Below are 55,736 nucleotides of genomic sequence, written 5' to 3'. Positions count from 1 at the left end.
GGCCTTGATCTGCTCCTCCAGCCAGCGCTTGCCGGGGACGTCCAGATAGTTGTCCGGCTCGTCCAGCAGCAGCACCTCGTCGGGGCCGCGCAGCAGCGCCTCCAGCACCAGCCGCTTCTGCTCGCCGCCGGAGAGGGTGTTCAGGCCGCGCCACTGGGCCCGGTCGTACGGCACACCCAGGGCGGCGGTCGTGCAGACGTCCCAGACGGTCTCGTACTCGTAGCCGCCGACGTCCGCCCAGTCGGAGAGCGCCTGGGCGTAGGCGAGCTGCGCCTTCTCGTCGTCCTGCGCCATCATCGCCAGCTCGGCCGCGTCCACCGCCCTGGCGCCGGTACGGATCCTCGGCGGGGCCACCGACACCAGCAGATCGCGCACCGAGGCGTCCGGCGGCAGTGCGTGGCCGCCGTCCTCCTCCGCCGCCCTCGCGTCGTCGGAACCGGCCTCGCCGCTGCGACCGGTGGTCCCGACGAACTGGCGCATCACGCCCAGGCCGCCGCTGATCGTCACCGATCCGCCGTGCGGCTGCAGGTCACCGGCGACCATCCGCAGCAGGGTGGTCTTGCCGGCGCCGTTCGCCCCGACCAGGGCGACCGCCGCGCCCTCCCCCACCCGGAAGGACACGTCGTCGAACAGCACCCGCCCGTCCGGCAGGTAGTACTCCAGGTGTGAAATCTCGACATGTCCCATGGTCCGCTCCAATTTTCCGGGGCGCGACGCCCCGTACCCCTGCGAAACCCGCCGGTGGCTCGCCTGCGCCGAACCGAACCCGCTGGGAGAACCTGGGCAATTCTCTGCCGCGCGGACGCCGGGCCCAAATGGGTTTCCGTTCAGCGCACCGGCGACCCGGCCCGTAGCTGCGCCAGCACGGCCTGCGCCTGGCCATCGGCCCCCGCGTGGTTGGGGTGGAACGGGACGGCGATGCCCGGAGTGTTCAGCGACAGCGGCAACAGGCCCTCGGTCCAGCGCACGGTCGGGCTCTGGCAGACGTCGTGCCCGAGCGAGGGGGTGTAGGTGTCGGCCAGCTCCGTCCCCTTCGGATCCGCGGCGGCGGCCCTGGCCAGCATCGCGTCCACGGAGAGCAGCACCCGGTGCAGATACGGCATGTCCTGGCCGCTGATCGGCACGTACGGCCAGCAACCGCGCTCCGGGAACACCGCGAGGTAGTTCACCAGCAGCACCCTGGCCCGCGGGGCCCGCTGGTGGATTCCGGCCAGGACGCCCGCGACCACCTGCTGCTCGGCGGCGATCCGCTCGGCGAGCGGATCGTGCGGGCAGGTGACGGTGGGCAGCGGCAGCAGGGCCAGGCAGCGCCCGATCATGCCGACCAGGTCGAGGTCGTTCCCGCCGATCCCGACGGTCACCAGATCGGTGCCCCGGCCCAGTCGTGAGAACTGCGGCGCATTGATTCCCCCGAGCACCGGCTGAGGCCCCGTCATACTGCCGCTCACGGCCCCGCCGCAGGTCGCGTCCTTGAAGTCGGCCACCCCGAGCGCCGCCGCGACCTGGTGCGGGTAGTCGTACGACACCTGGGCGCAGCCGAGCGGCACAAAGGCGTCGGTGATGCCCGGCAGGATCGCGCTGTCGGCCTGGAAGGAGTCCCCCAGGGCCACATACGCGTGGTAGCGCGGCGCCGGCGGCTGGGCCGCCGTTGCGCCGGTCATGGCGCTCGGCGCCCACAGCAGGCAGCCCAGCAGGGTCGCGGCCAGGGCGTTGCGGCGCAGCATGCTCAACAAGGTGTTGCTCCATCAGTTCTCTCGGCCCCCGCGCCCCCACGACCCGCGCGAGAATAGACGCACCTCCGGCGCGCAGCGCGCAGAAAGGCGCGCTCGTTCGTCAGGTTCACTCCAACGGATGGACCCCTCCGACCTGCGGGATGTCCCGGAATCCGGGAATCCCGTTATGCTCGCGGCCCATGAGCAATGGGCCCGCGCCGGACAATGCCAAGCCGCTCCCCCGCCGGGGAGCGGACACCGCTGGACGCATCCCGACCCAGTACGGACCGGGCAACCCCGTCGCCGAGACCCTGACGGAGAACCAGTTCCGTATCCGCCCCGGGGCGCCCACCCTGCCGGCCCCCGAACCCAAGCAGGCCGCGGAACCCGAGCGCGAGCAGTTCCAGGCCATACTGGACAGGCAGGAGGCCGCCTCCGCCAGCAAGCGTCGCCGTCTCTGGCTGAGCGCCGCGCTGGTGGCCCTGCTGGGCCTGGCGGGCACCGGCGCCGCCCTGCTCACCATGCACCCGGCCAAGCAGTCGACCGCCCGGGCCGCCGCTTCGCCTTCGTCCCCCGCCACCACCGCGCCCGCGATTCCGGTGCAGCAGACGCCGACTGACGCACCATCGGCCACAGCGGCAGCCACCAGCGCCGCGCCGACGCCATCCACCCTCGACCCGGTCCGGCTGCTCTCCGCGGCGGCCACCGACACCGCACCGCTGAGTGCGGTGACGCTCTTCCCCGGCAAGAGCGTCACCGTCAACAGCCATTCCTACACGCAGGCACTGACAACGACCTCCACCTGCGTCCCCGCGGTCACCCCGAACCTCGCCGCGGTGCTCGCCAAGAACGGCTGCCTGAAGCTGTTCCGGGCCAGCTACTCGGTCGGGACGACCGCGGTGAGCATCGGCGTCGGAGTCTTCGACAGCGCCGCCCAGGCGGCCGCGGTCAAGGCGCAGTACACCGCGGGCAACCTGGAGCCGCTGTCCGGCGGCTCGCTCCCGGCCTTCTGCCACGACGTCGCCTGCCGGATGACCGTCAACGCCTACGGCCGCTACGCCTACTTCACCGTGGCGGGATACACCGACGGCAAGCCGGTCCCGGCGGCGGACACCTCCGCCCTGGCCGCCGGCCAGGACATGGGCCGTATGGTCTACGAGAACCTGTTCACACGCGCCAAGGAGGAGGCAGCGGCGAAGAAGTAGCCGGTGCCGACCTGGTTACTCCGTCTGCGGGCCGTAGCCGGCTGGTCGCGCAGTTCCCCGCGCCCCTGGAGAGTGCAACATACCCACGGCGGTTCACCTGCAGCACCCTAGGGGCGCGGGGCTCTGCTTGATTGACTGCGCGCGCGACCAGCCACGCACATGCCGCAGCACGGAACCGCCCTACCCCCGCGTGAGCACCCGCAGGTTCCGGGCCGCCCGACTGCGCGCCGCCAGGTCCTGGTCCGCCGGATAGCCGACCTCCTCCAGCGTCAGCCCGTACGGACGCACCACGCTCACCGCCGAGTTCCGGACTCCGGCGGAGAGCACCTCGCCCGGGAACCCGACCGGCCGCTGCCCGCCGCCGACCAGCAGCATCGCGCCGACCAGCGCCCGCACCATGTTGTGGCAGAAGGCGTCGGCCCGGACCGTGCCGACCACCAGCCCAGGCAGCCGGGGGCCGAGCAGCGCGTCGCCCGGCAGCCGCTCCCAGGAGAAGTCCAGCAGCTCCCTGATGGTGGTCGCGCCCTCACGCTTCTTGCAGTAGGCCGCGAAGTCGTGCTCGCCCACCAGCAGCCGGGCCGCCTCGTTCATCGCGTCCACGTCCAGCGGCCGGTCGTGCCAGAGCACGTGCGCCCGCCGCAGCGGGTCCACCCCGGCCGGGTGGTCGCAGATCCGGTAGGCGTAGCGGCGCCACACCGCCGAGAAGCGGGCATCGAAGCCCGCCGGGGCCTCGGCCACCCGCCACACCCGGATGTCGCCCGGCAGCCGCCCGGCGAGCCTGCGGCGCAGCTTCTCGCCCTCCGCCGCCCAGATGTCCCCGGGCAGGTCGACATGGGCCACCTGCCCGCGTGCGTGCACCCCCGCGTCGGTCCGTCCGGCCACCGTCAGCGGGAAGACCTCGGGCTGCCGCAGCACCACCCGGATCGCATCCTCCAGCTCGCCCTGGACGGTCCGCCGCCCGCTCTTCTGCTTGGCCCAGCCGGAGAAGTCCGTCCCGTCGTACGACAGGTCCAGCCGCACCCGGACGAACCCCTCGGCGGCACCCTCGCGCCGGGACTCCCGCTCTTCCACACACTCAGTCATCACAGCCCCGAAAGTTCGCGGTACGAGAACGGGCCCGCCCTCCCCGAAGGGAAGGCGGGCCCGCTGCGGAGGCGGTCAGGCCTCCTCGGTCTCCTCGACGGAGTCGACCGGAGCGGCATCCTCGACCGGGGCGGCGTCAGCCGGCGCGGCGTCGACCGGGGCGGCAGCCTCGGTCTCCTTGACGGAGCGCTTGGTCGCGGCCTCGGCCTCGCCGACGGCGGACTGGGCCACGGTCAGGGCCTCGACCAGCTCGATGACGGCCATCGGGGCGTTGTCGCCACGACGGGGGCCGATCTTGGTGATCCGGGTGTAGCCACCGGGACGGTTCTCGTAGCGAGGACCGATCTCGGTGAAGAGGGTGTGCAGCACTGCCACGTCGGTGATGGTCTTGCGGACCTCACGGCGGTTGTGGATGTCACCCTTCTTGGCCTTGGTGATCAGCTTCTCCGCCACCGGGCGCAGGCGGCGAGCCTTGGCCTCGGTGGTGGTGATCCGGCCGTACTGGAAGAGCTCGCGGGCCAGACCGGCCAGCAGCAGACGCTCGTGGGAGGGACCGCCACCGAGGCGGGCACCCTTCGCGGGGCGAGGCATGGTGTCTCCTTGGATCTCCGACCCCCGGCCGTACCAGGTACCGGGGCGGGCGTACGGGCACTGTTGCCCGGACGACTTGGTTGCACAGCCATCAAGAGTACGGGACCGCCGAGGCGGTCCCGTACCACTCGATCAGCGGAACTTAGTACTGCTCGGTCTCCGCGAAGCCCGGGTCGTCGTCGTCGGCGCCGAAGGCGTCGGCGGCGGCGGTCGGGTCGAATCCGGGCGGGCTGTCCTTGAGGGCCAGGCCCATGCCGGCCAGCTTCGCCTTGACCTCGTCGATCGACTTCGCACCAAAGTTGCGGATGTCGAGCAGGTCGGCCTCGGAGCGGGCGACGAGCTCACCCACGGTGTGGATGCCCTCGCGCTTGAGGCAGTTGTACGACCGAACGGTGAGCTCCAGCTCCTCGATCGGCAGGGCGAGATCAGCGGCCAGGGCGGCGTCCGTGGGGGACGGGCCCATGTCGATGCCCTCGGCGTCGATGTTCAGCTCGCGAGCGAGACCGAACAGCTCCACCAGGGTCTTGCCGGCCGAGGCCATGGCGTCACGGGGACGCATGGCGGGCTTGGTCTCGACGTCGACGATGAGCTTGTCGAAGTCGGTACGCTGCTCGACTCGGGTCGCCTCGACCTTGTAGGTGACCTTGAGCACCGGGCTGTAGATGGAGTCGACCGGGATCCGGCCGATCTCCTGGCCCGACTGCTTGTTCTGGACGGCGGAGACGTAGCCGCGACCGCGCTCGACGGTCAGCTCCATCTCCAGCTTGCCCTTGCCGTTGAGCGTGGCGAGGACCAGCTCGGGGTTGTGCACCTCGACACCGGCCGGGGGCGCGATGTCGGCGGCGGTGACCAGACCCGGGCCCTGCTTGCGCAGGTACATCACGACCGGCTCGTCGTGCTCCGAGGAGACGACCAGCTGCTTGATGTTCAGGATGAGGTCGGTGACGTCCTCCTTGACGCCCGGCACGGTGGTGAACTCGTGCAGGACGCCGTCGATCCGGATGCTGGTGACAGCAGCGCCGGGGATCGAGGAGAGGAGCGTGCGGCGGAGCGAGTTGCCGAGGGTGTAGCCGAAGCCCGGCTCCAGCGGCTCGATCACGAACCGGGAGCGGAACTCGTCGACGACCTCTTCGGTCAGCGACGGACGCTGAGCGATCAGCATGAGGTGAATCCTCCAGATAGATCTTCGGCACCCACTATTTGATGCCGACGAAAGCAAGGATACGGCCCCTGAGCAAACAAGGGCCGTATCCCGGTACTACCGCTGCTTCAGAAGCAGCCGTGCGTCAGACGCGACGGCGCTTGGGGGGGCGGCAGCCGTTGTGCGGGGTGGGGGTGACGTCCTGGATCGAGCCGACCTCCAGGCCGGTGGCCTGGATGGAGCGGATCGCGGTCTCGCGGCCGGAGCCCGGACCCTTCACGAAGACGTCGACCTTGCGCATGCCGTGCTCCTGGGCGCGACGCGCGGCGGCCTCGGCGGCCATCTGCGCGGCGAACGGAGTCGACTTGCGGGAGCCCTTGAAGCCGACGTGGCCCGAGGACGCCCACGCGATCACGTTGCCCGAGGGGTCCGTGATCGAGACGATGGTGTTGTTGAACGTGCTCTTGATGTGCGCGTGGCCGTGAGCGACGTTCTTCTTTTCCTTGCGGCGGATCTTCTTCGCGCCTGCAGCCTGACGACCCTTGGGGGGCATAAGTCTGTTTCTCCTACTGAGGTGGTCGGTCCGCTAGCCCAGCGGGCCGGATTCAAGTCCGGTGTTGGGGCGGACTACTTCTTGCCGGGCTTCTTCTTGCCGGCAATCGCGCGACGCGGACCCTTGCGGGTACGGGCGTTGGTGTGGGTCCGCTGACCGTGGACCGGCAGGCCGCGGCGGTGACGCAGACCCTGGTAGCAGCCGATCTCGACCTTGCGGCGGATGTCAGCGGCGACCTCACGGCGGAGGTCACCCTCGACCTTGAAGTTGGCGTCGACGTAGTCGCGCAGCTTGACCAGGTCGTCCTCGGTGATGTCGCGAACACGGATGTTCGGGTTGACACCGGTCTCGGCGAGGGCGAGCTTCGAGCGGGTACGGCCGATGCCGTACACGTAGGTGAGGGCGATCTCGATCCGCTTTTCGCGGGGGAGATCAACGCCGGCGAGGCGTGCCATGAATGTGGCTCCAGTGTTCCTTCGGAGGTCTGACGCGATGCCTCTCCTTCGACTCTCGTCGATGGAGCCCCGGCCTCCGGACCGAGGGTGGCAGTCCGCTCATCGTTTCCGACGAACGGATCGGGCATCCCGCTTCATGTTGTTTTTCGCGTCGCGCGAAGAGTTACGACCCGTGAAGGGAAGTGATCAGCCCTGACGCTGCTTGTGGCGCAGGTTCTCGCAGATCACCATGACCCGACCGTGACGGCGGATCACCTTGCACTTGTCGCAGATCTTCTTGACGCTCGGCTTGACCTTCATGGGATTCAGGTTCTCCGGGTCGAGCGCACCGCGAGTGAACGCGGCGCGAGATCTGCTTCTTGCTTACTTGTACCGGTAGACAATTCGACCGCGGGTCAGGTCGTACGGGCTGAGCTCGACGACGACCCGGTCGTCCGGGAGGATGCGGATGTAGTGCATTCGCATCTTGCCGCTGATGTGGGCGAGGACTTTGTGCCCGTTCTGCAGCTCTACCTTGAACATGGCGTTCGGCAGAGACTCGATGACGGTGCCCTCGATCTCGATGGCGCCTTGCTTTTTGGCCATGTCCTGCGGGTATCGCCTTCCGGGGTTCGACTACCGTAGTCGGCACTCACGCAGGGACCGCTAAGTCCACCCCGTCACAACGGACGAAGGCATGCGGGAGCAAGCTACGAGTGAGCCGACACAGCAGTCTACGTCAGCGGACAAGCGATCGCGAAATCCGTTCATCCCAGCGGGCCAATGCAGGAGATCAGCCCAGCGGGTCGGGCGCCGCGGTGATGCCCAGCTCGGCGAGCTTGGCCCGGCCGCCGTCGAAGGCGGTCAGCACCAGCGGGCCCTCCTCGGTGACGGCGATGGAGTGCTCCCAGTGCGAGGACCAGGTGCCGTCGTTGGTCTTGACGGTCCACTCGTCAGCGAGGGTGTGCGTCTTCGGGGTGCCGAGGCTGACCATCGGCTCGATGGCGATGGCGAAACCGGGCACCAGCTTCATGCCGCGGCCGCGCTTGCGGTCCACGTAGTTCAGCAGGTGCGGGTCCATGTGCATGGCCGAGCCGATGCCGTGGCCGCCGAAGTCCTCGATGATGCCGTACTTGCCCTTGGGCGGCAGCGGCTGGCGCCGGATGTACGACTCGATGGCCCGGCTGATGTCCGAGAGCCGGTTGTTCTTCTTCACCTGGGCGATGCCGGCCCACATCGAGTCCTCGGTGACCTGGCTGAGCCGCAGCAGCTCCTCGGCGTGCCCGCCGCCGACGAAGCAGGTGATGGCGGCGTCGCCGTGCCAGCCGTCGACGATGGCGCCGCAGTCGATGGAGATCATGTCGCCGTCGGCCAGCACCCGGTCGCCGGGGATGCCGTGGACCACCTCGTCGTTGACGGAGGCGCAGATCACCCCGGTGAAGCCGTGGTAGCCGAGGAAGTTGGAGGTGGCGCCGTGGTCGGCGATCACCTTGGCCGCGACGGAGTTCAGCTCGCCGGTGGTGATCCCCGGCGCCACCGCCTCACGGCATGCCTTCAGCGCCTCGGCGACGACCAGGCCCGCCTCCCGCATCTTCTTGATCTGCTCGGGGGTCTTGATCTCAACCATGCGCTCTCGCCTTCCCAGTACCACGGGTTCCCGCTCCTGCTGCTGTCACTGCCGACCGTTCAACGGTACGGCCCCGCTCATGAACGCGCTCCGGCCGTGACACCCGACGGGGCGTCACGGCCGGCCTGCTCGGACGAAGGGCTCAGCCTTCGTCGTCCTCGTCCTTCTCCCGCAGCGCCGCGATCGCGCGCTGGGTCACCTCGTCCACCTTGCCCAGCGCGGGGATGGTCGTGACCAGTCCCTGCTTCTGGTAGTACTCGATGATCGGCTCGGTCTGCGTGTGGTAGACGTCCAGGCGGACCCGGACGCTCTCCTCGGTGTCGTCCGAGCGCTGGTACAGCTCGCCGCCGCAGATGTCGCAGACGCCGGCGGCCTTCGGCGGGTTGTACTCCACGTGGAACACGTGGTTGCCCTCGTTGCGGCAGATCCGCCGACCAGCGATCCGGCGGACGACCTCGTCCTCCGGGACCTCCAGGTCCAGCACACCGTCCAGCGCGATGTTCCACTCGGCCAGGATCCCGTCCAGCGCCTCGGCCTGGGCCACGTTGCGCGGGAAGCCGTCGAGCAGGAAACCGTCGGCGGCATCGGGCTGGGCAAGGCGGTCCTTGGCCATCCCGATGGTCACCTCGTCCGGCACCAGCTTGCCCGAGTCCATGATGCTCTTGGCAGCGAGGCCGAGCTCGGTGCCCTGGCTGATGTTGGCGCGGAAGAGGTCACCGGTGGACACATGGGGAATGGACAGGGTCTTGGCCAGCAGCGCGGCCTGAGTACCCTTCCCGGCCCCAGGCGGCCCGACGAGGACAATACGCATCAGCGGAGGAACCCTTCGTAGTTGCGCTGCTGGAGCTGGCTCTCGATCTGCTTCACAGTTTCAAGGCCGACACCAACAATGATGAGGATGCTCGTACCGCCGAACGGGAAGTTCTGTGACGCCCCGAACAACCCGAGTGCGACCAGCGGCACCATCGCGATCAGGCCCAGGTAGAGCGAGCCGGGCCAGGTGATCCTCGTCAGCACGTAGTTCAGGTATTCGGCCGTCGGGCGGCCCGCCCGGATGCCCGGGATGAAGCCACCATACTTCTTCATATTGTCGGCAACTTCTTCGGGGTTGAAGGAGATGGCGACGTAGAAGAAGGCGAAGAAGACGATCAGCAGGAAGTACAGCGCGGCATAGAGCGGTTTGTCGCTCTTCGTCAGGTTTGTGTTGACCCACTGGGCCCACGTAGCAGTGGATCCGCTCAGCTGGACGATCAGGCCCGGGATGTAGAGCAGCGAGCTGGCGAAGATGACCGGGATCACACCCGCCTGGTTGACCTTCAGCGGGATGTAGGTCGAGGTCCCGCCGTAGGCGCGACGCCCGATCATGCGCTTCGCGTACTGCACCGGGATCCGGCGCTGTGCCTGCTCGACGAAGACCACCAGCGCGACCATCGCCAGACCCATGATGAGCACGAAGACGAAGGTGGCCCAGCCCTTCTGGGCCTTGATGTTCAGCAGCGAGGACGGGAAGCCGGCCGCGACCGAGGTGAAGATCAGGATCGACATGCCGTTGCCGATGCCGCGGTCGGTGATCAGCTCACCCAGCCACATGATGACCACGGTGCCCGCGGACATCGTGATGACCATGGTCGCGATCCGGAAGACGCTCTGGTCCGGGACGATCTGGGTGGTGTCGCAGTTGACGCTGCCGAACAGGGCGCCGGTCGAGGCGGTGGCCACGATGCCGGTCGCCTGCAGGATCGCCAGGGCGATGGTCAGGTAGCGGGTGTACTGCGTGATCTTCGTCTGACCGGCCTGGCCCTCCTTCTTCAGGGCGTCCAGGCGCGGAATCACCACCGTCAGCAGCTGAAGGATGATGCTGGAGGTGATGTAGGGCATGATGCCCAGCGCGAAGATGGTGATCTGCAGCAGAGCGCCGCCGCTGAAGAGGTTGACCAGGCCGAGCAGCCCGTTCCCGCTCTTCGAGGAGGCATTCACACACGCCTGGACGGCCTTGAAGTTCACCCCGGGGACGGGGATGTGGGCGCCCATCCGGAAGACGACCATGATGCCCAGCGTGAACAGCAGCTTCTTGCGCAGGTCGGGCGTCTTGAACGCCCGGGCGAACGCGGTGAGCACGGTGCCTCCTGCAGCTCCCTGCCGAGAGCGGCGGGAGGGACGGTGGATCTGGGCCCGGTACAAGTCGAAACAGGGCCGAATGACGGTGGGGTGTGCCACCGTTCGGCGACGGCTCGCGGACAGAGTCTGCGGCCAACCTACAAGTGGACTCCACGGACTCTAACAGTCCGTGGCCACTCGAATGAAGCGCGTGGCCCCCTCAGCTTGGACCAGGAACGGTCCGGGACGCCAGAAGGCCCGGTTCTCCTCTGCGTACAGAGGGGAACCGGGCCTTGAAGGCCTGTCAGGCGAGAGCTCAGATGAGCTCGGTCACCGAACCGCCCGCAGCGGTGATCTTCTCCGCGGCGGAGCCGGAGACGGCGTCAACCGAAACCTGCAGCGCGACGGTGATCTCACCGGTGCCGAGCACCTTGACGAGCGAGTTCTTGCGAACCGCGCCCTTGGCGACCAGGTCCTCGACGGTGACCTCGCCACCCTCGGGGTAGAGCGCACCGAGCTTGTCCAGGTTCACGACCTGGAACTCCACCCGGAACGGGTTCTTGAAGCCCTTGAGCTTCGGCAGGCGCATGTGAAGGGGCATCTGGCCACCCTCGAAACGCGCCGGCACCTGGTAACGCGCCTTGGTGCCCTTGGTACCACGACCAGCGGTCTTACCCTTGGATGCCTCACCACGACCGACACGGGTCTTGGCGGTCTTGGCACCCGGGGCGGGACGCAGGTTGTGGATCTTCAGCGGGTTCTGCTCCGCCATTTAGTCCACCTCCTCGACCGTGACGAGGTGGCGGACGGTCTGGGCCATCCCGCGGATCTCGGGACGGTCCTCCTTCACGACCACGTCGTGCATGCGCTTGAGACCAAGCGAACGCAGGGTGTCACGGTGGTTCTGCTTGCTGCCGATGTAGGACTTGGTCTGGGTGATCTTCAGGCGAGCCATTACGCAGCCCCCTGCCCAGCCGCACGCGCACGCAGCAGGGCTGCGGGAGCGACGTCCTCCAGCGGCAGGCCACGACGGGCCGCGATCTCCTCGGGGCGCGAGAGGCCCTTCAGAGCGGCGACCGTGGCGTGCACGATGTTGATGGCGTTGTCGGAGCCCAGGGACTTCGACAGGATGTCGTGAACGCCGGCGCACTCGAGCACGGCGCGCACGGGACCACCGGCGATAACACCGGTACCCGGCGAAGCCGGCTTGAGCAGGACGACGCCCGCGGCCTTCTCACCCTGGATCGGGTGGGGGATGGTGCCCTGGATGCGGGGAACCTTGAAGAAGTTCTTCTTCGCTTCCTCGACACCCTTGGCAATGGCCGCGGGAACTTCCTTGGCCTTGCCGTAACCAACACCTACGGTGCCGTCACCATCGCCGACCACGACCAGCGCGGTGAAGCTGAAGCGACGACCACCCTTGACTACCTTGGCGACACGGTTGATCGCGACAACACGCTCGACGTACGCGGTCTTCTCGACGACGGGAGCGCCGTCACGACCATCCCGCTTACGGTCACGCCGCTCGCCACCGCCGGTGCCGCCGCCGGCGCCGCTACCGCGGCGCTGGGGTCCAGCCATTGGATTTACCTCTCTCGTTTACGTCCGCCAGCTTGGGCGAGCGGGTCAGAAGTCGAGCCCGGACTCACGGGCGGCGTCCGCCAGGGCGGCGATGCGCCCGGCGTACTGGTTGCCCGCGCGGTCAAAGACGACCGACTCGATGCCGGCGGCCTTGGCGCGCTCGGCGACCAGGGCTCCGACCTTCTTGGCCTGCTCGGTCTTGTCACCGTCGACGCCCTTGATGGACACGTCGAGGGTGGACGCCGAAGCCAGCGTGTGGCCCGCGAGGTCGTCGATCACCTGCGCCACGATGTGGCGGTTGGACCGGGACACGACCAGGCGCGGACGCACCGGCGTACCGGAGACGCGCTTGCGGACGCGGATGGCGCGGCGCTTGCGGGCGGCAGCCTTGTAGGCGTTGCCCTTGCCGATCTTCACACTGAGGCTCATGAGTTACTTACCACTCTTTCCGACCTTGCGGCGGATGACCTCGCCGGCGTACTTGACACCCTTGGCCTTGTACGGGTCGGGCTTGCGCAGCTTGCGGATCTTGGCCGCGACCTCACCGACCTGCTGCTTGTCGATGCCGTCCACGTGGAACTTGGTGGGCGACTCGACGACGAAGGCGATGCCTTCGGGGGCCTCGATCAGGATGGGGTGGCTGTAGCCGAGCGCGAACTCCATGGAGGAGCCCTTCGCTGCGACTCGGTAGCCGACGCCGCTGATCTCGAGCGACTTGCGGTAGCCCGCGGTCACGCCGGTGATCATGTTCGCCACCAGCGTGCGAGTCAGGCCGTGCAGGGCCTTGGACTGACGCTCGTCGTTGGGGCGGGTGACGAGCAGAGTGCCGTCCTCACCCTTGGCGATGTCGATCGGCGCGGCAACGGTGTGGGCAAGGGAACCCTTGGGGCCCTTGACCGAGACCGTGCGGCCATCGATGGTGACGTCCACGCCGGCGGGAACCGGGATGGGCAGCCGTCCAATGCGAGACATTGCTGTACCTCCGTTTCCCTGAGTTACCAGACGTAGGCGAGGACTTCCCCACCCACGCCCTTCTTGGCTGCCTGCTGTCCGGTGAGCAGACCCGCGGACGTGGAGATGATCGCCACTCCCAGGCCGCCGAGCACCTTCGGCATAGCGGTGGACTTGGTGTAGACCCGCAGACCCGGCTTGGAGATCCGCTTGATGCCCGCGATCGAGCGCTCGCGGTTGGGGCCGAACTTGAGGTCGACGGTCAGCTTCTTGCCGACCTCGCCCTCCTTGGGCTCCTCAACCTTCCATCCCGTGATGTAGCCCTCCTGCTGGAGGATCTCGGCGATGTGAGTCTTGATCTTGCTGTGGGGCATCACGACAGTGTCGTGGTAGGCCGAGTTCGCGTTTCGCAGACGCGTCAGCATGTCTGCGATCGGGTCGGTCATGGTCATGATGGCCTGTGGCCTCTCTCACCGCGGTTTCCCGAAGCGCGCAGCCCGGGGTTCAACCAGAGCGGGCGCGGCGCGGGGACCTACGGTGTAGTAAGACTTATTCGGGGCAACAAGGGCCCCGACCTAGCCACCCTACGGGACTCCCGGAGGAGTTCCAAAAACGGCGGCCAGGTCGGGAACCTCTATGTGCCCAGAACTACTGGACTACCAGGAGCTCTTGGTGACGCCCGGCAGCTCGCCGCGGTGAGCCATCTCACGAAGGCACACGCGGCAGAGGCCGAACTTGCGGTACACGGAGTGCGGGCGACCGCAGCGCTGGCAGCGGGTGTAACCCCGGACGCCGAACTTCGGCTTGCGCTCCGCCTTCGCGATGAGGGACTTCTTCGCCATGTGCTCAGTTCTCCTTGAACGGGAAGCCAAGGGCACGCAGCAGCGCCCGGCCCTCGTCGTCGGTCTGGGCAGTGGTGACCACCGTGATGTCCATGCCCCGCTGCCGGTCGACCTTGTCCTGGTCGATCTCGTGGAACATGACCTGCTCGGTCAGACCGAAGGTGTAGTTGCCCTTGCCGTCGAACTGCTTCGGCGACAGACCGCGGAAGTCACGGATGCGCGGGAGCGCCAGCGACACCAGACGGTCCAGGAACTCCCACATGCGGTCCCCGCGAAGGGTGACGTGGGTACCGATCGGCTGGCCCTCACGCAGCTTGAACTGCGCGATGGACTTGCGGGCCTTGGTCACGGTCGGCTTCTGGCCGGTGATCGCGGTGAGGTCCTTGACCGCGCCGTCGATCAGCTTGGAGTCGCGGGCGGCGTCGCCCACACCCATGTTGACCACGACCTTGACCAGGCCGGGGATCAGCATGACGTTCTCGTACGAGAACTGCTCCTGCAGCTGACCCTTGATCTCGGAGCGGTAGCGCTCCTTGAGACGGGGGGTCACCTTCTCAACAGAGGTGTCGGTCATCAGATGTCCTCACCGGTTCGCTTGGCAACGCGGATCTTGTTGCCCTCGTCATCGAAGCGGTAACCGACGCGGGTGACGACCTTCTTGCCGTCCTTCTCCACGACGAGCTGAACGTTGCTCACGTGGATCGGGGCCTCAGTGGTCACGATGCCGCCGGTCTGGGCACCACGGGCGGTCTGGCCGACCTTGGTGTGCTTCTTGACCCGGTTGACACCCTCGACCAGGACGCGGTTCTCGGTGGGGATGGCCTGAATGACCTTCCCCTGCTTGCCCTTGTCCTTGCCGGTGATGACCTGGACCAGGTCACCCTTCTTGATCTTCATGCTGTTCGCCATGGTTAGAGCACCTCCGGCGCAAGCGAGATGATCTTCATGAACTTCTTGTCGCGCAGCTCGCGGCCCACCGGGCCGAAGATGCGCGTGCCGCGCGGGTCACCATCGGTGTTCTTGAGGATGACGGCGGCGTTCTCGTCGAAACGGATGTAGGAACCGTCGGGACGACGGCGCTCCTTGACGGTGCGGACGATGACGGCCTTGACCACATCGCCCTTCTTCACGTTGCCACCGGGGATCGCGTCCTTGACGGTGGCGACGATGACGTCACCGATACCCGCGTAGCGTCGGCCGGAGCCACCGAGAACACGGATGCAAAGGATCTCCTTCGCACCAGTGTTGTCGGCGACACGCAGTCGCGACTCCTGCTGGATCACAGCTTTCTCCTGATCGTCAACGATCGGGACCGGGCCGGCCCGCTGCTCACCCGAGCGCTCCCGTCCGTCCTGTTCTCACAGGCGGGGGGAACCCCGGGCACATACGAGCCGCGCCCAATCGCGTTCGTTACTACTTGGCCTTCTCGAGGATCTCGACGACGCGCCAGCGCTTCGTCGCGGACAGCGGCCGGGTCTCCATGAGGAGGACACGGTCGCCGATACCCGCGGCGTTGGCCTCGTCGTGCGCCTTCAGCTTGTTCGTACGGCGGATGACCTTGCCGTACAGCGCGTGCTTGACGCGGTCCTCGACGGCGACGACGACGGTCTTGTCCATCTTGTCGCTGACGACCAGACCCTCACGGGTCTTACGGAATCCGCGTGCTTCGGTCGTGTTCTCAGTGTCAGTCATCAGGCGCTCTCCACCGTCTCGATGCCCAGCTCGCGCTCACGCATCAGGGTGTAGATCCGCGCGATGTCCTTGCGGACGAGCTTGAGCCGTCCGTGGTTGTCGAGCTGCCCGGTCGCCGCCTGGAAGCGGAGGTTGAACAGCTCCTCCTTGGCCTCACGGAGCTTGGCAACGAGACCCTCGTTGTCCAGCTCGCGAAGCTCTGCAGCCGTGGTGGTGGCCATCAGCTCTCACCTGCCTCGCGCCGGACAATCCGGCACTTCATCGGAAGCTTGTGCGCGGCGCGGGTGAGCGCCTCGCGGGCAATCTTCTCGTTCGGGTACGACAACTCGAACATCACGCGTCCGGGGTGCACGTTGGCGATCCACCACTCCGGCGAACCCTTGCCGGAACCCATGCGGGTCTCGGCGGGCTTCTTGGTGAGGGGACGGTCCGGGTAGATGTTGATCCAGACCTTGCCGCCACGCTTGATGTGACGGGTGATGGAGATACGAGCGGACTCGATCTGCCGGTTCGTCACGTACGCCGGGGAGACGGCCTGCAGGCCGTACTCGCCGAACGCCAACTCGGTACCGCCCTTAGCCATGCCACGCCGCTTGGGGTGGTGCTGCTTGCGGTGCTTGACCCTGCGAGGGATCAGCATGGGGTCAGGCCTCCGTTCCGGAATCGTTCGAGGTGGGAGCCTCGGCCGCAGCCTCGTTCACCGCGGCCGGAGCCTCGGTGCCGGGGCGACGACCACGGCCACCGCGCTCGCCACCGGCGGGACGCTCGCCCCGACGGGGACGCTCGCCCGGGCCACCCGCACGGGGCGGACGGTTGCCGGCCTTGGCGGCGGCGTTGTCGGCGCGGACCTCAGCGATGTTCTTGACGTCGCCCTTGTAGATCCAGACCTTGACGCCGATGCGGCCGAAGGTGGTCTTGGCCTCGAAGAAGCCGTAGTCCACGTTGGCGCGCAGGGTGTGCAGGGGCACACGGCCCTCGCGGTAGAACTCCGAGCGGGACATCTCGGCGCCGCCGAGACGGCCGGAGCACTGGATCTTGATGCCCTTGGCGCCCGACTTCATCGTGCCCTGCATGCTCTTGCGCATGGCACGACGGAAGGAGACGCGGGAGGACAGCTGCTCGGCAACGCCCTGGGCGACCAGCTGGGCGTCCATCTCGGGGTTCTTGACCTCGAGGATGTTCAGCTGGACCTGCTTGCCGGTCAGCTTCTCGAGGTCGCCGCGGATGCGGTCGGCCTCGGTGCCGCGACGGCCGATGACGATGCCGGGACGGGCGGTGTGGATGTCCACCCGCACGCGGTCACGGGTGCGCTCGATCTCGACCTTCGAGATGCCGGCGCGCTCCATGCCGGACGTCATCATCCTGCGGATGGCGACGTCTTCCTTGACGTAGTCCTTGTACAGCTTGTCGGCGTACCACCGGGACTTGAAGTCCGTGGTGATGCCGAGTCGGAACCCGTTCGGGTTGATCTTCTGACCCATTAGCGGGTGCCCTCCTTCGAGGCGAGAACCACGGTGATGTGGCTCGTCCGCTTGCGGATCCGGTACGCGCGGCCCTGGGCCCGCGGACGGAAACGCTTCAGGGTCGGGCCCTCGTCGACGAACGCCTCAGCGACGTACAGCGACTCCACGTTGTTGTGGTTGTAGTTGTGCACGGCGTTGGCGATGGCGCTGTCGAGCACCTTGCCGACCGGCACGCTCGCGGCCTGCGGAGCGAAACGCAGGACCGCCTGGGCCTCCGTGGCATTCATGCCACGGACAAGGTCCACCACGCGGCGGGCCTTCATGGGCGTTACGCGGATGTACCGCGCCGTTGCCCTGGCTTCCATGGGAATCCCCTTGTTGGTGTCTGTCATGGTCTTCGCACCCCGCCTTAGCGGCGCTTCGACTTGCGGTCGTCCTTGACGTGGCCGCGGAAGGTGCGGGTCGGCGCGAACTCACCGAGCTTGTGGCCGACCATCGACTCGGTGACGAACACCGGGATGTGCTTGCGACCGTCATGCACCGCGAGGGTGTGGCCCAGCATCGCCGGCACGATCATGGAGCGGCGGGACCAGGTCTTGATGACGTTCTGGGTACCTGCTTCGTTCTGAACATCCACCTTCTTCATGAGGTGGTCGTCGACGAAGGGCCCCTTCTTGAGGCTGCGCGGCATCGAGACTGCTCCTAGCGCTTCTTGTTCGTCTTGCGGCGGCGGACGATGTACTTGTTGGACGCCTTCTTCGGCGAACGAGTACGACCCTCCTTCTGACCCCACGGCGAAACCGGGTGGCGACCACCGGAGGTCTTGCCCTCACCACCACCATGCGGGTGGTCGATCGGGTTCATGGCGACACCACGCACGGTCGGGCGAACGCCCTTCCAGCGCATACGGCCGGCCTTGCCCCAGTTGATGTTCGACTGCTCGGCGTTGCCGACCTCGCCAATCGTGGCGCGGCAGCGGGCGTCGACCAGGCGAACCTCGCCCGAGGGCATGCGGAGGTGGGCGTAGACGCCCTCCTTCGCGAGCAGCTGCACGGAGGAACCCGCGGAACGGGCGATCTTCGCGCCGCCACCGGGCCGGAGCTCGATGGCGTGGATGACCGTACCGACCGGGATGTTGCGCAGCGGCAGGTTGTTGCCGGGCTTGATGTCGGCCTGGGGGCCGTTCTCAACCCGGTCGCCCTGGCCCAGCTTGGCCGGGGCGATGATGTAGCGCTTCTCGCCGTCTGCGTAGTGCAGCAGCGCGATGCGTGCGGTGCGGTTGGGGTCGTACTCGATGTGAGCGACCTTGGCCGGAACGCCGTCCTTGTCGTGACGACGGAAGTCGATGACGCGGTACGCGCGCTTGTGACCGCCACCCTGGTGGCGGACGGTGACGCGACCGGTGTTGTTACGACCGCCCTTGCTGTGCAGCGGGCGGACCAGCGACTTTTCCGGCTCGGACCGCGTGATCTCGACGAAGTCGGCAACGCTGGAGCCGCGACGGCCCGGCGTTGTCGGCTTGTACTTGCGGATGCCCATGGCTTCTTCTGTCCTCGTCCGTTTCGGTTATCCGACTCGCCGTCAGGCGGAGGTCGGAGCCCCGAAGATGTCGATGGGCTTGCTGCCCTCTGCCAGCGTCACGATGGCGCGCTTGGTGTCCTTGCGCTTGCCGAAACCGGTGCGCGAGCGCTTGCGCTTGCCCACCCGGTTGATCGTGTTGACGTTGGCGACCTTGACCGCGAAGACCGTCTCGACGGCCTGCTTGATCTGGGTCTTGTTCGAGCCCGGCGCCACGATGAACGTGTACTTGCCCTCGTCGAGGAGCGCGTAGCTCTTCTCCGAGATGACCGGCTTGAGCAGCACGTCACGGGGGTCCGTGAACGTCTTGCTGGTGATCGTCGCGTCGCTCATCAGGCGTCGCTCCCTTCGAGCTCGCTCGAAGAGGCAACGGCCTTCGCGGACGCGGCAGGGCCGGCCACAAAGCGCTCGAAGGCGGCCTGGGTGAAGACCACATCGTCGGAGACGAGCACGTCGTAGGTGTTCAGCTGACCGGCGTCCAGGATGTGCACCTCGGGCAGGTTGCGGGCGCTCTTGATCGCCAGCTCGTCGTCACGCTCGACCACGAGGAGGACGTTCTTGCGCTCGCTGATCTTGCCGATCAGGGTGCGGGCAGTCTTGGTGGACGGCGCATCGCCCGCGGTCACGCCGGTGATGACGTGGATGCGGTCGTTGCGGGCCCGGTCGGTCAGGGCGCCACGGAGCGCGGCGGCCTTCATCTTCTTGGGCGTCCGCTGCGAGTAGTCGCGCGGCACGGGGCCGTGCACGACGCCACCGCCGGCGAACTGCGGAGCGCGGGTCGAACCCTGACGGGCGCGGCCGGTGCCCTTCTGGCGGTAGGGCTTGCGCCCGCCACCGCGGACCTCGGCGCGGGTCTTGGTCTTGTGCGTGCCCTGGCGGGCCGCGGCCAGCTGGGCGACGACGACCTGGTGGATCAGCGGAATGCTGACCTTCGCGTCGAAGATCTCGGCCGGCAGCTCGACGGTGCCGACAGTCTCACCCGCGGGGGAGAGAACATTGATGGTGCTCATTGCTTCAGGCCCCCTTTGCCGCAGTGCGGACCAGGATGAGGCCGCCGTTCGGACCGGGGACCGCGCCCTTGATGAGCAGCAGACCCTTCTCCGCGTCAACGGCGTGGACGGTCAGGTTCTGGGTGGTCACACGCTCGTGGCCCATGCGACCGGCCATCTTCATGCCCTTGAACACGCGACCCGGGGTGGCGCAGCCACCGATCGAGCCGGGCGAGCGGTGCTTGCGCTGCACGCCGTGGCCGGCGCCCAGACCGTGGAAGTTGTGGCGCTTCATGACACCCGCGAAGCCCTTGCCCTTGCTGGTACCGGTCACGTCGACCTTGATACCGGCCTCGAACACCTCAGCGGTGATCTCCTGGCCCAGGGTGTACTCGCCGGCGTCGCTGGTGCGCAGCTCGACGAGGTGGCGACGGGGGGTGACGCCGGCCTTGGCGAAGTGACCCGCGAGGGGCTTGTTCACCTTGCGCGGGTCGATCTCGCCGAAACCGAACTGCACGGCGTCGTAGCCGGTGCCGTCGGCGGTGTGGACCTGGGTGACGACATTGGGGCCGGCCTTGACGACGGTCACCGGAACGATCCGGTTGTTCTCGTCCCAGACCTGCGTCATGCCGAGCTTCTCGCCCAGGATGCCCTTAATCTGCTTAGCCATCTTCAGCTCCCGCCCTTCAGAGCTTGATCTCGATGTCGACACCGGCCGGGAGGTCGAGTCGCATCAGAGAGTCAACGGTCTTGGGGGTCGGGTCGAGGATGTCGATCAGACGCTTGTGCGTGCGCATCTCGAAGTGCTCGCGCGAGTCCTTGTACTTGTGCGGCGAGCGGATGACGCAGTACACGTTCTTCTCAGTGGGCAGCGGCACCGGGCCTGCGACCTGCGCACCAGTACGCGTCACCGTCTCGACGATCTTCTTCGCCGAGGAGTCGATGACCTCGTGGTCGTAGGCCTTCAGCCGGATGCGGATCTTCTGTCCCGCCATGGCTTCTTGTAGTCCTTCGTGTCGATATTGCTGCTTCTGCGGCCGAGGGCTCCGGGTGGAGTCCTCAGTGGCGTCCCGTTCGACCCACGCGGTCGGGCGTGTCGCGCTGCCCGCCATAAAAAAGCCTTGGCCGAACTCAGAGGCCCCAGGCGGCGGAACCGAGAGGTTCACACCTGGGGCGGGACGCCGGGTTGAGGGCCTGTCCACGCTTCCCGGAAGATTCCCGTACGTCCGTGCCGCAGCTGCCGCGCTTCGTCATACATCAACTAGGCAACGGCCATCACGGGCACGACGAGTACTGTGGGACTCGCTTCCGGTCCTCCCAGCAACCACCGACCCCTAGGGGCCGGAGCGCAGTGGAGGCGCGCAGCATCGGCGCTCAACCGAGCAACTTGGCTAGTGTGCCATACCGGACACGCACGACGCCAATCAGGGTCGATGAGAGTACCCCGGGCGGCAGGTCCGTCAAACCTCGGAGCGGAACGCTACCTCTTGCGCCACACCACGACGTCGGGAGTCCCGGTCGCACCGTGACTCGGGAGCGCCCTGACGGGGTACCAGCCCGCCGGAGCGTGCGGCCAACTCGCGGTCAGCGGCTGGCCCTGCGTCGGCGCCTCGACCACGGCGACGTTCGCGGACCTGGGCAGGTGCTTCAGCGGGTCCTGGATCCAGACGCTGCCGTGGAACACCTCGTACGGCAGCACCCTCTCCACGGTCCAGTCCGTCAGCGGATTCAGCACCACGTTGTCGTGCGAGGTGATCCCGGCGTCCGCCATGAATCCCACCGCCGGGTGCCGGCGCTCGGCCGCCCAGGGCTTGGTGATCTGCTCGGTGACCACGACGGTCTCCACCGCGGCGAGCAACGCCACGCAGACCAGGACCGGCACCAGGGCCCTGCGCCGGAACAGCACCACCGGAACCACGACCAGGGCCAGCAGCAGCACCGAGACCACCGTGGTGCGCAGCAGGTGCAGGTTGTTCGCGTCCCCGCCCAGCACCAGCGCGTCCGGCATGCCCCAGGAGACGAAGAGTTCGTTGGTGTTGGTGAAGTTGGGGCTGACGCGCACCACCACGAACACCGTCAGCACCGCTACCAGGACCAGCGCCGCGGCGGCGGCGCGGATGAGCGCGGTCCGATTCAGCCGGACCAGCCCGGCGAGGCCGACGGCGAACATCGCCGGCACCAGCAGGGTGAGATAGCGGGCGTAGATCCAGGTGTCGATCCGGTTGTCGTCCGGCAGCCCGGACGCGGAGGCCAGGGCGACGCCGACGAGGGTCGCCAGCATCGCCCCGGCGACCACCCGGTTCGGCCGGCTGCTCCCGCGCCCGAACAGCACCGCCACGCAGAGCACGATCGCCAGCGCGCCCAGCCCCCAGGTGGAGGTGCAGAAGTACCAGAACTGGCCGAGCGTCCGGCTGAAGTTGCGACTCAGCAGGGAGGGGTCGAACAGGCCCTTGAAGACGGCGGTGCCGACCGCGCTGGGGATGCTGTGGGTCCGCGCCAGGAAGTGGTCGACCAGGAACCTGTCCAGCCCGATCCCGATCGCCAGACCCACCACCATGGAACCGACCGCGGCCCAGGGCACCCAGCGCCGGACGACGACGAGCAGCAGCACCGCGCCGGTGATGGCGACCATCACGCCGCCGCGGTCATGGGTCGCCATCGCGTAGGAGGCGGCCAGTCCGGAGCCGGCGCCGTACCAGACCCGGGCGCGCGTGCTGCCGGCCGGGGTAAGCCAGGCGTGCAGGCAGAACAGCCAGCAGAGCACCAGGATCGGGAAGATCACGTCGGTCATGGCGAACTGCGAGTAGAAGACCACCGGGTTGATCAGGGCGATCCCGAACGCCGCCAGGAAGGCGAGCTTCCGGCCCAGTTCCAGGCGCCGCAGGAACACATAGGCGGCGGGCAGGACCAGCGCGTTGAGCAGCGCGTTGGTCACCAGCACCAGCCGGTACGCCGTCTCCGCGCTGTGCCCGAGCCAGAGCGCGGGCGTGATCAGCAGCGGATAGCCGCCCGGCAGCACCTCGCCGGCCGGCATCGCGGTGTTGCTGCCGCCGGCCAGGATCCGGGCGAGCACCAGATAGGCGTCCTCGTCCGGGTGCACGCTGGGGAAGGTCATCGACGCCACCAGCACCAGCCGGAAGGCGACCTGGACGACGTAGGCCAGCGCCAGCGCCGCCGGGACGAACCACGGCCGGCTGATCAGCCGCTGTGCCCGGCTCGCCACCGCGCTACCGCGCCCCGACCGGGCATCCGCCCGGTCCTCGCGATCGGCGACGGCGGGCGTCGCCGACCCGGCACCGCCGACCGCACTGTCGACGCCATCCATAGCTTGCTTCTCTCCTGGAGCAGATGGGGGTGGTGCAGAGGAACGGTGCTGGCCCGTGTGTGCGGCCCAAGCTAGCAAGAGTCGCTGCACATTGACTGGAAGGATCCGGAACGCGGAACCGGTATTACTGTCGGCTCGGCGAACCGGCCGGGCCCACGGCGAACCGGACCAGGGTGCCCGCCGCCCGCACCTGCCCCCGGCCGATCGCCGCCGGAGCCATGGTCAGGGCATGCAGCCGGGTCGAGCGGTGGCGCCGGGCGGTCAGCGCGGCACGCTTCCAGCCGACGGCGTCCATCCGCCGCGCCGTCTCCAGGAAGAAGCGCTGCGCCTCGGTGAAGCGGTCCCCGGTGAACGCCTGGGCCGAGGACTCGCTCAGCGCATGGCGGCGGTAGCTGAAGCAGACCTCCTCGGCGAGGGCCAGCCGCTCCCCCGCGACGACGAGCTCCATCACCAGCGCCAGGTCCTGGATCACCTTCAGGTCCTCGCGGAAACCGCGCTCCCGTACCGCGTCGGTGCGCCAGCAGATCGACGGGAAGTAGAGCCAGTTCCCGCGCAGCAGGCTCACCGCGAGCTCCTCGCCGCCGAGCTCACCGCGACCCTGCTCCCTGGGCGCGTAGAGCCGTCGCTTCACCGAGTCGGCCAGGGTGTCCACCGGTCTCCCGGCGCCGTCGATCACCAGCACGCCGGGCTGGACCATGGCCGCCCCGGGGGCGGACCGCAGTGCCTCGCGGACGACCCGCAGGTAGTTGGGGTGCATCAGGTCGTCGGAGCCCATCAGCACCACATGGTCGAACGTCGTGAGTTCGAGGCAGCGGTTGAAGTTGCCGGTGACGCCGAGGTTGCGTTCGTTGCGGACGTAGCGGACCCGGGGGTCGTCCAGCTCCTCGAACCAGCCCGGCACCTCGGGCTCGGTGCCGTCGTCCACCACGGTGAGCCGCCAGTCGTCGCCGTCCAGCGCGAGGACGCTGCGCACGGCGTCCTGCATCAGTCCGACGTCGCCGTAGTAGGGCAGCATGATGTCGAACTGCGGGACCGTCACCTGGTCGGCCGTCACTTGGCGCCCCCGGCGGTCGGTCGCAGGGCGGAGCGCCCGGAGATGTCGCGTTCGGGCATCCGCCGGATCATGGCCAGCATCAGCACGAACCCGGCCCGGCCGAGGTAGACCATGGCCTTGACCGGGGAGGCGCTGGGGGTGCCGGTGGTCCGCTCGCGCATCGCGACGGGCACCTGGCGCACGGTGAATCCGCAGCGCAGGGCGCCGACCATGCTCTCGACCGTGTCGCCCAGGTACTCCACCGGGTACCAGTGTGCGAAGAACTCGATCAGCTGCCGGTTGCAGGCGCGGTAGCCGGAGGTGGTGTCGGTGAGTTCGGTGCGCGCTATCCGCGACAGGACCACCGAGAGCAGCCGCATGGCCAGTCTCCGCGGCCCGCGGACGGTGTAGTCGCCCACCCCGGCGAAGCGCGCCCCGATCACCAGGTCCACCGTGTCCAGCGCCTGCAGCAGGTCGGGGACGAAGGCCGGGTCGTGCTGACCGTCGGCGTCGATCTGTATCGCGATGTCGTAGTCGTGCTCGTACGCGTACCGGTACCCCAGCCGCATGGCGCCGCCCACGCCGAGGTTGTAGGGCAGCCGCACCACGGCGGCGCCCCCCTCCGCGGCCACCCGGGCGGTGTCGTCCGACGAGCCGTCGTCGACCACCAGGGAGTCGGCGAAGGGAAGCTTGGTCTGGATCTCCTTCAGCACCGACGGCAGGCCCTCGGACTCGTTCCAGGCCGGCAGGACGACCAGGATCCGCTGCTCCGGGTTCATGCCTGGACCTCCTGGTCTTCCCTGACCGGCTCGTTCCGTGCGACGGGGCGCAGGCGGTCAGCCGTCAGCGCCTCCAGCGTCACGGTGTGCTCGCCGACCTTGCTGCGGATCAGGGCGACCTCCTCGGACAGGATCCGGGTCTCCGCCTCCAGGCGGCTCGCCTCCCAGCTCAGGTGCAGGCAGACCAGCAGCACCAGGATGAAGCCGGCGAACAGCACCAGGCTGGCGCCGTTGGCCACGCCGATCTTGTGAGCCACACCGTTCAGCACGGTCGGGAAGAAGCCGAGCGGCGCGATCAGCACGCCGATCCCCAGCCAGATGGCCGCGTACTTCTCCCGTAGCTGCTGGCGGCGCAGCAGCTCCAGGATGCACGCCAGCACCACCACGCCGGTGATGGAGGTGAGCACAGAGAGTTGCACGACTGCTGCCTTGCCTTTCGTCCGAAGTGGCTCAGCTAGAAGATATCCGTCGAGAGGCGCTGCCGCCGGGCGGCTTCGGCAGCCGAAAGTGTCCTCCGCCCCGGTGACCACCAGACGAACGCGAGCATGACGAGGGCTGTCGTGGCGGAGCCCAGGAAGTATGACACCTCCACACGAACGGCGACCGCTCCGTGGACGCAGCTGATTCCCACCAGCACCGCGGTGCCGAGGGCCCAGCTGGCGAGCTGGAACCGGTGGCGGTCCATGGCGATGAGCGCCTGCCCCACAACCATGGCGAGCATGTAGAACATCGTCCCCGCCGAGAACCAGAACAGGTCCCGGTGGCCCAGTACGTCCGGCGCACCGAGCAGGGATCTCAGCAGCCAGGGACCGAACAGCACCGCCGGGACGCCGCCGAGCAGGCCGAGACCTCCGACCACGCCGCTGGTGCGCACCAGGAGGCGGCGGAAGCCGGACCGGTCCCCTTCGGCCGAGGCCGTGGACAGCCCGGTCATCAGCGTGGGCAGGACCGAGCCGAGCACGAACAGCGGCACCCGGCAGAGCACCCCGGCGTTCAGCACCGCGACCTGGAGGTCCGCGTCGTCCGGCGCGACCAGGCCCACGGTGAGGACCGCCGCGTTGACCATGACCTGGGCCAGCAGGGACGCGCCGACCAGCAGCCCGGTGTTCTGGAACAGCTCCGACCAGGCCATCTGGGGTCCCGGGCCACAGCCGCGCAGGGTGGCCGGCAGGGTGCAGACCACGGCCCCCAGCGGCGCGATCGCGAGCACCAGGGCGAAGGCCCAGGCCGAGTGCACCCCGCAGAGCAGCAGGGCCGGCGCCAGGACGATGCGCAGCGCGCCGTCGATGGCCAGCGAGACGCCGTAGGCGTTGAAGCGCCCCAGTCCGGCCAGCACTCCGCGGCTGGCATAGGCCAGCCCCATGCCGAGGACGGCCGCGGCGAAGGTCCAGAGCAGGGACTCCTGGCCGTGCAGGAAGAGCTGGGCGGTGGGGCCGGCCGTCAGCGCCAGCAGCACCGCGATCGCGCCGATCATGAGCAGGGTGCCCGCCACCGCCCGGCGCAGCACCGGCAGCACGCCCTCGCCACGCACCACGCGGGAGGCCACCACCCGGGTGAGTTCCTGCTCGACCGGGAAGAACAGACCCAGGCTGAGAGTCATGATCAGCGACCACAGCGCCGAGACCGCGGCCCGCGGGTCGCCGGAGAGCGCGTGATTGGCTGCGGCGATCTGGATGTAGGACGCGGCGCCCAGAGTCAGCGTTCCGCCGATGACCAGGTGCGTCCCCGGCGGAACGACGCTCAGCAGCCGGGCGACCGGCCGGTTCACGGCCGGCTGCGCGGTTGCGTGGTCGGGGCGGTCGAAGTGGGGAGCAGGCCGGTGAAGGCTTCCCTGCCGATGGCCTCGGCGAGGCTCTCCCGCCACTCCGGCAGCGGCTTCAGGCCGGCCGCGGACCAGCGGTCGTGTCCGAGCACGCTGTAGCCGGGGCGCGGAGCCGGACGGACGAAGGCGTCCGAGGTGGTCGGCCTGATCCGCTCCGGGTCCAGCCCGGACAGCTCGAAGGCGGCACGGGCCAGCCCGAACCAGGTGGTCTCCCCCGAGGCGGTGCCGTGGTAGATCCCGGCCGGGGCGGTCCCGTCCAGGGCCGCGCGGCCGAGGGCGACCAGCTGCCGTGCCAGTTCGAAGGACCAGGTGGGCTGGCCACGCTGGTCGTCGACCACGGTCAGGGTGTCCGTCCGGCCGGCCAGCTTGAGCATGGTGGCCACGAAGTTGCCGCCGTGCTCCCCGTAGAGCCAGGCCGTCCGCACCACATAGCCGCGCGCCGGGAGCAGCTCCAGTACGGCCTGCTCGCCGACCAGCTTGCTGCGACCGTAGGCGTTCAGCGGGTCGGTGGGCGCGTCCTCGGGGTAGGGCGAGGTGCCCCGGCCGTCGAAGACGTAGTCGGTGGAGACGTGCAGCAGGACGGTGCCCTGCTCGGCGCAGGCCGCCGCCAGATTGCGGACCCCGTCCCCGTTGACCGCGGTGGCGGCGGCCTCCTCGGTCTCGGCGCCGTCCACGTCGGTCCATGCGGCGGCGTTGACCACAACATCAAGCCCGCCAACATCAAGCCCGCCGACGTCAAGCCCGCCCACATCGTGTCCGGCTACTGCCGCGCGTACCGCCTCGGCGTCGGTGATGTCCAGCTCCGCCCGGGTCACGGCGGTGATCCCGATGCCGGGGATCGCCTCGAGCACGGCCAGCAGATCGCGGCCGAGCATCCCGGCCGCACCGGTCACCAGCCAGCGGCTGCGCAGGGGGGCGCTCACGACTCCAGCGCCGCCTTCTGCTTCAGCGGCTCCCACCACGCGCGGTTGTCGCGGTACCAGGCGATGGTGGCCGCAAGGCCGTCCTCGAAGCGGACCCGGGGCGCGTAGCCGAGCTCGTCGCCGATCTTGGTGATGTCCAGCGAGTAGCGGAGGTCGTGGCCCTTACGGTCCTCGACCGGCACGACCATGTCCCAGTCCCTGCCCGTGGCCTCCAGCAGCAGCCCGGTGAGCTCCTTGTTGGTGACCTCGGTGCCGCCGCCGATGTTGTAGACCTCGCCGGCCCGGCCCTTCAGCAGCGCGAGCTCGATGCCCCGGCAGTGGTCGGAGACGTGCAGCCAGTCGCGGATGTTGCCGCCGTTGCCGAACAGCGGGACCTGCTTGCCGTCCAGCAGGTTGGTGGTGAACAGCGGGATGACCTTCTCCGGGAACTGGTAGTGCCCGTAGTTGTTGGAGCAGCGGGTCACCACCACGTCCATGCCGTGGGTCCGGTGGTAGGCCAGCGCGAGCAGGTCCGAGGCGGCCTTGGAGGCCGAGTACGGGGAGTTCGGCTGCAGCGGCCACTCCTCGGTCCAGGAGCCCTCGCTGATGGACCCGTAGACCTCGTCGGTGGAGACATGGACGAAGCGGCCGATCCCGTGCTTGCGGGCCGAGTCGAGCAGCACCTGGGTGCCGAGCACGTTGGTGGTCACGAACGGGCCCGCACCGGCGATGGAGCGGTCGACATGCGACTCGGCGGCGAAGTGCACCACGGCGTCGTGGCCGGGCATGACCTGGTCCACCGCGTCGGCATCGCAGATGTCGCCGTGGACGAAGGTGTACCCGGGGTGCTTCGCCACCGGGGCGAGGTTCTCCTCGACGCCCGAGTAGGTCAGTTTGTCGAGAACCGTGATCCGAGCGTCGGCGTCAGCGCCCAGCAGCTGGCGGACGAACTCGGAACCGATGAATCCGGCGCCGCCGGTTACGAGAATTCTCATAGTGGGACGCATCATACGGGGCGCGAAGCACGCGCTCCGGCCCGGTCTAAACTCCGACCATGCGTGGAATCCTCCTGGCGGGCGGAACAGGCTCGCGCCTCTGGCCGCTCACTCGTGCCGTGTCGAAACAACTCCTGCCCGTATTCGACAAGCCGATGGTCTACTACCCGCTCTCGACACTGGTCATGGCCGGGATCGACGAGATCCTGATCATCACCACCCCCAATGACCGCGACCAGTTCCAGCGTCTGCTCGGCGACGGCTCCCAGTGGGGGCTCAGCCTCAGCTACGCGATACAGGAGAGGCCCAACGGGATCGCCGAGGCCTTCGTCCTCGGGGCGGACTTCATCGGGGACGACTCGGTCGCCCTGGTCCTGGGGGACAACATCTTCCACGGCAGTGGCCTCGGCAGCCGGCTGGCGGGCCACTCCGGCCTGGTCGGCGGCCGGATCTTCGCCTATCCCGTCGCCGACCCGAGCGCCTACGGCGTGGTGGAGTTCGACACGGAGGGCAAGGCGGTCTCCATCGAGGAGAAGCCCGAGAAGCCCAAGTCCCGCTATGCCGTGCCCGGCCTGTACTTCTACGACAACCGGGTGGTCGGGATCGCCCGCACGCTGAAGCCCAGCGCCCGCGGCGAGCTTGAGATCACCGCGGTCAACGACGCCTACCTGCGCGCGGGCGAACTGAGCGTCACCGTCCTGGACCGCGGTACGGCCTGGCTGGACACCGGGACCTTCGTCTCGATGGTGCAGGCCTCCGAGTTCGTCCGGGTGATCGAGGAGCGCCAGGGGCTGAAGATCGGCTGCGTCGAGGAAGCGGTCTGGCGGCGCGGCCTGATCGACGACGCCCAGCTCAGGGCCCTTGCCGAACCCCTGTTGAAGAGCGGCTACGGCGACTACCTGGTACGCCTGTTGGAAGAGGAAACCATGTAATGCTCCATCCCTCCGGGGGGCGACCCCCCGTACCCCCACGCAGACCCGCGGTCGGCGCCCCTGGTGCGCAGACCTCACGAGGAGAAACTGAATGAAGATCCGCGAACTCGGTATCGAGGGCGCCTGGGAGATCGTCCCCCAGCTGCACGGCGACCCGCGCGGCCTGTTCACCGAGTGGTACCGCTTCGACCACCTGGCCGCCGAGGTGGGGCATCCCCTGCGGCTGGCCCAGGCCAACCTGTCGGTGTCCGCCGCCGGCGTGGTGCGCGGGATCCACTTCGCCGATGTGCCGCCCGGCCAGGCCAAGTACGTGACCTGTGTGCGCGGGGCGGTGCTCGATGTGATCGTGGACCTGCGGGTGGGCTCCCCCACCTTCGGGCAGTGGGAGGGCGTCCAGCTGGACGACACGGACCGTCGCGCGGTCTACCTCTCCGAGGGTCTGGGTCACGGCTTCTGCGCGCTCACCGACGACGCCACGCTGTCCTACCTCTGCTCGGAGACCTACAGCCCCACCGGCGAGCACGGCATCCACCCGCTGGACCCGGACCTGGCGATCGAGTGGCCCGCCTCGGCCCCGCAGCTCTCCGGCAAGGACGAGTCCGCGCCCTCGCTCGCCGAGGCGATCGCCACCGGACTGCTGCCCGATTACGAGCAGACAAAGGCCTTTACCGCGGGTCTCACTGTTCACTGAGAATTCATTACGGCCCCTGCTTTTCCGCTCCTCCTCGGAATTCTCCGAAAAACCACAGAGGACCCCGTTCCATCGCGAGATGGAACGGGGTCCTCTGCTTGCGCTGCTGGTGCAGGCAGGCCGATCAGATCAGCAATTACTTGATGATCTTGGTGACCTGGCCGGCGCCGACGGTCCGGCCACCCTCACGGATGGCGAACTTCAGGCCCTCCTCCATGGCGATCGGCTGGATCAGCGCGACCGTCATGGCGGTGTTGTCGCCCGGCATGACCATCTCGGTGCCCTCGGGGAGGGTCACGACGCCGGTCACGTCCGTGGTGCGGAAGTAGAACTGCGGGCGGTAGTTGTTGAAGAAGGGGGTGTGACGACCACCCTCGTCCTTCGACAGGATGTAGGCCTGGGCCTCGAAGTCGGTGTGCGGCGTGACCGAACCCGGCTTGATGATGACCTGGCCGCGCTCGACGTCCTCGCGCTTGATGCCACGGAGCAGCAGACCGACGTTCTCACCGGCCTGGCCCTCGTCGAGCAGCTTGCGGAACATCTCGATGCCGGTGACCGTGGTGGTGGTCTTCTGCTCCTTGATGCCGATGATGTCAACGGTCTCGTTGACCTTCAGGACACCACGCTCGATGCGGCCGGTGACGACGGTGCCACGACCGGTGATCGTGAAGACGTCCTCGATCGGCATCAGGAACGGCAGGTCGACCTCACGGGCCGGGGTGGGGATGGCCTCGTCCACGGCGGCCATGAGGCCGAGCAGCTTGTCGCCCCACTCCTTGTCGCCCTCGAGCGCCTTGAGCGCCGAGACGCGCACGACGGGGAGGTCGTCGCCCGGGAACTCGTACTCGGAGAGGAGCTCACGGACCTCGAGCTCGACGAGCTCCAGGATCTCCTCGTCGTCCACCATGTCGGCCTTGTTCAGGGCGACGACGATGTAGGGGACGCCGACCTGGCGGGCCAGGAGCACGTGCTCCTTGGTCTGCGGCATCGGGCCGTCGGTGGCGGCCACGACCAGGATCGCGCCGTCCATCTGGGCGGCACCGGTGATCATGTTCTTGATGTAGTCCGCGTGACCGGGGCAGTCGACGTGGGCGTAGTGACGCGCCTCGGTCTGGTACTCGACGTGCGCGATGGAGATGGTGATACCGCGCTGGCGCTCTTCGGGAGCCTTGTCGATCTGGTCGAAGGCCGAGGCCTCGTTCAGGGTCGGGTAGGCGTCGTGCAGCACCTTGGTGATCGCCGCGGTAAGGGTCGTCTTACCGTGGTCGATGTGACCGATGGTGCCGATGTTGACGTGGGGCTTCGTCCGCTCGAACTTCGCCTTCGCCACTGGGTCCTCCTGAGGACTGGTTCTGTACGCCGTACGACGTCAGGTGGTCTGATATCGCGCCGGTTCCGCCGCGCTGTCTGCGCCCGGTTCCGGCCCGGGGGGTGGGGGCCGGAGAGGGCCCGGGAGTCGCCTTGCGGCAGACCCCGGGCCACCTCCTACAGCCTAAAGGGTGGTACGTACCGGGATGTCCCGGTGCTTACTCGCCCTTGGCCTTAGCGATGATCTCTTCCGCCACGTTCCGGGGAACCTCGGCGTACGAGTCGAACTGCATCGAGTAGCTGGCGCGGCCCGACGTCTTGCTGCGCAGGTCGCCGACGTAGCCGAACATCTCGGACAGCGGGACGAGGGCCTTGACGACCCGTGCGCCGCTACGCTCCTCCATGGCCTGGATCTGGCCACGGCGGGAGTTGATGTCGCCGATCACATCGCCCATGTAGTCCTCGGGCGTGGTGACCTCGACGGCCATCATCGGCTCGAGGAGCACGGGGGACGCCTTGCGGGCACCCTCCTTGAACGCCATCGAACCGGCGATCTTGAACGCCAGCTCCGAGGAGTCGACGTCGTGGGAGGCACCGTCGAGCAGGATCACGCGGACGCCCTGGAGCGGGTATCCGGCGAGCACGCCGAACTCCATGGCCTCCTGCGCACCGGCGTCGACCGAGGGGATGTACTCCTTCGGAACGCGGCCACCGGTGACCTTGTTCACGAACTCGTAGCCCTCGGCGGTGTCCAGCGGCTCGATCGCGATCTGGATCTTCGCGAACTGGCCGGAACCACCGGTCTGCTTCTTGTGCGTGTAGTCGATACGCTCGACGGCCTTGCGGATCGTCTCGCGGTACGCGACCTGGGGCTTGCCGACGTTGGCTTCGACCCGGAACTCACGCTTCATACGGTCGACCAGCACCTCCAGGTGCAGCTCGCCCATACCCGCGATGATCGTCTGGCCGGTCTCCTCGTCGGTGTTGACCTGGAAGGACGGGTCCTCCTCGGCCAGCCGCTGGATCGCGACGCCCAGACGCTCCTGGTCGCCCTTCGACTTGGGCTCGATGGCGACGCGGATGACCGGGGCCGGGAAGTCCATGGACTCCAGGATGACCGGCTGCTTGTCGTCGCTCAGGGTCTCGCCGGTGGTGGTCTGCTTGAGGCCCATGACGGCGACGATGTCGCCGGCGCCCACCGAGTCGATCTCCTCACGCTTGTTGGCGTGCATGCGGTAGATCTTGCCGATGCGCTCCTTGCGGCCCTTCACCGAGTTGAGGACGGCGGTGCCGGCCTCGAGACGCCCGGAGTAGATCCGGATGAAGGTGAGCTTGCCCAGGTGCGGGTCCGACATGATCTTGAACGCCAGCGCCGACAGCGGCTCGTCGTCCGAGGCCTTGCGGAAGATCTCCACCGACTCGTCACCGGGCTTGTGGCCCATGACGCCCTCGACGTCGATCGGGGAGGGGAGGTACTTCACGACCGCGTCGAGCAGGGGCTGGACGCCCTTGTTCTTGAACGCGGTGCCGCAGAAGACCGGGGTGAAGTTGCCGGCGATGGTGCCGCGGCGGATGCCGGCGACCAGTTGCTCCTCGGTGGGCTCCTCGCCCTCCAGGAACAGCTCCATCAGCTCGTCGTCGCCCTCGGCGGCCGTCTCGATGAGCTTGGCACGCCACTCCTCGGCGATCTCGGCGTGCGACGCCGGGATGTCGACGGTGTCGTACATCTCGCCCTTGGCGGCCTCGGCCGACCAGAGCAGCGCCTTCATGCGGACCAGGTCGATGACGCCCTGGAAGTCCGCCTCGGCGCCGACGGGCAGCTGCATGACCAGCGGGGTCGCGCCCAGCCGGTCGATGATCGAGTCGACGCAGCGGAAGAACTCCGCACCGACGCGGTCCAGCTTGTTGACGAAGCAGATACGCGGGACGTTGTAGCGGTCAGCCTGACGCCACACGGTCTCGGACTGGGGCTCGACACCGGCCACACCGTCGAACACCGTGACGGCACCGTCGAGCACGCGGAGCGAACGCTCCACCTCGACGGTGAAGTCGACGTGGCCCGGCGTGTCGATGATGTTGATGGTGTTGTCCACACCGTCAACCGTCCAGTGACAGGTCGTCGCGGCCGACGTGATCGTGATGCCGCGCTCCTGCTCCTGCTCCATCCAGTCCATGGTGGCAGCGCCATCGTGGACCTCACCGATCTTGTACGAGACACCGGTGTAGAAGAGGATCCGCTCAGTGGTGGTCGTCTTGCCCGCGTCGATGTGCGCCATGATCCCGATGTTGCGGACCCTGGCAAGGTCAAGGGAGGTTGCAGCCATGGTGGCTCGTCTCTCTCTTTCTTGTTTCTGACGGGGTTCGGACTACCAGCGGTAGTGCGCGAAGGCCTTGTTGGACTCGGCCATCTTGTGGGTGTCCTCGCGACGCTTCACGGAGGCGCCCAGACCGTTGCTCGCGTCCAGGATCTCGTTGAGCAGACGCTCGGTCATGGTCTTCTCGCGACGGGCGCGGGAGTAACCGACGAGCCAGCGCAGCGCCAGGGTGTTGGCACGGCCCGGCTTGACCTCGACCGGCACCTGGTAGGTCGCGCCACCGACACGGCGGGACTTGACCTCAAGGGTCGGCTTGACGTTCTCCAGGGCGCGCTTGAGCGCGACCACCGGGTCTGCACCGGTCTTCTCGCGGACGCCCTCGAGGGCGCCGTACACGATGCGCTCGGCGGTGGAGCGCTTGCCGTGCAGGAGGATCTTGTTGACGAGCGACGTCACCACAGGGGAGCCGTAAACCGGGTCGATGATGACCGGGCGCTTCGGGGCGGGGCCCTTACGAGGCATTCTTACTTCTCCTTCTTGGCGCCGTAGCGGCTGCGGGCCTGCTTGCGGTTCTTGACACCCTGGGTGTCGAGCGAACCGCGGATGATCTTGTAACGCACACCCGGCAGGTCCTTCACACGACCGCCACGCACGAGCACGATGGAGTGCTCCTGCAGGTTGTGACCCTCGCCCGGAATGTAGGCGGTGACCTCGATACCACTGGTGAGGCGCACGCGGGCGACCTTGCGGAGAGCCGAGTTCGGCTTCTTCGGGGTGGTCGTGTACACACGCGTGCAGACGCCGCGGCGCTGAGGCGAACCCTTCAGTGCGGGCGTCTTGTTCTTCTCGACCTTGTCCTGCCGGCCCTTTCGGACCAGCTGCTGAATCGTAGGCACGCTATCTCCGTCTTCTTTGTGCCATCTCTGGTGAAACTACCCTGGTTGTGTCTCTCCGACGCCGACCCACGCGGTCGGGTGTGTCGGGCCGCTTCCCATCCCCTCGACTCCTTGCGGAGGAGCGGTGTGGAAGCGCGGTTCCCATGACGCGGCGGCTGATATGCACGCACGCACAAGAGACCCGGGGACACCCCAGGCACAAGGTCAGAGCGTACCCAGCGCATCGGCGCGGGTCAAAACACATAGGCAGCCGCAGGTCAGCGCGGTGGTGGCCGGAGCAGTTGCGAGGGCGGGCGGAGTGTGCTGGGACGGGTGGGTCGGCAGGGCTCAGTTGCCGCCGGCCGCCGGCGCCGCGGGAGCGGCGGGGGCGGGCATCATCCCGCCGCCGGTGCTGTGGCCGGCGGCCACGCCGAGGAAGAGCACCACGAAGAAGATCGCCACCGCGATCCAGCCCAGCGCGATCCCGGCCACCGCCATCCCGTCGCCGTCCTCGTCCCGGTCGCGCAGCTGGCCGCGGGCGATGTGGCCGCAGATCAGCGCGGGGAGGGCGGTCACGCCCAGGGTCGGCAGCTCGGCCAGGCCCAGCACCAGGGCGGCCACCGCGAGGCCGTTGGTGCGGCGCAGCCGGGGCGGCGGGGCGTAGGGGTTCACGCTGTACGGATCGAACGGACGGCCGTAGGCGTACGGGCCGGGCAGCGGATAGCCGCCCGGGGCCGGGGCGAAGACGGCGGGGATCACTGGCGCGGGCGTCAGATAGGGCACCGGCATCGGGCCGCTGGGGAGGTCCTGGATGACCCCGGACAGCTCACCATAGGTCTGCGAGCGGTAGATCTGCTCGACCCGGTCGTTGTACTCGTCCGGGGTCAGCCTGCCCTCGGCATAGGCGGCCTTGAGCACGTCGACGGTCCGCTCGCGGTCCGCGTGCGAGGCCCGCATGCCGGCCATTCCGGCGATCCCGTCCATGGCCGACCGCGGCTGCGCGGGCACGGGCGGTTGACCGTACGGAACGGTCGGTCGCCCGGGGCGTGCCGACTGCGCGCCCTGCCACCGCTGCATCGGATGCTTCGGCTCCTGGTGCGTGGACATCGGCGACCTCCCCGGTTGCACCCCGGCGGCTGGGCCCGGGCACGGCGTCTAAATGCCAAGCGTCTTCATCCATAGGTCTTGTCCCATAGTGCAAGACGTTCGGGGAGATCGCATCGTGCCCGGGCGCTGTGTAGAGGAGTTGTGACACAACCTCAGCACCCGGGCGGGCGGCGGATCCCGGCGGCTACTCGAAGCGGGCGGCGAAGCGCTGCTGGAGTTCGGGCCAGTGCCGGCGCAGCGCCTCGGCGCCGATCGGCTGGTCACCGCTGGGGGCGGCGAGTCCGTGGTTGGTGTAGAGGTGCTCGGAGAGGCGGTCCGGGTCCGGGTCGACGCCGTGCGCCTCGCGGTAGCTGAGCAGGCCGTCGAGGTAGGCGTCGAGGGGGTCGGCGGTGTCGGTGGCGTGCTCGGGCTCGACGGCCGGGTCGGGCTGGGCGGCGCTCTCGGACTCGGGAGAGTTCCTGGCGGAGAACCACACCTCGGGGCCCTGGTCGTCCTGGACCGGCTCGGCGTCGACCGGCTCGGGCTCGGTGGGGATCCGGTGGCGGGCGTTGACCAGCTTGGTGAGGACGGCGACCGGGTCGGGGTCCGGCACCGGCCGGGTCCGGGGCACCGGACGGAAGCCGAGGACCGACTGCGGGACCTCGGGAGCCATGGGCGCCGCAGGAGCCCCCTGGGCGAAGGGGCGGGCGAACGGGAGCTGGTCCATGTACTGCACCGGCGCGGGCTCCGGCTGCTGCGCCGGCCCGGCGAACTGTGCGGGCGCGGGCGCGTTCACCGGCGCATCCACCGGCGCGAGCTGGGGGGCAAGCGCCGGCGCGACCTGCTCCGCAGCGGACAGGGGCGTGTTGCGGATCAGGTCGAGGTCCAGCGGGACCCCGTACTTGGCGAGCTTCAGCGGCAGCAGGGTCTCGATCGGCGCCTGGCGGCGCCAGCCACGGCCGTACCTGGCCCGCAGATGGGTGCGGTAGACCAGCCGGTTCTGCTCCAGCCGGACCACGTCGTCGTAGGAGCGCAGCTCCCACAGCTTCATCCGCCGCCACAGCCGGAAGGTGGGCACCGGCGAGAGGAGCCAGCGCATCAGCCGAACCGACTCCATGTGCCGGTCCGCGCTGATGTCGGCGATCCGCCCGATGGCGTGCCGGGCCGCCTCCACCACCACCACGAAGAGCACCGGGATGATGGCGTGCATCGCCATCGCCAGCGGATCCCCCCAGGAGGAGGCCGCGTTGAAGACGATGGTCCCGGCGGTGAGCAGCCACGCGGTCTGCCGCAGCAGCGGGAAGGGGATGCGCAGCCAGGTCAGCACCAGATCCAGCGCCAGCAGGACGGCGATGCCGACGTCCACGCCGATCGGGAAGACATAGGAGAAGTTCCCGAAGCCCTTGTGCAGGGCCAGTTCACGCACCGCGGCATAGGAGCCGGTGAAGCCGATACCGGCGATGATGAAGGCACCGGCGGCGACCACGCCGATGAGTACACGGTGCGTACGGGTTATCGCAGGGCCTGCCATCGCTCGTTCAACCCCTGGGTCTGCTCGTTCATTTGGGTTTGGCGGTCTGGTTGTGCCGCGGGCGGGACCGGGCGGGGGACAGCTTGCCACACGCGTCCGGCCGAGCCTCGCGTCAACCGTCGATCCCGATGACGATCACGCGGACGGATACCGCATCGGCAACCGTCGGTTCCACCGTCTCCCCCACGGTACGGCGACCGCAAATCGACGTGTCGAACAGCCGTCGCAGTGGAATTGAATTCGCCACCCCGGCAACTTGGCAAAAGCCTGGCTGACGCCTCCGGCACCCGAGTACTTTCTGTATTTCCAGTCAACACACCTGGAACGTGGAGCAATCGGGGGATTTGATGAGCGCAGGCGAGTTCTGGGGTGCGGCCGACGAATCACCGCCGACTCGCCGGCGACCGGCGTCCCGAGCGGACCGCAGCCTCGACGACCGGGTTCCCTTCCTCGCGCGCCTCGAGCAGGCCGAGCGGGAGTCCCTGCTGGTTCTGGGCCGGACCATCCGCTATCCCGCCCGGTCCGTCGTCATAAGGCAGGAGGAGCCTTCGGCCCATGTGCTCCTGATCGTGCACGGCTGGTTGAAGGTGACGGTGTCCGCGGTCAACGGCTACGAGGCGCTGCTCGCCCTGCGTGGTCCCGGCGACATAGTCGGGGAGTCCGCCGCGGTCAGCGGGCGGCCCAGATCCGCGACAGTGACCTCATTGGAGTCCGTCGAGGCCGTCGCCGTCGACCAGGACCAGTTCACCGACTATCTGCACCGGACGCCGCATGCCGCCTTGCAGTTGCTCAGTCTCACTGTGGACCGCCTGCGCAGCGGGGACCAACGCAGGCTGGAGTTCGGGGCACTCACCGTCAGCGAGCGCCTGTCAGGGCTGTTGCTGGAGCTCGCCCGCGCCCATGGGATCACCACCGACGAGGGCATCGTGGTCGCCGTCCCGCTGAGCCAGCAGGAGCTGGCGGGCTCGGTCGGGGCCTCGCGCGAGGCCGTGACGCGACTGCTGAGGGTCTTGCGGGAGCGCGGCGTCATCGCCACCAACCGGCGTCGCCTGGTCATCCTGCGACCCGAACTGCTGCGCAGAACCGATCAGATATACGACTGATTCGCTCTGGTTCCATCGATTATCTGTCGCCGCAAGGGCTCAGACACTCGCTCTGTGCACTCTGTCACACAACGGATGTGCCCTCCGTCCTCACTGGTTCACGGCATTCACGCCAACCTGCTTCTGAACGAACAAGCCGTCGAGAGGCAGCCATGCCAGAACCCACCAACCGAACGATCCTGCTGTTCGACATCGAAGGGTTCGGAAAGCACGACGACGTACAGCAGACCTTCATGCGGCGAGTCCTCTATGACGTCGTCCGGGAGACCCTGGAGAGGGCGGGCGTCGAGCAGACCGCGCTACGGCTGGAGGACCGGGGCGACTCGGTCATGAGCCTGATCGACCCAGCCGTTCCCAAGACCCGCCTGCTGAAGGCCCTGCTCACCGAGACTCCGGCAATCCTGCACGGCTACAACCGGGTTGCCGCGAGCAGTACCCAGGTACGCCTGCGCGTCGTGCTCGCCTCCGGTGAGGTCGCCCTGCACGAGATCGCCGGGGTCATCGGCGGAGTCGTCGGCTGGGATCTCAACCAGGCGTTCCGGCTGCTGAACTCGGACGCCCTGAGGACCGCGCTTCGGGACCGTGCCGACCAGAGCGTTCTGTGCGTGTCGGAATCCGTCTACCGGGGCGTCGTCCGCCACGGCCATCCCGGGATCCGCCCCGAGGAGTTCGGGGAGGTCCGGATCGCCGGGAAGGAGGGGCCGATCACCGCCTGGGTGCACGGAACCGGCGGTGCCACCGCCGTGCCGGCCGAGGCCGGGACGGAGCCCGCCGGGGTACGGCAGCCGTCGGACGAGCCGCCGGCCACGGGGGAGCCGACGGACGTGCCGCGGGCGACGGAGCACCCAGCACCTCCGGCGGGCAACGCCATCCAGTTCCTGGGAGGTTCGCCGTCCTTCGGCGGCAGCCTGATCGCAGGCGATCAGACCATGGTCTCGGGCGGGCAGATCACCGGAGACGTCGTTTTCGGCAACAAGAGAACCGACCACGGGGGAACCGATGACCAGCAATCCTGACGCGAACCCCGCCGACCCGGCGGCGGATCCCGGCCGAAAGGCGGACGCCAAGGGCGCTGGCAAAGGCGAGGCCAAGGGCGAAGCCAAGGAAGAGGCCAGGGGCGGCGCCGACGCGGAATCCGATACCGCCGGCCCGACGACAGGCCCTCCGCCCCAGGGTGCCTGGGAGGGTTTCCAGGAGCTCCTCGACCACCTGCCGCCCGGCGTCAGCGGCCATCTGATCGGCGGCGACCAGCACACGGTGTCGGGCGGTCGGGTCCTCGGCGACGTCATCACCGGCAACAAGACCGAAGTGCACCACCACAACGCGCCCGGCACGAGCGCTCCCCGCTACGCGGGCGAGGTCACCGCTGCCGAGATCGACCGACTCATGGAGGTCTTCCAGAAGGGCGACGGGTTCGAGACCGCCCTGACCCGACTGCGCGACTCCCGCGTGCTGGTCCTCACCGGAAAGCATTCGAGCGGTCGCTGCGCGGCCTCGAAGGCGTTGCTCCGAGCTCTGAAGGTGCGTGCCGTCCGGGTCCTGGACACCGGCGTCGGCCCGGACGACATGCTCAACCAGACCGAGCCCGCGCCCGGATACGTTCTGTGGGACCTCCCGGTCAGCAGGAACCGGCGTCTCTCGGAGGACCGGCTGCGCACCCTGCGCACGAAGCTGGCCAAGGACGACGGATACCTCGTCATCACCACTGAGGACTCACCTCTCCTGACCGACCTCAGGCGGAACAACTGGACCGCGGACTGGACGCCGCCCACATGTGAGGCGATGCTCACCGCCCACGTCCGGGTGGAGCTCGGCCGGCGGCCGAGCGACTCGGACAGCGCGTCGGCCCCGGGCCTGCGACCGGAAACGCTGGGGGTCGGCGAGCTCCTGGCACTGCCGGCCACCCGCAGCTTCCTCAGCAGCACCCGCACGCCGCAGGAGGTCAAGGACTACGCCCAGGTGCTGGCCCGCTACTCCTCCGGGGAGGCCACCGAGGAGGAGCTCTCCGAGCTCGACCTGAGCGCCGTCGAGACACAGATCGCACACTGGTTCGCGAACGCCGACACCGACCTCCGCGAAAGGGCCTTCCTGGTCTCCCTCGCCGTCTTCGACGGAGCCGCATACGCGCTCGCCGCCGAGCGCGGGGACGAACTCCACACGCGGTTCCAGCAGATCGAGAATCCCGAACAGCAGGCCGGCACACCGGTGTTCGGCCTCCCGGCGAGGCAACGACTCGAGTCGGCCCGGGCCACGCTCTCCGAACGCAACGAGACCACCGTCTGGGGAGCCCTTCCCCAGCAGATCGCCACCTTCGACGACCAGCGGATCCGGTCCGCGCTGCTGCGCGAAGTCTGGTTGGGCCATCCCTCGGCCCGGCCTGCCCTGATCGACTGGATCAGCGCCCTCGCCGGAAGTGGCGACCCGCTGGTACGCACCCGTGCGGCCAGCGCCACCGCCGTGCTGGCCGCCCTCGACCTGCCTTCCGTCATGCCGCGGCTCCTGCAGCCCTGGGCCTCGTCGCCGCTGTACACGCTGCGGCTCCAGGCGGCGAACACGCTCACCCTGCTCGCCTGGTCCACCGGCGCGGCCGCAGTGCCCCTGATCCTCCGCAACTGGTGCCTCAGCACGGACGAGCGGGTCAGATGGACCGGGATCCGCAGCCATGGCCTGATCGGGTCGGTGGCACCGGAGGAGGCCCTTCGCGACCTCGGCGACCTGGTCTCCAAACCGGAAGCCGACCCGGGCCCGGACGAGAGGGAGGCTCTGCGGAGCGCCACCTCCCTGCTGTTGGTGACGACCAGCCGCTCCTTGGTACTGGCCCGGCTCGTCTCCTGGCTGGAACCCCGGGGAGCCAAGCGCGACCTGGCCCTGATCGCCTTCCTCCAGGCCGGTTGGTACTCCGAGGACGCCGTCAGCACCCCCCTCAGTTGGCCCTCCCTGCTGCGCTGGTACTCCCTCGGCGCGGCGACCGGAGGTGGCCCTCCCTCGGTGACCACGCTGGCCGAGGCCGACGAGCCCCAGGACCGACAGCACCTGGTCTGCCTCTGGTGGGCCGCCCTCTCCGAACCGGAGTACACCGACGACGCCAGAGAACTGCTGCGCCACTGGATCCGCACCGCCGAGCACGACCCGGACGCCGAACAGGACATCGCCTCCCTGCTCCGGGCGTTGGCGGTGACCGAGGACGACCGGCTGCGCCTCAGCCACCTGGTGCGGACCCTTGCCGAGGCGAACAGGGACACCCCGTTGGCTCACATCTGCCGACGCCTTCTTGTCGCCGCCGACCTGCCCGACCCCGACCCGAACCGGCAGTTCTGAGCTGCCTCAGCCTCAACAGACATCCAGACCAGGAGGGCCACCATGCCGGACTTCCGGCAGATTCCCGAGTGGAGTCAGTCCGCTCGCCGTAACAGCGAGATCGTCGACCCGGTCGCGGTCGTACGACAGGTGTCGCGGCTCGACCACCTCGCTCGCCGTCCCACCGCCAACGCCGACCGGGCGCTCGTCTTCAGTGACGGCTCGGGCAAGCTCGACGCCTACCTGCCACCGCACCGACCCGGTCGGGCCGAACTCACGGCCCGGGGCTACCGCGCCGTGTACGAGGTCGACATGGGCATCCACCACCTGGAGCTGGTCCATTCGCTGCCGTCCCAGGGCGACGCCTTCTGCTTCCAGGCGGAGGTCGACGTCACCTGGCAGGTGATCGCCCCCGCCCTGGTCGTCAGCAGTGGCATCCGTGACGCCCCGGCGCTGATCTCGCCGAGAATCCAGAGCCTGATGCGGGCGGCCAGCCGCAAGTTCTCGGTCGAGGACAGTGCCGATGCCGAGACAGCGGTCCAGGAGCAGCTTCGCGGCAGGCCCATCGCCGAGGACGTCGGCCTGCGCATCACCTGCACCGCGCGGCTCGACCTCGATGCCGCGGCCCGCGAGCACCAGTCCCGGCTCCGTGGCATCAAGTACGACATGCAGGCCGCCACCCCCGAGTTCGAGTACCAGCAGCTCCGGGCCCAGCAGGAGCAGCAACTCCTGACCCAGAAGGCGGACTTCTACCGGTACTACCTCGAACGGGGCGGCGTCCAGCAGTGGGCCCTGCAGGTGGCCCAGCACCCGGACGACATGCGCCACGCCCTGGAGAGCCTCCGGCAGGACGAGCAGATCCGGGTGCAGAACCAGATGCATCTGATCGAGAACATGATCGAGAACAAGGCGTTCGAGAATTTCCAGCTGGAGGAGCCGGCCAAGGAGGCCCTACGGCAGTTGAAGAACATCCTTGCCCCGTCCGCTGCCGCGTCACCCCAGCCCTCGGACCCGCCCGGCAAGCCGCAACTCCCGCCGGGGTACCCGACGGCACCCGGGCAGCCCGTCTCCGACCAACCGCCACCCTCCTGACGGCGAGGAGCCGCAGCCATGTCAGCAGGCAACAGTCCGGTCGGCGCGCCGGCGTCAGCACCCCCGCAACCTGCTTGGGATCCCATCGTCGGCACCCGGCTGCTCGCCGAACTGCGTGACGAGATCGCCCGCGCGGACAACAAGGCGTCCGTGCTCGTGGCGGCACTCGGCATCGCAGCCGGACTGCTGGCCGGACTCCTGTCCGGGCACGACTGGTCACCGGGCCGACTCCCGCCGGCTTCGGCGGCAGCCTGGTGGCCAGGGACGGTGAGCCTGGGCATCGCACTGGTCTCGTTGCTGCTGGCGATCCTGCCCCGCTACCGGAAGAGCGACTGGCATCCCGGGCTCCCCCTCACCTACTTCCAGGACATCAACCAGGCGGTGGCACTGGGACGGCTCGCGGAGGCGCTCGCCGACACCGAACGTGACCCGTCGGCAGCCCTGCTCACGGCACTCGCCAGCAACAGCCTGATCGTGTCGAGGAAGCACCTGTGCGTACGCACCGGTCTCGCAGCGTTCGCCCTCAGCGCGGTGCTGCTTGCTCTATCACTCGTCCTGCACTGACTCCCCACGCCCGCCAACGGCGGAACCGAACCCGAATCGAAAGGCACACGATGAACCAGCCGACGCAGTGGCCCGAAGAACCGGACCCACCGCAGTACCCGACGGAGCCGGCGTACCCGCAGGCCGAACAGCCCTCGGTCCCGCCGCAGTACTACCCCACCCCGCCGCCGTACCCGCACGCCGAGCCGTACCCGGCCGCACCCCCGTACCCGCAGGCCGAACAGCCCTTGGCCGCACCGCAGTACCCCGCACCACCCCAGTACCCTGCGGCGCCGCCGCAGTACCCCGCCCCGCCGCAGTACCCGCAGGCGGAACCGCTCCTCCCTCCTCCCGCGTACCCGGTGCAGAGCCCCTTCCAGCCCCCCGACGCACCGTCGGCACCAGCCGTCCCGCCCCCGGCCGCGCCCCCGGACCAGTCACTGGAGACCGATAAGCTCGCCTTCAGCACCGGGCGGATCCACATGGCCGCGCACCAGCGCGGCGCGGACCGCACCGCGATCGGCGTGCTCCTGCTGCGCATACCCAACTTCGTCTGCAGTCTCATCGTCGTCTACGTGCTGGCCGGCTTCCTGCCCACGTTCCTCACCTACGTGGTCCTGATCGCCTGGCTGGCCTCGGGGGCGCTGGTCTTCCACCGTCCCACCGAGCGCTTCTTCGCCCGCTACCTGCTCAACCTGCGCTATCCGACGCGCCAGGAACTCGACTGGCTCAACCCCATCTGGCGCGAGGTGACCACCCGCGCCGGGATCGAGGGCTCGACCTACGACCTGTGGATCGAGGACAGTGCCGACCTCAACGCCTACGCCGCCGCCGGCCACATCGTGGGGGTCACCCACTACTCGATGACCACGCTTCCGCCTGCCGAGCTGGCCGGGGTGCTCGCACACGAACTGGGGCACCACACCGGCGGCCACGCCTGGTCCGGCCTGCTGGGTCTGTGGTACTCGCTGCCCGGTCGGTTCGCCTGGCAGGCGCTGCGCAAGGTGACATATTTCGCCGTGCTGCTCGCCCAGAGCTTCTTCTGTCTGGGGGCCGCAGTCATCATCATCGCGGCCGCCATCGTGATCAGCGCGGCGGTGACCTTCTGGCCGCTGCTCCTGGTGCTGCTGGCCCCCTACCTGCTGGCGGCTGTCGGTCGCCGTGCGGAGCTGCGCGCCGATCTGAAGGCCGCGGAGCTCGGCTTCGCCCAGGTGATGATCCAGGTGCTCACCAAGATGCACGGCGAGGAACTGGAGGCACAGCGGCAAGTCGGCGCGAAGGCGATGCAGCAGCCGAGCCTCGCGTCCAAGCTCCTCTCATCCCATCCGGACTACCACACCCGTCTGCGGCAGCTCGAGGCGTTCCTGCCGCAGACTTCCTGAGAGGGAATGCCGCAGGGCGGTTCCCCCTGTGATGTCACACCCTGCTTCGATAATGTCGCGGAGCGTGTTCTTCGGGGCTCGGCGGGCGCTTCCTGGACAATGGGACAGTCGCGGCACCGAAACGGGCCGCACCGAGGAAGCGAAGGAGGGTCGTCATGGGCAGGCGCAACCCGCATTACCGCCGGGTCAAGAAGCGGGACCAGACGGCCCACCAGCAGGCTTACCAGCAGGCCGGGCACGCCCGGGCGCAGCAGGAGGAGCCCCCGCTGCGGGAGCTGGTGGAGACGGCGTGCGGCGCGGTGCTGTACGCCGCCGAGGACGCCCACCCTCTCGCGCTGGACCAGGCGGCCAGCCTGCTCTCCGAGCCGGCCGCGCGCTGGCCGGAGACCGGCCGGGCGGTGCTGCTGGTGAGCGGGGCGCAGCTGGCGCGACTGTGGCAGGCCGGCTGGCAGCCCGCCGACCTGGCCCGGGCGGTACGCCGCGAACTGACGGGGCGACACCTGCGGCTGGCCGTCGACCTGATGGCCGCCGAGCTTCGCGGCTACGCGGCGGCGGGTCTCGACCCGCGCTGGTCCGGGCAGCTGCGGGAGCTGGAGGCCGCCGACTGGTGGGGCCAGGACGACGCCTTCCTGCCCGGCGTCGCCGACCGGGAGCGGCTGGACCGTTTCTCGGTCGCCACGCTGCTGCTGGAGCTGTACCGCTTGATCGGCCGGCTGCCGCCGCTGACGCTGCTCGGCCCGCCGCCGGGGACCGTGCCGCGTAGCCCGGGCTCCGCCCTGCCGTTCGTCCAGAAGACCGGGAGCGAGCCGAGGATGCTCGGCCGGATCCGGGCGCTGCTGGCCAAGGCCGAGTCCACCGAGTTCCCCGACGAGGCGGAGGCGCTGACCGCCAAGGCCCAGCAGCTGATGGCGCAGCACAGCATCGACGAGGCGCTGCTCGCGGCCTCCTCGGGCAGCAGGGTCGAGCCGGGGGCCTGCCGGATCGGGGTGGACAACCCCTACGAGGCGCCCAAGGCGCTGCTGCTGGACGCGGTGGCCGGCGCCAACCGGGCGACGTCGCTGTGGACCAAGGAGCTGGGCTTCTGCACGGTGGTGGGGTTCCCGGCCGACCTGGAGGCGGTCGAGCTGCTCTACACCTCGCTGCTGGTCCAGGCGACCGGTGCGATGAACAGTGCGGGGATACAGGGCGGTGGTGCCGGGGGGTCCCGGACCAAGGCGTTCCGGCAGTCGTTCCTCATCTCCTACGCCGCGCGGATCAGGGAGCGGCTCTCCGGGGCGACCGCGCAGGCGACCGAGGAGGCACTGGTCGGGCTGCGGGCCGAGGGCCGCGAGGACTCCTCCGCGCTGCTGCCGGTGCTGGCCGCCCGGGAGGAGGCGGTACGGCGCTCCACCGAGCAGCTGTTCCCCAACGCCCGCGCGGGCAGGGCGATCCGGGCCAGCGACTATGACGGCTGGACCCAGGGACGCGCTGCCGCCGACCGCGCGCAATTGCGGGGGCACGGGGCGGAGCTATCGCGGTAAGGCTTGAGGCGTGTGCATGGTTTGTCGCGCCCCTGAGCAATTGCAACTGAGCCAGTTGCAGCCCCCTAGGGGCGCGGGGAACTGCGCGACCAGCCAGCTACGGTCCGCAGCCCAGATCCCCAGCGGCCCCCGCCCACGGTGGTTCCCCACAGACCCGCCCCGCCCGGAGGGCCGCACGCGCTAACGTCGGAGGACCGTCGGCACGTACCTGGAGCACCCCCGTGAAATCCGCACAAGCCCTGGCCGCCCTGCTCGCCACGCTCACCGCCGACGAGTTGGCCGAGCTGCTGGAGGCGCGCCGGGTCCGCAGCGACGCCCGGCGCACCGGCCGGGGCCCGCAGAGCCTCGACGACCTGGCCCAGCGGCTGCTGGAGGACCGCTCGGTCGGCGACGCCGTGGGCAGGCTGACGGCCCCCGCCCTGCAGCTGCTGTCCGCAGGCGTGTGGCTGGCCGCGCGGCGGCACGGGGCGCTGATGCCGCAGCCCTACTGGACCGCGCTGGAGCCGTCCTCCCGCCCGGTGGCGACCGAGGAACTACTCACGTTCCTCGCCGGCGACGACAAGGGCCTGCGGGACGCCGCAGAACGGGTCCTGACGGACCTTCAACGGCTGGCCCTGGTGCTGCCGGCCGGGGCCGGGGAGCTGGCGCTGCCCGGCTTCGTGCACCGGCACCTGGCCGAGACCATGGGCCTGAGCCGCCCGGCCGCCCAGCTGATGAGCGATGCCTTCAACGCACCCGAGGTGCACCGGATCGCGGCCGGACTGGATCTGCCGTCCAGCCGCAACCGCGAGACCGCGCAGGCCGCCGTGGTCGCCGCGCTGAGCAACCGGGAGCTGGTCCGCTCGCTGATCGCCGGAGCGCCGCCGGACGCGGCCGACATGCTGCAGCTGCTGGTGCAGGGACCGCCGCTGCTGCGCACCCACTGCTTCGTCCCGCTCGGCGGCTTCCACTACGGCGCGGCCACCAAGTACCAGCTGCGGCCGGGCGGATCGGGCGACCCGGCCACGGACTGGCTGGCCGAGCACGGGATGCTGGTCCCGATCGGACCCGACCTGGTCGAGATGCCCTACGAGATCCTGGACGCGGCGGCCGACGGACGGATCACCGCGCGCTTCGACCCCGAGCCCCCGGTGCTCACCGCCGGGGTGCACCCGGTGCCGGAGGCCCTGCGCGAGGCGCAGGCCGCCGCCGCCTCGGCGAGCCGCAGGATGGAGCTGCTGTTGGCCGCCTGCGCCGCCGCTCCCCCGGGGATCCGCAAATCCGGCGGCCTCGCGGTCAGGGACACCAGGAGGCTGGCCAAGGCCATCGAGGCGCCGGAGGAGCAGACCCGGCTGTGGCTGGATCTCGCCTACAACGCCGATCTGCTCGCGGACCACCAGGAGGTGCCGGACGGCCCGGCGCCCCGGGGGCGTGGTCGTCGCCCGGCCGTACCAAGCACCCCGCTGCGGCTGCTGCCGACCGGGCGCTACGACGTCTGGCTGTCCCGCTCCCCCGCCGAGCGGCTGGTGCCGCTGGTGGCGACCTGGGCGGTCATCCCCGAGATCCTGACCTGGTGGCCCGAGTACCGCGAGGAGACCCCGGTCGCCCTGGTGACACCGCAGGACCAGGAGGCGGTGCCGCTGCGCCGGGAGCTGCTCCGGGCGCTGGCCTCACTGCCGGCCGGCCAGGGCCTGGGCCCGGTGGCGGCGTTCGCGGCGGAGACCCTGGAGGAGCTGGTCCGGCTGGTCGGCTGGTACAGCCCCGGTCTGGTCACCCTGGACGAGGACGGTCTCAGCCGGGTGCTGGAGACGCTGCTGGAGGCGGAGCAGCTGGGCGTGCTGGCCCACGGCCGGCCGACCCCGCTGGGCGAGGCGGTGCTGGCCCTGCTGGAGACCGACGCGGCCGACTGGTTCCCCTGCGTCCCGGGCATCGCCGCCAAGGGCGGCGATGCCTACGAGGGCCCGCTGCGGCTGCTGCGGGAGGCCTGCACGGCGCTGCTGCCCCCACCGCAGCAGAAGGCCAGGTTCCAGGCCGACTTGACGGCTGTCGCCGCCGGCGCCCCCTCGGCGGCCCTGGCCGAGCTGATGGGCTCGGCCGCCGACCGGGAGTCGGAGGGGCATGCGGTGGTCTGGCGCTTCAGCGCCGCCTCGGTACGCCGGGCGCTGGACGCCGGCATGAGCGCCGACGATCTGCTCGCCGAGCTGCGGGAGGCGGCCGAGGGCGAACTCCCCCAGCCGCTGGAGTACCTGGTCAGGGACACCGGCAGGACCCACGGCCGGGTCCGGGTGGTCCGCTCCGCCTGCTGCATCCGCTCGGACGACGAGGCGCTGGTGCTGGAGCTGTCCAGGACCAGGGTGCTGGCCAAACTGGGGCTGCGCCGGATCGCGCCGACGGTGCTGATCAGCACCCACGCCCCCAGCGCCACCCTGGAGGCCCTGCGCGCCGCGGGGTACGCGCCGGTGCTGGAGGCCGAGAGCGGCGTGACGGTCGTGGAACGCGCCCCCGGCACCCGGGCCGAGCAGCGGATGCCCACGTACGACCGGATGCACCGGAACCGGGGCGCTGCGGCCCCGCAGGAGCTGGACATGGAGACGCTGGCCCGAATGATCATGCGCGGCTAGGGCGTCCAGCGGTTCCGCTGCCGACCGCAGTGGGCTGGTCGCGCAGTTCCCCGCGCCCCCAGCATGTGCAACTGATCCAGTTGCAGACGTCCAGGGGCGCGGGGAACTGCGCGACCAGCCATGCACACGCCGCAGGGCGGCCGCTCCCTCTCGGGAACGACCGCCCTGCGGTTCTTGCACTGTCTGCGACGGTCAGCCCGTGTAGGGGCCGTAGTCGTAGTCGTCCAGCGGGACGGCCTGGCCGGAGCCGGTGCCGAAGGGCGAGTAGTCGATGTCGTCGTAGCCGACGGCCGAGTACATCGCGGCCTTGGCCTCCTCGGTGGGCTCCACCCGGATGTTGCGGTAGCGGGGCAGACCCGTACCGGCCGGGATGAGCTTGCCGAGGATGACGTTCTCCTTGAGGCCCAGCAGCGGGTCCGACTTGGCGTGGATCGCCGCGTCGGTGAGCACCCGGGTCGTCTCCTGGAAGGAGGCGGCCGACAGCCAGGACTCGGTCGCCAGCGAGGCCTTGGTGATACCCATCAGCTGCGGACGGCCGGAGGCGGGCTGGCCGCTCTCGGACACCACACGACGATTCTCGGTCTCGAAGCGGCCGCGCTCGACCAGCTCGCCGGGCAGCAGCTCGGCGTCGCCGGACTCGATGATCGTGACCCGACGGAGCATCTGCCGGATGATGATCTCGATGTGCTTGTCGTGGATCGACACACCCTGCGAGTTGTAGACCTTCTGGACCTCGGCCACCAGGTGGATCTGGACGGCACGCTGGCCCAGGATGCGCAGGACGTCGTGCGGGTTGACGGTACCGGCGGTCAGCTGCTGGCCGACCTCCACCCGCTCGCCCTCGGACACCCGCAGCTTGACGCGCTTGGAGACCGGGTAGGCGATCTCCTCGCTGCCGTCGTCGGGGGTGACGACGAGCTTGCGGGTCTTCTCGGTGTCCTCGATCCGGACCCGGCCCTCGGCCTCGCTGATCGGGGCCACACCACGCGGGTTGCGGGCCTCGAACAGCTCGACCACACGCGGCAGACCCTGGGTGATGTCGTCACCGGCCACACCACCGGTGTGGAAGGTACGCATCGTCAGCTGGGTGCCGGGCTCACCGATGGACTGGGCGGCGATGATGCCGACCGCCTCACCGATGTCGACCAGCTTGCCGGTGGCCAGCGAGCGGCCGTAGCACATGGCGCAGGTGCCGACGGCGGACTCGCAGGTCAGGATCGAGCGGGTCTTGACCGCGGAGATGCCGCGGCGGATCAGCTCGTCGATCAGGACGTCGCCCAGGTCGGTGTTGGCCGGGGCCAGCACCTCCCCGTCCACGACGATGTCCTCGGCCAGCATGCGGGCGTAGACGCTGGTCTCGACGTCGTCGCCCTTGCGCAGCACGCCGTCCGAGCCAACGGTGCCGATCGGCAGCTTGAGGCCGCGCTCGGTGCCGCAGTCCTCCTCGCGAATGATGACGTCCTGGGAGACGTCGACCAGACGACGGGTGAGGTAGCCGGAGTCGGCGGTACGCAGGGCGGTGTCGGCCAGACCCTTACGGGCGCCGTGGGTGGAGATGAAGTACTCCAGCACGGAGAGGCCCTCACGGAACGACGCCTTGATGGGTCGCGCGATGGTCTCGTTCTTGGCGTTCGACACCAGACCGCGCATACCGGCGATCTGACGCATCTGCATCATGTTTCCGCGAGCCCCGGAGTCCACCATCATGAAGATGGGGTTGGTCTTCGGGAAGTTCGCGTTCATGGCGTCGGCGACCTCGTTGGTCGCCTTGGTCCAGATCGCCACGAGCTCCTGCTGACGCTCGTCCTTGGTGATCAGACCGCGCTCGTACTGCTTCTGGACCTTCTCGGCCTGCGCCTCGTAGCCCTCCAGGATCTGGGGCTTGTTCGGCGGGACCACGACGTCCGAGATGGAGACGGTGACGCCCGAGCGGGTGGCCCAGTGGAAACCGGCCGCCTTCAGGTTGTCCAGGGTCGCCGCGACGACGACCTTGGGGTAGCGCTCGGCGAGGTCGTTGACGATCGCGGAGAGCGCCTTCTTGTTGATCTCCTCCTCGACGAACGGGTAGTCCTCGGGCAGCAGCTCGTTGAAGAGCGCGCGGCCCAGGGTGGTGCGCAGACGCAGCTGCTCACCCTCCTGCCAGGTCGGCTTCCCGTCCTCGTCCACCGGCGCGGTCCAGCCGCGCGGCGGCACGGTGCCCAGCGGCAGCCGCAGGTCGATCTCGGACTGCAGGTCCAGGGTCTTGGAGTCGAAGGCCATCACGGCCTCCGGCGTCGACCCGAACGCCCGGCCCACGCCGCGGAGGGTCTCCGGGTCGCGGGTCGAGGTCAGGAAGAACAGACCCAGCACCATGTCCTGGGTCGGCATGGTGACGGGGCGACCGTCGGCCGGCTTCAGGATGTTGTTGGAGGACAGCATCAGGATGCGGGCCTCGGCCTGCGCCTCCGCGGACAGCGGAAGGTGCACGGCCATCTGGTCGCCGTCGAAGTCCGCGTTGAACGCGGTGCAGACGAGCGGGTGGATCTGGATGGCCTTGCCCTCGACCAGCTGCGGCTCGAAGGCCTGGATGCCGAGGCGGTGCAGGGTGGGCGCACGGTTCAGCAGCACCGGGTGCTCGGCGATGACCTCTTCGAGGACGTCCCAGACCACCGGGCGGGCGCGCTCGACCATGCGCTTGGCCGACTTGATGTTCTGCGCGTGGTTCAGGTCCACCAGGCGCTTCATCACGAACGGCTTGAAGAGCTCCAGCGCCATGGCCTTCGGCAGACCGCACTGGTGCAGCTTGAGCTGCGGGCCGACGACGATGACCGAACGGGCCGAGTAGTCGACTCGCTTGCCGAGCAGGTTCTGACGGAAACGACCCTGCTTGCCCTTGAGCATGTCGCTCAGGGACTTCAGCGGCCGGTTGCCAGGACCGGTGACCGGACGGCCACGGCGGCCGTTGTCGAACAGCGCGTCCACGGCCTCCTGAAGCATGCGCTTCTCGTTGTTCACGATGATCTCGGGCGCGCCGAGGTCCAGGAGCCGCTTGAGGCGGTTGTTGCGGTTGATCACGCGGCGGTACAGGTCGTTCAGGTCGGAGGTCGCGAAGCGGCCACCGTCCAGCTGCACCATCGGACGCAGGTCCGGCGGGATCACCGGCACGCAGTCCAGCACCATGCCCGAGGGCTTGTTGGTGGTCTGCAGGAACGCGGAGACGACCTTGAGGCGCTTGAGCGCACGGGTCTTCTTCTGGCCCTTGCCGGTCTTGATGATCTCGCGGAGGCGCTCGGCCTCCTCCTCCAGGTCGAAGGTCTCCAGGCGCTTCTGCAGCGCCGCAGCACCCATCGATCCGGAGAAGTACGTGCCGAAGCGGTCACGGAGCTCGCGGTAGAGCAGCTCGTCGCCCTCGAGGTCCTGGACCTTGAGGGACTTGAAGCGGGCCCACACCTCGTCCAGACGGTCCAGCTCGCGCTGGGCCCGGTCACGGAGCTGCTTCATCTCGCGCTCGGCGCCTTCGCGCACCTTGCGGCGCACGTCCGCCTTGGCGCCCTCGGCCTCCAGCTCGGCGAGGTCGCCCTCGAGCTTCTTGGCGCGGGTCTCCAGGTCGGAGTCGCGGCGCTGCTCGATCTGCTGGCGCTCGACGGAGACCTGGGCCTCCAGCGAGGACAGGTCACGGGTGCGGCGCTCGTCGTCCACCCACGTGATCATGTAGGCGGCGAAGTAGATGACCTTCTCGAGGTCCTTGGGGGCAAGGTCCAGGAGGTAGCCGAGGCGTGACGGCACGCCCTTGAAGTACCAGATGTGCGTGACGGGCGCGGCCAGCTCGATGTGGCCCATCCGCTCACGACGCACCTTGGCGCGAGTGACCTCGACGCCGCAGCGCTCGCAGATGATGCCCTTGAAGCGGACACGCTTGTACTTACCGCAGTAGCACTCCCAGTCCCGGGTGGGGCCGAAGATCTTCTCGCAGAAGAGTCCGTCCTTTTCCGGCTTGAGGGTGCGGTAGTTGATGGTCTCGGGCTTCTTGACCTCGCCGTGGGACCACTGACGGATGTCGTCAGCGGTCGCCAGGCCGATTCGCAGTTCATCGAAGAAGTTGACGTCGAGCACGGGTCGTCAATCCCACCTTCGGGGTCGAAGTCTTACATCTGGTCTGAGGGGGTCCTGGGGGCGGCGGGCCGGCGCTGGTTCCACAGCGCCGACCCGGACCCTCGTCAGACCTCTTCGACGCTGCTCGGCTCTCGCCGGGACAGGTCGATACCGAGCTCCTCGGCGGCGCGGAACACGTCCTCGTCGGAGTCACGCATCTCGATGGACATGCCGTCCGAGGACAGCACCTCCACGTTCAGGCAGAGCGACTGCATCTCCTTGATGAGCACCTTGAAGGACTCGGGGATGCCGGGCTCGGGGATGTTCTCGCCCTTGACGATGGCCTCGTAGACCTTCACGCGGCCGAGCACGTCGTCGGACTTGATGGTGAGCAGTTCCTGGAGGGCGTAGGCGGCGCCGTACGCCTCCAGCGCCCACACCTCCATCTCACCGAAGCGCTGACCACCGAACTGCGCCTTACCACCCAGCGGCTGCTGGGTGATCATGGAGTACGGACCGGTCGAACGGGCGTGGAGCTTGTCGTCGACCAGGTGGTGCAGCTTGAGGATGTACATGTAGCCGACCGAGATCGGCATCGGGAACGGCTCACCGGAGCGGCCGTCGAACATCCGCGCCTTGCCCGAGGAGCCGACCAGACGGTCGCCGTCCCGGGTGAGGGTGGTGTGGTCGAGCAGACCGGTGATCTCGTCCTCGCGGGCGCCGTCGAAGACCGGGGTGGCGAGGTTGGTGCCACCGACGGCCTTGTCGGCCCCGATCTTCTGCAGCCGGCGGGCCCACTCCTCGGAGAGTCCGGAGACGTCCCAGCCGGTCTTGGCGAGCCAGCCGAGGTGGGTCTCCAGCACCTGTCCCGGGTTCATCCGGGACGGGACGCCGAGGGGGTTGAGCACGATGTCGACCGGGGTGCCGTCCTCGAGGAAGGGCATGTCCTCGACCGGAAGGATCTTGGAGATGACACCCTTGTTGCCGTGCCGGCCGGCCAGCTTGTCACCGTTGGTGATCTTGCGCTTCTGGGCCACGTAGACCCGGACCAGCTGGTTGACGCCGGGCGGCAGCTCGTCGCCCTCCTCGCGGTCGAAGACGCGGACGCCGATGACCTTGCCCTGCTCACCGTGCGGCACCTTCAGCGAGGTGTCGCGGACCTCACGGGCCTTCTCACCGAAGATGGCGCGCAGCAGGCGCTCCTCCGGGGTCAGCTCGGTCTCGCCCTTGGGCGTGACCTTGCCGACCAGGATGTCACCGGTGGTGACATCGGCGCCGATGCGGATGATGCCGCGCTCGTCCAGGTCCGCGAGGACCTCCTCGGAGACGTTCGGGATGTCCCGGGTGATCTCCTCCGGGCCCAGCTTGGTGTCACGGGCGTCGACCTCGTGCTCCTCGATGTGGATCGAGGAGAGGACGTCGTCCTGCACGAGGCGCTGCGACAGGATGATCGCGTCCTCGTAGTTGTGACCCTCCCAGGGCATGAACGCCACGAGCAGGTTCTTGCCGAGGGCCATCTCGCCCTCGTCGGTGCAGGGACCGTCGGCCAGGACCTGCCCGACCTCGATCCGTGCGCCCTCGTCCACGACGACCTTCTGGTTGAAGGAGGTGCCCTGGTTGGAGCGGGTGAACTTGGCCACGCGGTACGTGGTGTAGGTGCCGTCGTCGTTGGCCACCGTGACGTAGTCGGCGGAGACCTCCTGGACCACACCGGACTTCTCGGCGGCGATGACATCGGCGGCGTCGACCGCGGCGCGGTACTCCATGCCGGTGCCGACCAGCGGGGCCTCGCTCTTCAGCAGCGGCACCGCCTGACGCATCATGTTCGCGCCCATCAGGGCGCGGTTGGCGTCGTCGTGCTCCAGGAAGGGGATCATCGCGGTGGCGACGGACACCATCTGGCGCGGCGAGACGTCCATGTAGTCGATCTCGACACCGGGGATGTAGTCGATCTCGCCGCCACGGCGGCGGACCAGCACACGGCCCTCGGCGAAGTGGTTGTCATCGGTCAGCGGCGCGTTGGCCTGGGCGATGACGAACCGGTCCTCCTCGTCCGCGGTCAGGTAGTCGATGCTGTCGGTGACGACACCCTCGACGACCTTGCGGTACGGGGTCTCCACAAAGCCGAAGGCGTTGACCCGGCCGTAGGAGGCGAGCGAACCGATCAGACCGATGTTCGGTCCTTCCGGGGTCTCGATCGGGCACATGCGTCCGTAGTGGGACGGGTGCACGTCACGGACCTCGAAGCCGGCCCGCTCACGGGACAGACCACCGGGGCCCAGCGCGGACAGACGACGCTTGTGGGTCAGCCCCGACAGCGGGTTCGTCTGGTCCATGAACTGGGACAGCTGGCTGGTGCCGAAGAACTCCTTGATGGAGGCGACGACCGGCCGGATGTTGATCAGCGTCTGCGGCGTGATGGCCTCGACGTCCTGGGTGGTCATGCGCTCGCGCACGACCCGCTCCATACGGGCGAGACCCGTACGGACCTGGTTCTGGATCAGCTCGCCGACATTGCGGAGGCGACGGTTGCCGAAGTGGTCGATGTCGTCGTCCTCGACGACGATCGTGCTGCCGTTCGGGGCGACCGTCTCGGTCTCACCGGCGTGCAGCTGGACCAGGTACTTGATCGTGGCAAGGATGTCGTCCGTGGTGAGAACGCCGCCGTCGAGGGGCTGCTCCACGCCGAGCTTCTTGTTGATCTTGTACCGGCCGACCTTGGCGAGGTCGTAGCGCTTCGGGTTGAAGTAGAGGTTCTCCAGAAGCGTCTGCGCGGCCTCGCGGGTCGGCGGCTCGCCCGGACGCAGCTTGCGGTAGATGTCGAGCAGTGCGTCGTCCTGGCCCTGGGTGTGGTCCTTCTCCAGGGTGGCGCGCATCGACTCGTACTGGCCGAACTCCTCCAGGATCTGCTCGGAGGTCCAGCCGAGGGCCTTCAGCAGCACGGTGACGGACTGCTTGCGCTTGCGGTCGATGCGGACACCGACCATGTCGCGCT

The 55,736-nt window shown here is 68.8% G+C and carries 59 protein-coding genes (2 of these 59 cut by a window edge); 11 read left to right on the top strand and 48 right to left on the bottom strand.

Annotated features, from left to right (window positions below):
* Both ABH941_RS12390 and ABH941_RS12385 read right to left on the bottom strand, forming a co-directional pair.
* A protein-coding gene (locus tag ABH941_RS12390) for an ABC-F family ATP-binding cassette domain-containing protein (protein ID WP_370128960.1) crosses the window boundary here: on the bottom strand, positions 1–687 show its beginning. The gene continues 999 nt to the left of window position 1, outside the view; only the first 687 of its 1,686 coding nucleotides appear in the window; its start codon is at positions 685–687; its stop codon lies beyond the left edge, outside the window.
* 140 nt (positions 688–827) lie between these two features.
* Positions 828–1,724 (bottom strand): SGNH/GDSL hydrolase family protein, encoded by an 897-nt coding sequence (locus ABH941_RS12385; protein WP_370129060.1) that lies wholly within the window; start codon positions 1,722–1,724, stop codon positions 828–830.
* A 188-nt stretch (positions 1,725–1,912) separates the two neighbouring features.
* Here ABH941_RS12385 and ABH941_RS12380 point away from each other — a divergent pair, with 188 nt between their 5' ends.
* Positions 1,913–2,917 (top strand): hypothetical protein, encoded by a 1,005-nt coding sequence (locus tag ABH941_RS12380; RefSeq protein ID WP_370128958.1) that lies wholly within the window; start codon positions 1,913–1,915, stop codon positions 2,915–2,917.
* Between the two features lie 180 nt (positions 2,918–3,097).
* Here the strand turns inward: ABH941_RS12380 and truA are convergent, their stop codons facing one another.
* The 38 genes from truA to rfbB form a co-directional block, all read right to left on the bottom strand.
* Entirely contained in the window at positions 3,098–4,000 is a 903-nt protein-coding gene (gene truA, locus ABH941_RS12375) for a tRNA pseudouridine(38-40) synthase TruA (RefSeq protein ID WP_370128956.1), read from the bottom strand.
* A 75-nt stretch (positions 4,001–4,075) separates the two neighbouring features.
* On the bottom strand, positions 4,076–4,591 hold the full coding sequence (gene rplQ, locus ABH941_RS12370; protein WP_370128955.1) for a 50S ribosomal protein L17: 516 nt from the start codon (positions 4,589–4,591) through the stop codon (positions 4,076–4,078).
* A gap of 142 nt (positions 4,592–4,733) precedes the next feature.
* A complete protein-coding gene (locus ABH941_RS12365) occupies positions 4,734–5,753 on the bottom strand; it encodes a DNA-directed RNA polymerase subunit alpha (protein ID WP_030251536.1) in 1,020 nt (339 codons plus the stop codon).
* A 124-nt stretch (positions 5,754–5,877) separates the two neighbouring features.
* Positions 5,878–6,285, bottom strand: coding sequence for a 30S ribosomal protein S11 (gene rpsK / locus ABH941_RS12360; RefSeq protein ID WP_030251538.1), 408 nt, complete (start codon positions 6,283–6,285; stop codon positions 5,878–5,880).
* A gap of 74 nt (positions 6,286–6,359) precedes the next feature.
* Complete coding sequence (gene rpsM / locus ABH941_RS12355) at positions 6,360–6,740, bottom strand: 30S ribosomal protein S13 (RefSeq protein WP_134003956.1); 381 nt, start codon at positions 6,738–6,740, stop codon at positions 6,360–6,362.
* Between the two features lie 186 nt (positions 6,741–6,926).
* Positions 6,927–7,040, bottom strand: coding sequence for a 50S ribosomal protein L36 (gene rpmJ / locus ABH941_RS12350; protein WP_009740505.1), 114 nt, complete (start codon positions 7,038–7,040; stop codon positions 6,927–6,929).
* A gap of 63 nt (positions 7,041–7,103) precedes the next feature.
* Positions 7,104–7,325 (bottom strand): translation initiation factor IF-1, encoded by a 222-nt coding sequence (gene infA / locus ABH941_RS12345; RefSeq protein ID WP_003956442.1) that lies wholly within the window; start codon positions 7,323–7,325, stop codon positions 7,104–7,106.
* 187 nt (positions 7,326–7,512) lie between these two features.
* On the bottom strand, positions 7,513–8,346 hold the full coding sequence (map, locus tag ABH941_RS12340) for a type I methionyl aminopeptidase (RefSeq protein WP_370128952.1): 834 nt from the start codon (positions 8,344–8,346) through the stop codon (positions 7,513–7,515).
* 142 nt (positions 8,347–8,488) lie between these two features.
* Positions 8,489–9,157: an adenylate kinase gene (locus ABH941_RS12335; RefSeq protein ID WP_370128951.1), complete on the bottom strand. Its 669-nt coding sequence runs from the start codon at positions 9,155–9,157 to the stop codon at positions 8,489–8,491.
* Positions 9,157–10,464, bottom strand: coding sequence for a preprotein translocase subunit SecY (gene secY / locus ABH941_RS12330; RefSeq protein ID WP_370128950.1), 1,308 nt, complete (start codon positions 10,462–10,464; stop codon positions 9,157–9,159). The genes ABH941_RS12335 and secY overlap by 1 nt, the downstream gene beginning before the upstream one ends.
* A 295-nt stretch (positions 10,465–10,759) precedes the next feature.
* Entirely contained in the window at positions 10,760–11,215 is a 456-nt protein-coding gene (rplO, locus tag ABH941_RS12325) for a 50S ribosomal protein L15 (RefSeq protein WP_030251554.1), read from the bottom strand.
* Positions 11,216–11,398 (bottom strand): 50S ribosomal protein L30, encoded by a 183-nt coding sequence (gene rpmD, locus ABH941_RS12320; RefSeq protein ID WP_030251557.1) that lies wholly within the window; start codon positions 11,396–11,398, stop codon positions 11,216–11,218.
* Positions 11,398–12,024, bottom strand: coding sequence for a 30S ribosomal protein S5 (gene rpsE / locus ABH941_RS12315; RefSeq protein WP_030251561.1), 627 nt, complete (start codon positions 12,022–12,024; stop codon positions 11,398–11,400). The genes rpmD and rpsE overlap by 1 nt, the downstream gene beginning before the upstream one ends.
* A 45-nt stretch (positions 12,025–12,069) precedes the next feature.
* On the bottom strand, positions 12,070–12,453 hold the full coding sequence (gene rplR / locus ABH941_RS12310; RefSeq protein ID WP_030251564.1) for a 50S ribosomal protein L18: 384 nt from the start codon (positions 12,451–12,453) through the stop codon (positions 12,070–12,072).
* Positions 12,454–12,456: 3 nt separating this feature from the next.
* Positions 12,457–12,996, bottom strand: coding sequence for a 50S ribosomal protein L6 (gene rplF / locus ABH941_RS12305; RefSeq protein ID WP_042401213.1), 540 nt, complete (start codon positions 12,994–12,996; stop codon positions 12,457–12,459).
* A gap of 23 nt (positions 12,997–13,019) precedes the next feature.
* Positions 13,020–13,427 carry a 30S ribosomal protein S8 gene (rpsH, locus tag ABH941_RS12300; RefSeq protein ID WP_030251568.1) on the bottom strand — a complete coding sequence of 136 codons (408 nt, stop codon included), beginning with the start codon at positions 13,425–13,427 and terminating at the stop codon, positions 13,020–13,022.
* 204 nt (positions 13,428–13,631) lie between these two features.
* The gene (locus ABH941_RS12295; protein ID WP_030251570.1) at positions 13,632–13,817 is read right to left on the bottom strand and encodes a type Z 30S ribosomal protein S14; all 186 of its coding nucleotides are present in this window, start codon (positions 13,815–13,817) and stop codon (positions 13,632–13,634) included.
* Positions 13,818–13,821: 4 nt separating this feature from the next.
* Complete coding sequence (rplE, locus tag ABH941_RS12290; RefSeq protein ID WP_030251571.1) at positions 13,822–14,391, bottom strand: 50S ribosomal protein L5; 570 nt, start codon at positions 14,389–14,391, stop codon at positions 13,822–13,824.
* Positions 14,391–14,714, bottom strand: coding sequence for a 50S ribosomal protein L24 (gene rplX, locus ABH941_RS12285; RefSeq protein WP_030251573.1), 324 nt, complete (start codon positions 14,712–14,714; stop codon positions 14,391–14,393). Before rplX ends, rplE begins: the two co-directional genes overlap by 1 nt.
* Positions 14,715–14,728: 14 nt before the next feature.
* A complete protein-coding gene (rplN, locus tag ABH941_RS12280; protein WP_030251577.1) occupies positions 14,729–15,100 on the bottom strand; it encodes a 50S ribosomal protein L14 in 372 nt (123 codons plus the stop codon).
* Between the two features lie 130 nt (positions 15,101–15,230).
* Positions 15,231–15,509 (bottom strand): 30S ribosomal protein S17, encoded by a 279-nt coding sequence (rpsQ, locus tag ABH941_RS12275; RefSeq protein WP_134003947.1) that lies wholly within the window; start codon positions 15,507–15,509, stop codon positions 15,231–15,233.
* Positions 15,509–15,733: a 50S ribosomal protein L29 gene (gene rpmC, locus ABH941_RS12270; protein ID WP_134003945.1), complete on the bottom strand. Its 225-nt coding sequence runs from the start codon at positions 15,731–15,733 to the stop codon at positions 15,509–15,511. The genes rpsQ and rpmC overlap by 1 nt, the downstream gene beginning before the upstream one ends.
* Positions 15,730–16,149 carry a 50S ribosomal protein L16 gene (rplP, locus tag ABH941_RS12265; RefSeq protein ID WP_030251586.1) on the bottom strand — a complete coding sequence of 140 codons (420 nt, stop codon included), beginning with the start codon at positions 16,147–16,149 and terminating at the stop codon, positions 15,730–15,732. The genes rpmC and rplP overlap by 4 nt, the downstream gene beginning before the upstream one ends.
* A gap of 4 nt (positions 16,150–16,153) precedes the next feature.
* Positions 16,154–16,990 (bottom strand): 30S ribosomal protein S3, encoded by an 837-nt coding sequence (gene rpsC, locus ABH941_RS12260; RefSeq protein WP_370128948.1) that lies wholly within the window; start codon positions 16,988–16,990, stop codon positions 16,154–16,156.
* A complete protein-coding gene (rplV, locus tag ABH941_RS12255) occupies positions 16,990–17,337 on the bottom strand; it encodes a 50S ribosomal protein L22 (protein WP_037594640.1) in 348 nt (115 codons plus the stop codon). The genes rpsC and rplV overlap by 1 nt, the downstream gene beginning before the upstream one ends.
* Positions 17,338–17,381: 44 nt before the next feature.
* Positions 17,382–17,663, bottom strand: coding sequence for a 30S ribosomal protein S19 (gene rpsS, locus ABH941_RS12250; RefSeq protein WP_030251592.1), 282 nt, complete (start codon positions 17,661–17,663; stop codon positions 17,382–17,384).
* A gap of 11 nt (positions 17,664–17,674) precedes the next feature.
* Complete coding sequence (rplB, locus tag ABH941_RS12245) at positions 17,675–18,511, bottom strand: 50S ribosomal protein L2 (protein WP_030251595.1); 837 nt, start codon at positions 18,509–18,511, stop codon at positions 17,675–17,677.
* A 42-nt stretch (positions 18,512–18,553) separates the two neighbouring features.
* Entirely contained in the window at positions 18,554–18,883 is a 330-nt protein-coding gene (gene rplW, locus ABH941_RS12240) for a 50S ribosomal protein L23 (RefSeq protein ID WP_042401225.1), read from the bottom strand.
* Positions 18,883–19,560: a 50S ribosomal protein L4 gene (gene rplD / locus ABH941_RS12235; RefSeq protein ID WP_030251603.1), complete on the bottom strand. Its 678-nt coding sequence runs from the start codon at positions 19,558–19,560 to the stop codon at positions 18,883–18,885. Before rplD ends, rplW begins: the two co-directional genes overlap by 1 nt.
* Before the next feature lie 4 nt (positions 19,561–19,564).
* Positions 19,565–20,209, bottom strand: coding sequence for a 50S ribosomal protein L3 (rplC, locus tag ABH941_RS12230; protein ID WP_030251605.1), 645 nt, complete (start codon positions 20,207–20,209; stop codon positions 19,565–19,567).
* 16 nt (positions 20,210–20,225) lie between these two features.
* Complete coding sequence (gene rpsJ, locus ABH941_RS12225; RefSeq protein WP_020549238.1) at positions 20,226–20,534, bottom strand: 30S ribosomal protein S10; 309 nt, start codon at positions 20,532–20,534, stop codon at positions 20,226–20,228.
* 485 nt (positions 20,535–21,019) lie between these two features.
* Positions 21,020–22,864 carry an ArnT family glycosyltransferase gene (locus tag ABH941_RS12220; RefSeq protein WP_370128946.1) on the bottom strand — a complete coding sequence of 615 codons (1,845 nt, stop codon included), beginning with the start codon at positions 22,862–22,864 and terminating at the stop codon, positions 21,020–21,022.
* Between the two features lie 124 nt (positions 22,865–22,988).
* Positions 22,989–23,918 (bottom strand): glycosyltransferase family 2 protein, encoded by a 930-nt coding sequence (locus ABH941_RS12215; protein ID WP_370128945.1) that lies wholly within the window; start codon positions 23,916–23,918, stop codon positions 22,989–22,991.
* A complete protein-coding gene (locus ABH941_RS12210) occupies positions 23,915–24,676 on the bottom strand; it encodes a glycosyltransferase family 2 protein (protein WP_370128944.1) in 762 nt (253 codons plus the stop codon). The genes ABH941_RS12215 and ABH941_RS12210 overlap by 4 nt, the downstream gene beginning before the upstream one ends.
* Positions 24,673–25,095 carry a DUF2304 domain-containing protein gene (locus ABH941_RS12205; protein ID WP_370128942.1) on the bottom strand — a complete coding sequence of 141 codons (423 nt, stop codon included), beginning with the start codon at positions 25,093–25,095 and terminating at the stop codon, positions 24,673–24,675. The genes ABH941_RS12210 and ABH941_RS12205 overlap by 4 nt, the downstream gene beginning before the upstream one ends.
* A 35-nt stretch (positions 25,096–25,130) precedes the next feature.
* A complete protein-coding gene (locus ABH941_RS12200; protein WP_370128940.1) occupies positions 25,131–26,444 on the bottom strand; it encodes a lipopolysaccharide biosynthesis protein in 1,314 nt (437 codons plus the stop codon).
* Positions 26,441–27,421 carry a dTDP-4-dehydrorhamnose reductase gene (gene rfbD, locus ABH941_RS12195; RefSeq protein WP_370128939.1) on the bottom strand — a complete coding sequence of 327 codons (981 nt, stop codon included), beginning with the start codon at positions 27,419–27,421 and terminating at the stop codon, positions 26,441–26,443. The genes ABH941_RS12200 and rfbD overlap by 4 nt, the downstream gene beginning before the upstream one ends.
* On the bottom strand, positions 27,418–28,395 hold the full coding sequence (rfbB, locus tag ABH941_RS12190; protein WP_370128938.1) for a dTDP-glucose 4,6-dehydratase: 978 nt from the start codon (positions 28,393–28,395) through the stop codon (positions 27,418–27,420). The genes rfbD and rfbB overlap by 4 nt, the downstream gene beginning before the upstream one ends.
* A gap of 59 nt (positions 28,396–28,454) precedes the next feature.
* Here rfbB and rfbA point away from each other — a divergent pair, with 59 nt between their 5' ends.
* Complete coding sequence (gene rfbA / locus ABH941_RS12185) at positions 28,455–29,327, top strand: glucose-1-phosphate thymidylyltransferase RfbA (RefSeq protein WP_370128937.1); 873 nt, start codon at positions 28,455–28,457, stop codon at positions 29,325–29,327.
* 97 nt (positions 29,328–29,424) lie between these two features.
* The gene (locus ABH941_RS12180) at positions 29,425–30,018 is read left to right on the top strand and encodes a dTDP-4-dehydrorhamnose 3,5-epimerase family protein (RefSeq protein WP_370129059.1); all 594 of its coding nucleotides are present in this window, start codon (positions 29,425–29,427) and stop codon (positions 30,016–30,018) included.
* A gap of 136 nt (positions 30,019–30,154) precedes the next feature.
* Here the strand turns inward: ABH941_RS12180 and tuf are convergent, their stop codons facing one another.
* The 6 genes from tuf to ABH941_RS12150 form a co-directional block, all read right to left on the bottom strand.
* Positions 30,155–31,348 (bottom strand): elongation factor Tu, encoded by a 1,194-nt coding sequence (gene tuf, locus ABH941_RS12175; protein WP_370128936.1) that lies wholly within the window; start codon positions 31,346–31,348, stop codon positions 30,155–30,157.
* A 196-nt stretch (positions 31,349–31,544) separates the two neighbouring features.
* A complete protein-coding gene (gene fusA, locus ABH941_RS12170; RefSeq protein WP_370128935.1) occupies positions 31,545–33,650 on the bottom strand; it encodes an elongation factor G in 2,106 nt (701 codons plus the stop codon).
* Between the two features lie 42 nt (positions 33,651–33,692).
* Positions 33,693–34,163 (bottom strand): 30S ribosomal protein S7, encoded by a 471-nt coding sequence (gene rpsG, locus ABH941_RS12165; protein WP_030251646.1) that lies wholly within the window; start codon positions 34,161–34,163, stop codon positions 33,693–33,695.
* Positions 34,164–34,165: 2 nt separating this feature from the next.
* Positions 34,166–34,537 (bottom strand): 30S ribosomal protein S12, encoded by a 372-nt coding sequence (rpsL, locus tag ABH941_RS12160; RefSeq protein ID WP_014144289.1) that lies wholly within the window; start codon positions 34,535–34,537, stop codon positions 34,166–34,168.
* A gap of 327 nt (positions 34,538–34,864) precedes the next feature.
* Positions 34,865–35,524: a DUF1707 domain-containing protein gene (locus ABH941_RS12155; protein ID WP_370128934.1), complete on the bottom strand. Its 660-nt coding sequence runs from the start codon at positions 35,522–35,524 to the stop codon at positions 34,865–34,867.
* A 283-nt stretch (positions 35,525–35,807) separates the two neighbouring features.
* Positions 35,808–37,133 (bottom strand): DUF2637 domain-containing protein, encoded by a 1,326-nt coding sequence (locus tag ABH941_RS12150; RefSeq protein ID WP_370128933.1) that lies wholly within the window; start codon positions 37,131–37,133, stop codon positions 35,808–35,810.
* Positions 37,134–37,480: 347 nt separating this feature from the next.
* Between ABH941_RS12150 and ABH941_RS12145 the strand changes: the two genes are divergently transcribed.
* The 8 genes from ABH941_RS12145 to ABH941_RS12110 all read left to right on the top strand — a co-directional run bounded on the left by ABH941_RS12145 (position 37,481) and on the right by ABH941_RS12110 (position 48,670).
* The gene (locus ABH941_RS12145; RefSeq protein ID WP_370128932.1) at positions 37,481–38,236 is read left to right on the top strand and encodes a Crp/Fnr family transcriptional regulator; all 756 of its coding nucleotides are present in this window, start codon (positions 37,481–37,483) and stop codon (positions 38,234–38,236) included.
* Between the two features lie 152 nt (positions 38,237–38,388).
* On the top strand, positions 38,389–39,252 hold the full coding sequence (locus ABH941_RS12140; RefSeq protein ID WP_370128931.1) for a hypothetical protein: 864 nt from the start codon (positions 38,389–38,391) through the stop codon (positions 39,250–39,252).
* Positions 39,236–41,554: a hypothetical protein gene (locus ABH941_RS12135; RefSeq protein WP_370128929.1), complete on the top strand. Its 2,319-nt coding sequence runs from the start codon at positions 39,236–39,238 to the stop codon at positions 41,552–41,554. The genes ABH941_RS12140 and ABH941_RS12135 overlap by 17 nt, the downstream gene beginning before the upstream one ends.
* 42 nt (positions 41,555–41,596) lie before the next feature.
* On the top strand, positions 41,597–42,625 hold the full coding sequence (locus ABH941_RS12130; protein WP_370128928.1) for a PE-PGRS family protein: 1,029 nt from the start codon (positions 41,597–41,599) through the stop codon (positions 42,623–42,625).
* A gap of 18 nt (positions 42,626–42,643) precedes the next feature.
* The gene (locus ABH941_RS12125; protein ID WP_370128927.1) at positions 42,644–43,189 is read left to right on the top strand and encodes a Pycsar system effector family protein; all 546 of its coding nucleotides are present in this window, start codon (positions 42,644–42,646) and stop codon (positions 43,187–43,189) included.
* A 50-nt stretch (positions 43,190–43,239) separates the two neighbouring features.
* Complete coding sequence (locus ABH941_RS12120) at positions 43,240–44,550, top strand: M48 family metalloprotease (protein WP_370128926.1); 1,311 nt, start codon at positions 43,240–43,242, stop codon at positions 44,548–44,550.
* A gap of 155 nt (positions 44,551–44,705) precedes the next feature.
* On the top strand, positions 44,706–46,070 hold the full coding sequence (locus tag ABH941_RS12115; protein WP_370128925.1) for a DUF2786 domain-containing protein: 1,365 nt from the start codon (positions 44,706–44,708) through the stop codon (positions 46,068–46,070).
* A 221-nt stretch (positions 46,071–46,291) separates the two neighbouring features.
* Entirely contained in the window at positions 46,292–48,670 is a 2,379-nt protein-coding gene (locus tag ABH941_RS12110; RefSeq protein ID WP_370128924.1) for a helicase-associated domain-containing protein, read from the top strand.
* A 192-nt stretch (positions 48,671–48,862) separates the two neighbouring features.
* Here the strand turns inward: ABH941_RS12110 and ABH941_RS12105 are convergent, their stop codons facing one another.
* Both ABH941_RS12105 and rpoB read right to left on the bottom strand, forming a co-directional pair.
* Entirely contained in the window at positions 48,863–52,762 is a 3,900-nt protein-coding gene (locus tag ABH941_RS12105; protein WP_134003908.1) for a DNA-directed RNA polymerase subunit beta', read from the bottom strand.
* Positions 52,763–52,866: 104 nt separating this feature from the next.
* On the bottom strand, positions 52,867–55,736 hold the 3' portion of the coding sequence (gene rpoB / locus ABH941_RS12100; protein WP_134003906.1) for a DNA-directed RNA polymerase subunit beta. The gene runs 604 nt beyond the window's last position; 2,870 of the gene's 3,474 nt are visible here — the last part of the coding sequence; its start codon lies beyond the right edge, outside the window; the stop codon is at positions 52,867–52,869.

The organism is Streptacidiphilus sp. EB103A, from assembly GCF_041261405.1.
Classification (GTDB): domain Bacteria; phylum Actinomycetota; class Actinomycetes; order Streptomycetales; family Streptomycetaceae; genus Streptacidiphilus.
Note: the sequence above shows the minus strand (reverse complement) of the source record. Positions and strands in the feature narration are given on the sequence as shown.

Coding starts and splice junctions, on each gene's coding strand:
- ABH941_RS12385 (WP_370129060.1), bottom strand. CDS start 1,724: ATGCTGCGCCGCAACGCCCTGGCCGCGACCCTGCTGGGCTGCCTGCTG.
- ABH941_RS12380 (WP_370128958.1), top strand. CDS start 1,913: ATGAGCAATGGGCCCGCGCCGGACAATGCCAAGCCGCTCCCCCGCCGG.
- truA (WP_370128956.1), bottom strand. CDS start 4,000: ATGACTGAGTGTGTGGAAGAGCGGGAGTCCCGGCGCGAGGGTGCCGCC.
- rplQ (WP_370128955.1), bottom strand. CDS start 4,591: ATGCCTCGCCCCGCGAAGGGTGCCCGCCTCGGTGGCGGTCCCTCCCAC.
- ABH941_RS12365 (WP_030251536.1), bottom strand. CDS start 5,753: ATGCTGATCGCTCAGCGTCCGTCGCTGACCGAAGAGGTCGTCGACGAG.
- rpsK (WP_030251538.1), bottom strand. CDS start 6,285: ATGCCCCCCAAGGGTCGTCAGGCTGCAGGCGCGAAGAAGATCCGCCGC.
- rpsM (WP_134003956.1), bottom strand. CDS start 6,740: ATGGCACGCCTCGCCGGCGTTGATCTCCCCCGCGAAAAGCGGATCGAG.
- rpmJ (WP_009740505.1), bottom strand. CDS start 7,040: ATGAAGGTCAAGCCGAGCGTCAAGAAGATCTGCGACAAGTGCAAGGTG.
- infA (WP_003956442.1), bottom strand. CDS start 7,325: ATGGCCAAAAAGCAAGGCGCCATCGAGATCGAGGGCACCGTCATCGAG.
- map (WP_370128952.1), bottom strand. CDS start 8,346: ATGGTTGAGATCAAGACCCCCGAGCAGATCAAGAAGATGCGGGAGGCG.
- ABH941_RS12335 (WP_370128951.1), bottom strand. CDS start 9,157: ATGCGTATTGTCCTCGTCGGGCCGCCTGGGGCCGGGAAGGGTACTCAG.
- rplO (WP_030251554.1), bottom strand. CDS start 11,215: ATGGCGGAGCAGAACCCGCTGAAGATCCACAACCTGCGTCCCGCCCCG.
- rpmD (WP_030251557.1), bottom strand. CDS start 11,398: ATGGCTCGCCTGAAGATCACCCAGACCAAGTCCTACATCGGCAGCAAG.
- rpsE (WP_030251561.1), bottom strand. CDS start 12,024: ATGGCTGGACCCCAGCGCCGCGGTAGCGGCGCCGGCGGCGGCACCGGC.
- rplR (WP_030251564.1), bottom strand. CDS start 12,453: ATGAGCCTCAGTGTGAAGATCGGCAAGGGCAACGCCTACAAGGCTGCC.
- rplF (WP_042401213.1), bottom strand. CDS start 12,996: ATGTCTCGCATTGGACGGCTGCCCATCCCGGTTCCCGCCGGCGTGGAC.
- rpsH (WP_030251568.1), bottom strand. CDS start 13,427: ATGACCATGACCGACCCGATCGCAGACATGCTGACGCGTCTGCGAAAC.
- ABH941_RS12295 (WP_030251570.1), bottom strand. CDS start 13,817: ATGGCGAAGAAGTCCCTCATCGCGAAGGCGGAGCGCAAGCCGAAGTTC.
- rplE (WP_030251571.1), bottom strand. CDS start 14,391: ATGACCGACACCTCTGTTGAGAAGGTGACCCCCCGTCTCAAGGAGCGC.
- rplX (WP_030251573.1), bottom strand. CDS start 14,714: ATGAAGATCAAGAAGGGTGACCTGGTCCAGGTCATCACCGGCAAGGAC.
- rpsQ (WP_134003947.1), bottom strand. CDS start 15,509: ATGACTGACACTGAGAACACGACCGAAGCACGCGGATTCCGTAAGACC.
- rplP (WP_030251586.1), bottom strand. CDS start 16,149: ATGCTGATCCCTCGCAGGGTCAAGCACCGCAAGCAGCACCACCCCAAG.
- rpsC (WP_370128948.1), bottom strand. CDS start 16,990: ATGGGTCAGAAGATCAACCCGAACGGGTTCCGACTCGGCATCACCACG.
- rplV (WP_037594640.1), bottom strand. CDS start 17,337: ATGGAAGCCAGGGCAACGGCGCGGTACATCCGCGTAACGCCCATGAAG.
- rpsS (WP_030251592.1), bottom strand. CDS start 17,663: ATGCCGCGCAGCCTCAAGAAGGGGCCCTTCGTCGACGACCACCTCATG.
- rplB (WP_030251595.1), bottom strand. CDS start 18,511: ATGGGCATCCGCAAGTACAAGCCGACAACGCCGGGCCGTCGCGGCTCC.
- rplW (WP_042401225.1), bottom strand. CDS start 18,883: ATGAGCGACGCGACGATCACCAGCAAGACGTTCACGGACCCCCGTGAC.
- rplD (WP_030251603.1), bottom strand. CDS start 19,560: ATGAGCACCATCAATGTTCTCTCCCCCGCGGGTGAGACTGTCGGCACC.
- rplC (WP_030251605.1), bottom strand. CDS start 20,209: ATGGCTAAGCAGATTAAGGGCATCCTGGGCGAGAAGCTCGGCATGACG.
- rpsJ (WP_020549238.1), bottom strand. CDS start 20,534: ATGGCGGGACAGAAGATCCGCATCCGGCTGAAGGCCTACGACCACGAG.
- ABH941_RS12220 (WP_370128946.1), bottom strand. CDS start 22,864: ATGGATGGCGTCGACAGTGCGGTCGGCGGTGCCGGGTCGGCGACGCCC.
- ABH941_RS12210 (WP_370128944.1), bottom strand. CDS start 24,676: ATGAACCCGGAGCAGCGGATCCTGGTCGTCCTGCCGGCCTGGAACGAG.
- rfbB (WP_370128938.1), bottom strand. CDS start 28,395: ATGAGAATTCTCGTAACCGGCGGCGCCGGATTCATCGGTTCCGAGTTC.
- rfbA (WP_370128937.1), top strand. CDS start 28,455: ATGCGTGGAATCCTCCTGGCGGGCGGAACAGGCTCGCGCCTCTGGCCG.
- fusA (WP_370128935.1), bottom strand. CDS start 33,650: ATGGCTGCAACCTCCCTTGACCTTGCCAGGGTCCGCAACATCGGGATC.
- rpsG (WP_030251646.1), bottom strand. CDS start 34,163: ATGCCTCGTAAGGGCCCCGCCCCGAAGCGCCCGGTCATCATCGACCCG.
- ABH941_RS12150 (WP_370128933.1), bottom strand. CDS start 37,133: ATGGCAGGCCCTGCGATAACCCGTACGCACCGTGTACTCATCGGCGTG.
- ABH941_RS12145 (WP_370128932.1), top strand. CDS start 37,481: ATGAGCGCAGGCGAGTTCTGGGGTGCGGCCGACGAATCACCGCCGACT.
- ABH941_RS12140 (WP_370128931.1), top strand. CDS start 38,389: ATGCCAGAACCCACCAACCGAACGATCCTGCTGTTCGACATCGAAGGG.
- ABH941_RS12135 (WP_370128929.1), top strand. CDS start 39,236: ATGACCAGCAATCCTGACGCGAACCCCGCCGACCCGGCGGCGGATCCC.
- ABH941_RS12130 (WP_370128928.1), top strand. CDS start 41,597: ATGCCGGACTTCCGGCAGATTCCCGAGTGGAGTCAGTCCGCTCGCCGT.
- ABH941_RS12125 (WP_370128927.1), top strand. CDS start 42,644: ATGTCAGCAGGCAACAGTCCGGTCGGCGCGCCGGCGTCAGCACCCCCG.
- ABH941_RS12120 (WP_370128926.1), top strand. CDS start 43,240: ATGAACCAGCCGACGCAGTGGCCCGAAGAACCGGACCCACCGCAGTAC.
- ABH941_RS12115 (WP_370128925.1), top strand. CDS start 44,706: ATGGGCAGGCGCAACCCGCATTACCGCCGGGTCAAGAAGCGGGACCAG.